Raw genomic sequence first — 56,890 nt, 5'->3', positions numbered from 1 at the left:
CGGCGCCACCTCGATGGCAGGCAGCCCTGCGTCGCGCTGGGCCGCGAGAGCCCCCTCCAGGTCAGGGTCGTCTCCGACGAGCAGGTCGGAGAGGTAGACATCGGCGTCGGACCAGGCAGCGGGAGTGGAATCCATCTCCTCAGCAAACCGCCCGACACCGAGAGCGTCAAGAGGTGGCGGAGCCACCGCCGTCACGGGGCGCGGACAGCAGCCGACCGGGTGCGCCCGCGAGCTCGGGCTGCTCCCGGAACTGTCCGGTCAGGACGAGCGCCGCGATCGCGACGGCCGCCACGATCCATCCGGCGACGCCCAGAGGACCGGCGAGCGCGAGGTCTGGCTGCGATGCGGCGAAGAGGATCACGAGCCCGCCGGCCGCGTTCAGGGCTCCGTGGGCGAGCACCGCAGGCCAGATCGAGGCGGATCGCAGACGCAGCCAACCCAGCAGGATGCCCCAGGCGACGCACCCTCCGATCATGAAGAGCACCCCGGTGATGTCCGTGCGGCCGAAGTTGTAGCCGAGCAGGATCACCGGACTGTGCCAGAGGCCCCAGACGGCCCCGCTGATGAGCAGCGTCGGCCAGGTGCCGAGCGGTCGAAGCGCGGGAACCAGCCATCCGCGCCACCCGAGCTCCTCGCCGAACGCCGCCACACTGTTGACGAGGGCGCCGAGCGGGATCATCGCGATCTGCGAGAACACCAGCAGCTCGATCGGCGGCATCGGAGTGCCCTCCGGCAGGAGGTTCGCGATCTCGGTCGCGAACCCCGCGAAAGTCGGATCGAGCCGGATGAACCCGAGAGCTGCCGCGAGCAGGATGCTGAGGCCCACGAGCAGCGGAGGGGCGAGCCAGCCGACGACCACGAGCCAGACCACGCGCTTGGCAGGGCGCAGCGGCCACAGGCCGAGGAAGCGCACCCTCTCGCCCGGGGCGGGGATGCGCACGGTGAACGTGACCACGAGCGCGGCGATCGCCGGCGTGAGCATCATCACCGGCAGCAGCACTCCCGCACTCGGCTCGGCCAGGCCGTCGCCCAGCCACAGCGGCAGGGCCACGAGCCACGCGAGCCCGCACGCGAGCACGGTGAACGCGATGATGGCGGCGATGCGGATGCGGGTCATGATGGTTCTCCTCGGTCGATTGCTCTGAGTGCGCGGTCGGCGACGGGTCAGCGCTGCGCGGCCGCTGCGAGGACGGAGGCGGCCGTGGCCGCGTCGTCGACCGTGACGAGGAACACCCGCCCGTTCGTGCGGGTCACCTCGACCGCGTCTCCCTTGCGGAGCACGATTCCTCGCCGTCCGTCCACACCGAACCGATATCCCCAGCCGCCGAACTCGGCGAAGGGGTCGACCTGGACGGCACGAGTGCTCGCGATCTCCGCAGCGGGGATCTCGACCCGCGGCCAGCCGACGACCGATCGCACCCGCAGCCCCGCGGCGCTCGCGCGGACCCGGAAGGTGAGGCTGGTCGTGACGAGCACGAGAAGCACCGCGGCGACCGCGGCCGTGATCCAGCCCGCGGCTATGCCCTGCGCGAGCAGGAGCACACTCATCGCGATCACGACGAAGACGCCGATGCCGAGCACGACCTGACCCGCGGGGGCGACCGTCACGGTCTTGATCCACACCGCGCGCTCGTGATCGGTCAGCAGCAGCGGAGTCGCCGTGGCAGTCGACGACTCCGTCGAGATCGGCACCGCGGGCTGCAGGAACCACCCCGCTACTCCGAGGCCGACCATCACCAGGAGGAAGGCCGCAACCCACGGGGTGATATCAGCCGCATCCGCGGCGTCGGCGAGACCGCGCTGCGCGGCGGTCGAGGCGATCGCGAGCATCGACATCATGCCCGCCATGCCGAGGCTCGCAGCTCCCAGCAGACGCGCGGTCGCGGACCACTGCGGTTGAGGGATCGGCGCGGCAGCGCCCCGCTGCGGGAGTCGGTGGGAGAACAGGGCGATGAGTGCGAACAGCAGCACGGTGCCTCCGCCGAGACCGATCAGCAGGACGAGAGGAGTCCACCGCGGGCCGAAGCCGTCGGCACCGTCGAGACCCCAGTGGATCGCTGCGGGTTCCGGCAGATCGGGGAGCCAGGCGAGCACGACGATGCTCGCGAGCGCGATCAGCACCAGCGGAACGATCACCCCCACCCACCAGAAGGCGGTTCGGGCCCTGCGGATCTCGGGGGTCATGCGTCGGTCTCCTTGATGAGAGCGGCCAGGGTCGTGGAAGAGACGCCGAGCGAGGCGGCGCGGGCGACGAGAGCGGTGATGTCCTGCGAGAGCTCCGCGAGAGGTGCGGCGGAGGCTGCGATCACCGCTCCCCTGCCGCGGCGCAGGTCGATCAGTCCCTCGTCTCTGAGCTGTTGATAGGCGCGGAGCACCGTGTGCAGATTGATCTCGAGGGCGTCCGCCAGCTCGCGCGCGGCCGGCAACCGATCGCCGGGTCCGAGCCGCCCGGTCAGGACGTCGGCCCTGACGGACGCCGCGACCTGATCGAAGAGCGGCCGAGCACTGTCGGCGTCGATTCGGATCAGCATTGCTTTCCTTAATTTCTATTAGTTATAGGAGAACTATAACAACTGTCGGAACCCTCCAGCAAGCTTCGTCTCCCTGTCCGCAGCATCCACACTGACCTCATGCGCATCACTCCCCGCCGTCTCGCCACGGGCATGAACCTGTGGAGCCCCAACCTGTTCAGCGGAATCCGCATCCGCCGCTTCAGCGAGGACTGGACCCACGCGACCGTCGAGCTTCATGTGAACGCCTTCACCCGCAACTATGTCAAGACGGCGTTCGGCGGCTCGATGTCGGCGATGACCGATCCCTATTTCTTCATGCTCGTCATGCACCAGCTCGGACGCGACTATGTGGTCTGGGACACCCGCGGCGAGATCGAGTTCCTCAAGCCCGGCCGCGGCGTGCTCACCGCCGAGTTCGAGGTCAGCAAGGAGCGTGCCGCGGAGATCCGCGAGCGCGCCCATGGTGGGGCGAAAGTACTCGAGTGGTTCGAGACCGTGATCACCGATCGCGACGGCGATGTCGTCGCGAAGGTGCGCCGCGAGGTCTACATCCGCGAGAAGAAGCGCGTCACTGCGGCACGAGACTGAGCCGCGACGACGACACCTGTCGTTCACACCGGCGTGCGACGATGACGGGATGCCCCTCGCACGCCGCTTGACGCTCGGCGACGCCACAGCCCTCGGACTCGGTTCGATGATCGGTGCCGGCGTCTTCTCGGTCTGGGCGCCGGCGGTCGGAGTCGCCGGCAACGGCCTGCTGATAGCGCTCGTGATCGCTGCCATCGTGGCGTACTGCAACGCCACCGCATCGGCTCAGCTGGCCGCGGTGCATCCGGTCGCCGGCGGAACCTACGCCTACGCCCGCGCGGAGATCGGTCCGTGGTGGGGATTCATCGCAGGATGGAGCTTCGTCATCGGCAAGATCGCGAGCTGCGCGGCGATGGCCATGACCTTCGCCGCCTACGCCGCCCCCGCCGGCTGGCAGACGCCCGTCGCTATCACCGCGGTGGGAGCCCTCGCGACCGTCAACTGCCTCGGGGTCACGCGGACGGCTCTCGCGACTCGGATCCTCGTGGTCTGCTCGCTTCTCGGGCTGGCCGTCGTGGTCGCGGTCGGCCTCGGCGCGGCATCCGCGTCGACCCCCTCCCCTCTCCCCGATGCGACCGCCTACGGTGTCCTCCAGGGCGCCGGGCTGCTCTTCTTCGCCTTCGCGGGATACGCGCGGATCGCGACCATGGGCGAGGAGGTCGTCGACCCCGCACGGACGATCCCCCGCGCGATCGCCCTCGCGCTGGGCGGAGCCGTGGTCGTGTACCTGCTGGTCGCGGTCACGGTCGTCGTCACCCTCGGCAGCGATGCTGCATTGAGCTCGGCACCCCTGGCAGACGTGCTCTCCTCGACCGGATGGGCCGCGCTCACGCCCGTCGTCCGGATCACCGCCGCCGCAGCCTCGCTGGGAGCACTGCTCGCTCTCCTCACCGGGATCGGACGCACGACACTGGCCATGGCGCGCGAGAAGGATCTGCCCTCGTTCCTCGCGAAGGTCGACGATCGCCGGCAGGTGCCCCGCCGGGCCGAGATCATGATCGCCGTCATCGTGGTCGCGATCGTGCTCGTCGCCGATGTGCGCGACGCGATCGGGTTCTCATCCTTCGGAGTCCTGCTGTACTACCTGATCGCGAACGCCGCGGCATTCCGCCAGCGGGCATCCGCTCGTCGCTATCCCCGAGCACTGCAGGTCGTCGGGGCGCTCGGCTGCCTGCTGCTCGTGAACACACTGCCCGTACTGGCCTCGATCGTCGGAACCGCTGTGGTGCTCATCGGAGTGCTCTACCGGGCGATCCGTCTGCGGATCACGAGCTGACCAGGGGCCCGCGCCTTCTGCGGGCACCTCGCCTGCCCCGGCGCGATACGTGCGCGGCGCGATCCCCAGGACGCTGCGGAAGTCCCGCGTCAGGTGCGCGTGGTCGGCGTAGCCCACCTCGACCGCGAGCTCCGACAGATCGAGACCCGCGTCGAGTCGCAGTCGCTCGGCGGCCTCCTGGAGCCGGCGCCGCCGGATCATCGCCGCCGGCGAGACGCCGACATATCGGTGGGCACAGCCGCTGCAGGGTGCGGGTCGAGACAGCGAGTCTCAGCGCCGCCTCCTCGAGGCTCCCGGCTGCGCCATCGCCCATGAGCACCTCGACCAGCGCGTTCGCGTGCCGCGCGCTCTCGTCGAGAGGTCCGACCCGGCGCACGAGCCAGTCGGACAACACCGCGGCGGCACGCTCGCGGCGCCCCTCCCCCGTCGCCATCGCAGCACTCACCGCGTCAGCGAGATCGGGCGCATCGACTGTCTGCTCGGTGTCGACGAGCATCCCCGGGTCGTCGACGAGTGCTCCCACAGCGCCGGGCCGCAAGAGCGCGCCGACAGCCCAGCCGGTGCCGGTCAGGTCGCGATGCGACGCCCGCGTCGTCGCGCCCGACAGCGTCACGACGCCCTGCTCGACCACGAGGTTCAGCGCGGGGTAGCCGACGATCTCCTGGCGTGAGGACCGACCGGGCTCGATCGACCACTCCGGGATCCAGAACCACACGACGAGATCCCGCGCGGCCGCAGCCGGCGGCAGACGGTGGAACTCGGGCAGCCGGGCCGGGTACAGCACCCCTCGCGTCCGGCTGACCATCGCCCCAGCGTATTCCTCGAACCGCACTCGCAGTCTGTCGCGAATGTTCAAGCGCACGATGCCTGCCGCTCCGTACGGTGGCGATATGACCACCGAGAACACGACCGGCGCGACCGGCGCACACACCACCGACGGCCGCCCGCACAGCGCGACCTCACTCACCCCGTTCCTCGCGATCCCCGGAGTCAGAGAGGCGATCGACTTCTATCGAGACGTCTTCGGTGCTCGCGTCGTCGACGTCACGGAGTTCGGCGGCGTCGTCGCCCACGCCGACCTCGACTTCGGTCTCGGCCGCCTGCAGCTGGGCGAGCCGAGCCCGGACTATCACCTGGTGCCCGCGCCGTCGGGCGATGACGACTGCTACTCGATGGGACTCTACGTCTCGGACGTCGACGCCGTCGTCGAGCGAGCGGTCACCGCGGGCGCGACCGTGCGCGAAGCACCGTCGGCCTTCGTCTCGGGAGACCGCTTCGCGAGCATCCGTGACCCGTTCGGCGTGCGATGGTCGGTGATGACCCGGATCGAAGACCTATCGGATGAGGAGAGCGCGCGACGGGTGGCCGAATGGGCCGCCTCGTTCAGCGCGGCCCCGGCTGACGACGCGAGCTGAGCGCCGCTTCCGCGGCGAGGCACGCGACAGGAAGCAGCACCTCGGCCGTGCGCCGATAGCCCAGCGGACTCGGATGGAAGCGGTCCAGGCTGAACATCGCATCGGGATCATCGAAGAACATCGGGCCCACCGCTCGACGGAGATCGACGGCATGCGCTCCGCTCGCACGAGCCGTCTCAGCCTGCGCCTCGGCGAGGCGACGAGACATGCTGGAGATCAGGCGCCGCAGCGGCTGCGGCACGGGGCGCAGCGCACCGAGGTCGGGGCACGTGCCGACGACCACCTCGGTGCCGCGGCGCCGCAGGTGCAGGATGGTGTCGCTCAGGTGGTGCGTCGAGACGGCGAGCGGGAGGCGGTGGGTCACGTCGTTCCCGCCGACCACGATCACGGCCACGTGCGGTGCATACCCGTCGGGCAGACCCTCCAGCTGGGCAGCGAGGTCGGGCGACTCCGAGCCGACGACCGCGGCGGTGCGCAGGCGGACCGGTCGCCGCATGCGTCGGGCCATGCCCTTCGCGAGCCGCCCGCCCAGCGTCTCCTTGCGGCGCTCGGCACCGAGACCGGCCGCCACCGAGTCGCCCAGCACGAGAAGCTGCACGGGGTCACCGTCGAGCGCACGCCGCCAGACGCGGTCGGCATCGATCGACCGCTCGCCGAGCGGTTTGCCGATGCGCCGACGGGCGATCGCCGCCTGATGCGTGAGCACGAACCGGATGCCGACAGCGGCCGAGACCGACGCGGCACCGATCACGGCGACGGCGACGAGAAGCTGTCGACTCATGGTCTGATTCGATCCAACCGGCGTGAACGCCGAGTGAACGGCATCCGCAGTGTCCGTCTGCAGGACCGGGGCACGTCCGCAGGACGAAACCAGCGGTCTGCCCCTGCATCCCGTGCGGTCGTCCTGCAGACGGACTCCCGGACTTCGAAAGCCGGGCCCGAAGGGCGAAGGACGAGCCGAGTCTCAGGACAGGGGCTTGAGCTCCAGCTGAGACGCACCTGCGGAGACGGTCGAGAACTCCGTGTACCCGTCGGCGGCCGAGCGCTCGAGCAGCGCCTTGACGTTCTTCGTGCGCCGTTCCAGCCGCACCCTGGCACCTGTCGCAATGAGCGCGGCCTTGTGGGTCACGAGCTCCACGACCGGCACGTCTGCGTCGTGGATCAGCACCACGGCGCGCTCGGCGGCATCCGCCCCGGCCGTCACGAGGTCGACGAGTCGCTCGAAGCCGAGCGAGAACCCGACCGCGGGAACCTGCTGGCTTAGGAAGCGCCCGATCATGCCGTCGTAACGCCCTCCCCCGCCCAGCGAGTACGAGACCGAGGGGTGCGCGAGCTCGAAGATCGTGCCGGTGTAGTAGCCCATGCCACGCACGAGGAAGGGATCGAACACCAGTGGGATGTCGGTCGCCCCGCGTCCGGCGGCGACGGCCTCACCGATGCCGACCAGGTGCCCGACGATCTCATCCGGTGCATTCTCGGGCAGCGCCTTGCGGATCTGGCGCTCGCCGAACGGGTTGTACTCCATGGTCTGCGGGCGACGCAGGAACGCCTCGAAGGCGTCGACGGCGGATGCTGCGGCACCGCGCTCGCGCAATTCCGCCGCGACCCCCTCCGGGCCGATCTTGTCGAGCTTGTCGATCGTGATCAGCACGCCGGGCCGCTCGTCGGCGGTGAAGCCGAAGCTGTCGAGCATCCAGTCGAGTGCGCGCCGGTCGTTGATGCGCACGGTCGCGCCCTCGAGCCCGAGCGCGTCTACGGCATCGAGCGAGGCGACCATGAGCTCTGCCTCGGCCCGCGCGGAGTCATCGCCGATGATGTCGATGTCGCACTGCACGAACTGGCGGTAGCGGCCCTTCTGCGGGCGCTCCGCACGCCACACCGGGCCGATCTGGATGGCACGGAAGACGCCGGGCAGCTGACCGCGGTTGCTCGCGTAGAACCGCGCGAGCGGCACGGTGAGGTCGTAGCGGAGTCCGAGGTCGGCGAGTGCGCCCTGGTCGTCGGCCGCCTCCCGGATCGCCTCGGCGTCGAGACCGCGACGCAGGACGTTGTAGGCCAGCTTCTCGTTGTCGCCGCCGATGCCGGCATGCAGTCGCGAGTACTCCTCGAGCGCGGGAGTCTCGATCTCGTCGAATCCGTGCGACCGGTACCGATCGCGGATCACGGAGAGGACGCGCTCGCGGCGGGCCTTGTCGGCGGGGAGGATGTCGCGCATGCCGCGCGGCGGGTTCACAGTAGCCACGCCCCCATCTTTCCAGGTCGGCGGGGTGGCCCGTGGCGTCAGGCGCCGGATTCGGCGTCGCGGACGTCGGCTTCGAGCCCGCGGAGCCGCTCGCGCAACGCCCGCTCGGCGTCCCACCCCTCGGTTCGCGCCACAGCGACGAGCCCGAGCAGAACGTCGCCGAGCTCCGCCTCGGTCGTGGGTGCGGTCACGGCGCCGCCGCTCGGCCCTTCGACCTCCACGCCCGCCCCTGCCGCTCGTCCGACGATCTTCTGTGCGAGCGCCAGCGCCGGCATCCCTCGCGGGACACCGTCGAGCACGCTCTTCCTCGTGCGCTTCTCGGCCGCCTTCGCCGCGTTCCAGTGCACGAGCACCTCATCGGGGGTGGTCGCGACCTCCCCCGCGAACACGTGCGGGTGCCGGCGGACCATCTTCTCGGTCAGCGTGTCGGCGACGTCGTCGATGTCGAACGGGTCGTCGGGATCCTGTGCGGCGATGGCCGCATGGAACAGCACCTGCCACAGCAGGTCGCCGAGCTCTTCTCGCAGGTCGGCCCGCGTGCCGCTCTCGACGGCGTCGATGACCTCGTGCGACTCCTCGATCAGGTACGACACGAGGTCGCGGTGGGTGATCTGCTGCGACCAGACGCACCGCTCGCGCACCGCTCGCATGGTCTCGGCGGCCCCGCGCAGCGGATCGCGTTCCTGATCTCCGGTCACTGTTCCTCCTCGAAGGCTCTCAGGATGTCGCGGCGCTCAGCCGACGATAGGAGCGAGCGCGAAGCGACACGATCACCCCGGACAGCACGAGTGCGATGAGCGAGCCGACGAGCACGCCGAGGATCGCCTGGTCGCGGACGCCCGCATCCGACGCGAAGGCGAGGTTGGCGAGGAGCAGCGACACCGTGAACCCGATACCGCCGAGGGCACCGGCAGCCAGGATGTCGCCGAACGGCAGCGCGGGAGCCGAGCCCCGAGGTCGGATGCGCATCGCGATCCAGCCGAACAGGGAGATGCCGAGGATCTTGCCGACCGGGAGGGCGACCACGATGCCCCAGAATGCCGGCGACAGCTCGGAGGGTGCGAGGTCGGGAATCACCACGAACGCCGCGACGAACGCGAACACCGGCAGGATCGCCCCGTTGACCGTGGGCTCGAGGGCGTGACGGGTGCGCGCGGCGGGAACGGGCGACATCACGAGGCCCAGCATGACTCCCGCGATCGTGGCATGGATGCCGGACGCGGCGACCAGTCCCCACGCCACGACTCCGACGACGACCATCGCGGCAGCGATCGCGGGGTGCCCCTTGGCATGCAGTGCGCGGCTGAGGACCCAGAACAGCGCGACCGCGACCACGGCGAGGACGAGCAGCAGCCACTGCACGTCGTGCGCGAAGAGCACGGCGATGAAGATGATGCCGATGATGTCGTCGAGGATCGCCAGCGCCAGCAGGAACACCCGCACGGTCGAGGGCAGCCCTTTGCCGAACATCGCGAGCACACCGAGTGCGAAGGCGATGTCGGTCGCAGTGGGGATCGGCCATCCGGTGGCGGTCGCCGAGTCTCCGGCGATGAGCAGGTAGACCGCGATCGGCACCAGCACACCGCCCGCGGCGGCGATCGCCGGCTGCACGGCCTTGCGCGGCGAATCCAGCTCTCCGTGCGTGAGTTCGTGGCGCAGCTCGATCGCGACCACGAGGAAGAACACCGCGAGGAGCCCGTCGGACACCCAGTGCTCGATCGAGAGATCCAGAGAGGTGCCGGGCACCGCGATGTGGAAGTCGAGCACCGCGGCGAGCGCGTCGTGCGTGGGGAGATTCGCCAGCAGCAGACCGAGGCCGGCGGCGACGAGGAGGAGGACAGCAGGGAACTGCTGCCCGCGGAGGGGGTTCGCGGAGATTCGCATCCCCTCCATGGTAGTTCGCCGGTCGCCGCGGGCGTCTCGGATCGTCATGCGTTCCGAGCACCACCCCGACCCGGGATACTCTCGAACGGTGACCCCCGAACACGCCTTCCCCGAGCCCACCGACACCTCGGCCATCCGCATCATCGGCCGTTTCGAAGCGGGCCGTGGCATCCCGGACGCGATGCGCTCCGACGTCAGGATGCTCGGCGCCCTTCTCGGCCAGGTGCTGCGAGAAGCCGGCGGCGATGACCTCTTCGAGGACGTCGAGAAGCTGCGCCTCGCCACCATCCAGGCCTACGACGAAGAGACGTCCGACGCGTTCGAGCGTGCCGCAGCGATCGCCGGGTCCTTCAGCATCGCCCGCGCCGACGAGGTCGCTCGGGCGTTCACGTGCTACTTCCACCTGGTCAACCTCGCCGAGGAGCATCAGCGCGTGCGCGTCCTCCGCGAGCGCGCAGGTCAGCCCGGCCGTGAGGATGCCGCCGACACGGTCGCCACGGCATACGCCCGCCTGAAGACCGAGGTCGGCGATGACGAGGCCCTCCGTCGCCTGCAGGGCCTGCGCTTCCACCCCGTCTTCACCGCTCACCCGACTGAGGCCCGTCGCCGGGCGGTGTCGTCGAGCATCCGTCGCCTGTCCGAGCTGCTCACGCAGCACGACGCCGCGAGCGAGGGCGGCTCCGAGGAGCACCGCGCCCGTCGTCGGATGCTGGAGGAGATCGACACCCTCTGGCGCACCGCGCCGCTGCGCGCCGAGAAGCCGTCGCCGACCGATGAGGTCCGCACGGTCATGGGCGTGTTCGACGAGACCCTGTTCACGACGGTCCCCCACGTGTACCGCCGCATCGACGACGCACTGCGCGGTGACGACTCCGGCGCCTCCGAGCCCGTGGTCCCCGCCTTCGTGCGGATCGGTTCCTGGGTCGGTGGCGACCGCGACGGCAACCCCTTCGTCACGGCATCCGTCACTCGCGAGGCCTCTCAGATCGCCTCAGATCATGTGCTTCGCGGTCTCGAGCGCGCCCTCGAACGCATCGGCCGCACGCTCACGCTCGACGCCGAGGACACTCCGGCGAGCGCGGCCGTCTCCGCCCTGTGGGATGACTTCGCCGCCGCGGATCCGCGTAGCGCCGAGGAACTGGGCGCCCGCTCCCCCGGCGAGCCGCACCGCCGGGTGCTGCTCGCGCTCGCCCACCGCGTCGCCGCCACCCGCCGAGGCGAGGAGCAGCGATATGCCCGCCCCGAAGAGCTCCTTGCCGACCTCCGCGCCGTGCAGGCATCGCTGTCGGATGCCGGCGCGAAGCGCCATGCCTTCGGAGGCGTGCAGCACCTGATCTGGCAGGTGGAGACGTACGGCTTCCACCTCACCGAGCTCGAGGTGCGTCAGCACTCGCAGGTGCACGCGAAGGCTCTGGCGGAGCTCGCGAGCGGCGAGGCCATCAGCGCGCAGACCGAAGAGGTGCTCGAGGTCTTCCGTGCGATCGCCGAGATCCAGCGCGATCGGGGGCTCCGAGCCGCCGGCCGCTACGTGGTGTCGTTCACGCAGGCAGCCTCGGATCTCGCGAACGTGTACGCACTCGCGCGGCACGCACTCGGCGACGACGCACCGGTGCTCGACGTCGTCCCGCTGTTCGAGACCTTCGCCGACCTCCAGGCCGCTCCCGAGATCCTCGCCGAGGCGGTCACGTTCCCGGAGTTCCAGGAGAGGATGGCCGCCACCGGCAACCGCCTCGAGGTGATGCTCGGGTACTCCGACTCGTCGAAGGACGTCGGCCCCGTCGCCGCCAATCTCGCCCTGTACGAGGCGCAGGAGAAGATCGCGCTGTGGGCGCAGGAGTCGGACATCGAGCTGACGCTGTTCCACGGCCGCGGCGGTGCCCTCGGTCGCGGTGGCGGACCCGCCAACTCGGCGATCCTCGCCCAGCCGCCGCACTCGGTCGACGGTCGCTTCAAGCTCACCGAGCAGGGCGAGGTCATCTTCGCCCGCTACGGCGAGCCCGCGATCGCGATGCGCCACATCGACCAGGTCGCCGCAGCGACCCTGCTCGCGTCGTCGCCGACGGTCGAGAAGCACACCAGCGAGGCCGCAGCGCGGTTCGCGGACATCGCCTCGGTGATGGACCGCTCCTCGCGTGAGCGCTTCTTCTCGCTCGTGAAGGCCGAGGGCTTCGCGCCCTGGTTCGCCACCGTCACCCCGATGGAGGAGATCGGTCTGCTCGCGCTCGGCTCGCGCCCCGCGCGACGAGGACTCTCCGTCGAGTCGCTCGAAGACCTCCGGGCCATCCCGTGGGTGTTCGCGTGGACGCAGGCGCGCATCAACCTCGCCGGCTGGTTCGGGCTCGGAACGGCACTGGCCGCTGTGGGCGACGAGGGCCGCCTCATCGAGGCGTATCGCGAATGGCCACTGCTTCGCACCATGATCGACAACGTCGCGATGAGCCTCGCGAAGACCGACGAGCGCATCGCCCGCCAGTATCTGGCGCTGGGCGATCGCGACGACCTCGCCCAGCTCGTGCTCGACGAGATGACGCTCACCCGTGAGTGGGTGATCCGCCTCACCGGCGGTGTCGGTCTGCTCGAGAACAAGCCGATCCTGCAGCGCGCCGTGCAGCTGCGCACCCCCTACGTCGACGCTCTGTCGCTGCTGCAGCTGCGCGCCCTGCGCGCACTGCGCGACCCCGCGGAGGCGACCGGATCCGGTGCCGACGAGGAACAGCGGCGCCTGCTGCTGCTCTCCGTGAGCGGCGTCGCGGCGGGTCTGCAGAACACCGGCTGAGGCGCATCATCGTCGTCGTCGGGCGCATTCCGGTGTGAGATCCCTCACCTCGGCGTGCCCGCTAGAGTGAGGTTTCTGCCCGATCCGGCGACCTCTCACGCGACACGATCGCACGCAACATCTTCTTCCCCCGTTCAGAAAGCTCTTTCGCGTGACCTCTTCGTCTTCCGCCGACTTCCACCCGCTCGCAGAATCCGTGCAGCCCGTCTTCGACACGGTCCTCACCCGCAGCCCGCACGAGACCGAGTTCCAGCAGGCCGTGCACGAGGTGCTGAACTCGATCGCCCCGGTGCTCGCGCGCAATCCGCAGTTCGTCGACGGCGGCATCCTCGAGCGTCTGGTCGAGCCGGAGCGACAGATCCTGTTCCGTGTGCCGTGGGTCGACGACGCCGGCCGCCTTCAGGTGAACCGCGGTTACCGCATCCAGTTCTCCTCGGTGCTCGGGCCGTACAAGGGCGGGCTCCGCTTCCACCCGTCGGTCAACCTGTCGATCATCAAGTTCCTCGGCTTCGAGCAGATCTTCAAGAACGCCCTCACAGGGCAGGGCATCGGCGGCGGCAAGGGCGGCTCGGACTTCGATCCGCATGGGCGGTCGGACGGCGAGATCATGCGCTTCTGCCAGTCGTTCATGAACGAGCTCTACCGCCACCTGGGCGAGCACACCGACGTCCCCGCGGGTGACATCGGTGTCGGCGGCCGCGAGATCGGCTACCTCTTCGGCCAGTACCGCAAGATCACCAACCGCCACGAGTCCGGCATGTTCACCGGCAAGGGCACCGGCTGGGGCGGAGCCGAGGTGCGCACGGAGGCCACGGGCTACGGTGCGGTGTTCTTCGCGCAGGAGATGCTCGGCGTGCACAACGAATCGCTCGACGGCAAGCGCGTCGGCGTCTCGGGCTCGGGCAACGTCGCGATCTATGCGATCCAGAAGGCCACCCAGCTCGGCGCGACCGCCGTGACCGCATCCGACTCATCCGGCTATGTCGTCGACGACGGCGGCATCGACGTCGATCTGCTCCGCCAGATCAAGGAGGTCGAGCGCGCTCGTATCGTCGAGTACGCGAACCGTCGTCCCGGTGCGCGCTTCGTCGAAGGCGGCAGCGTCTGGGAGGTGCCCGTCGACATCGCGGTGCCCTCCGCGACGCAGAACGAGCTCGACCTCGACGCGGCCGAGGCTCTCATCGCGAACGGCGTGCGAGCGGTCTCCGAGGGCGCGAACATGCCCTGCGTACCCGCAGCCGTCGAGGCCTTCCAAGGCGCAGGGGTGCTCTTCGCTCCCGGCAAGGCCGCGAACGCCGGTGGTGTCGCGACCTCTGCTCTCGAGATGAGCCAGAACGCGTCCCGCCAGCGGTGGAGCTTCGATGCCAGCGAGAACAAGCTGCGCGAGATCATGGCGGACATCCACGCCGCCGCGTTCGACGCCGCCGAGCGCTACGACGTCGCGGGTGACTACGTCGCGGGTGCGAACATCGCGGGCTTCGAGCGCGTCGCGGGCGCGATGCTCGCGCAGGGCGTCATCTGACGCTCTGGTCACCTGCCACACACGACGGAAGAGCCGCTTCCCTCCCGGGGGCGGCTCTTCTGCATCCCGCGTTCTGCGCTCGCAGGATTCAGCTCTCGTCGACAGGTGCTTTCACGACCTTATTGAACCCGGTCACGGCCTGGTTCTCATCGAACGCGACCACCTTCTTGCGGAAGCCCTTCGTGATCACGGCGAGGTAGATGAGGCCGAGAGCGGTCCAGATGAGTCCGCCCGTGAGGGCATCGACGTGCAGGTTCACCCACAGAAGTCCCGTCAGCAGCATGCCGATACCGGGCATGACGATGTACGAGAAGATGTCGCGCGGCGTGTGGCGCCGGCCCTTGCGGATCGCGAACCACGCGATCACCGAGATGTTGACGAACGTGAAGGCGATCAGTGCGCCGTAGTTGATCCAGGCCGCGATCAGCTCGAGCGTGAACGGGATCGCCAGCAGCGAGATCGCGCCGACCAGCACGATGTTGAACGTCGGCGTGTGGGTGCGCGGATTGATGTAGCCGAACGCCTTCTGCGGAAGCACGTTGTTGCGTCCCATCACCAGCAGCATGCGCGACACCGAGGCGTGCGAGGCGAGGCCCGAGGCGAGGGTCGCGCAGAACCCGGCCGCCGTCAGGACGGCCATGAGCACGTCGCCCCCGACGAGGTTTCCGATGATCGGCAGCGTGGAGTCCTCGACATACTGCATGTCGCCGCCCGGGGCGAACTCGTTCCAGTCGGGGAAGCGGAGCTGGGTGACGTATCCCGCGATCAGGAAGATCGCGCCTCCCAGCAGCACGGTGAGGAGGATCGCCTTCGGCATGATCTTCGGGTCCTTCGCCTCCTCGGCGTACATCGTCACCGCATCGAAGCCGATGAAGGAGAAGCAGACGATCGTCGCTCCCATGAGCACCGCACTGATCGTCGCACCGTCGTGGATGAACGGGGCTGCAGACGCGATCGTCGCCGCACCTTCGCCGCGCATCAGCTGCGCGACGACCATGACCACGAACACGACCATCACGACGATCGAGAACACGAGCAGGATCATGTTCATGTTCGAGGTGCCGCGCATGGTCATGTAGATGATGCTCGTGACGAGGATGCAGTAGAGCACCACCCAGATCCAGCCGGGGATGTCGGGGAACAGCGCCTCGAGGTAGCTGCGGATGATGAGGCAGTTGACCATCGGAAGAAGCACATAGTCGATCAGAGAGGTCCAGCCGACCATGAAGCCGAGGTTCGGGTGGATGGATTCGCGGACGTACGTGTAGGCCGATCCCGCGCTCGGGATGGCGCTGGAGATCTTGCCGTAGCTGATCGCCGTGAAGACCATCACCACGAGAGCGACCAGGTACGCGGCGGGGACGACGTTGTCCGTGTCGCGAGCCACCATGCCGAACGTGTCGAACACGACGGTCGGCGTCATGTAGCCGAGTCCGAGACCGACGATCGCCCAGAGGCCGAGGTTGCGGCGCAGGGTTCCCCCACCCTGCGCGAGGGGCTTCGTCTTGATGGGCGTGGCCATGAGTACTCCTTCGGGAACAGCGCATGGGTCGGACTTCGGGCGGTCCGACACTGACGCTCAGTATGTACCCGGGAGAATCGTCAGCGGAAGAGCGGATCTGATTCGAAATACGCATTTAACATGCCGAATACTCGCGGGATTCGAAGACCTCTGCGATCACCATCCTTCGGACAGCACTCGATCCAGCATCGCGACCACATGATCGGCGCTCTCGACCGTCAGACAGAGCGGCGGCTTGATCTTCAGCACGTTCGAACGCTCTGAGGTGGTGAGCACGATCACACCGAGCTCGCGCATCCGCTCGCAGATCGCGGAGGCCTCGGCATCCGCCGGCTGCATGCTCTCACGGTCGCGCACGAGCTCGACCCCGAGATAGAGACCTTCGCCATGCACAGCGCCGACGAGCGGATGCCGGTGCGCCAGAGCCCGAAGCGACGCGGCCAGGCGGGCACCGACCTCGCGGGCATTGCGCTGCAGATCGTCCTCGACCATGGCGTCGAGCACGGCCAGCCCGACGCGGCAGCTGAGGGTGCTGCCGCCAGACGAGGAGAAGAACTGCCCCTGGCTGCTGAGGGCATCGGCGATCCGCCGCGAGGTGATCACTCCCCCGATCGGGAATCCGTTGCCCATCGGCTTCGCGATCGTGACGATGTCGGGCACGACGTGGGACTGCTCGAATCCCCAGAAGCTCGAGCCCATGCGACCGAAGCCCACCTGCACCTCGTCGGCGATGCAGACACCGCCGCGAGCGCGCACCAGATCATAGGCGCCCGCCAGATATCCGTCGGGCAGCAGCACACCGCCGGCGTTCCCGAGCACGGATTCGCACAGGAACGCCGCTACGTCGCGGCCGTCCGCAGCGAGACCGTCGAGATCCTCGGCGAGGTCGGCGAGATACCGCTCGGCCGTGTCGTCTCCGCGGTACGTCCCCCGGAAGGAGTTCGGCACATCGGCCACATGCACCCATTCGGGTCGCGTCTCAAGCGCCAGGGGGTTGTCGTAGGCGCTCGTCGTGACGGCATCGCTCGCCATGGTCCAGCCGTGATATGCCTCGCGGAGCGCCACCACGGAGCGACGGCCGGTCGCCGCATGCGCGAGACGGATGCCGAGATCCACCGCCTCCGAGCCGCTGTTGACCAGCAGCACCGTGTCGAGTCCACTCCCCTCGGGCATCAGCGCGATCAGTCGTTCGCTGTACTCTGCGAGGTCGCGGAACAGGAAGCGCGAGTTCGTCGCGAGGGTCTTCAGCTGCCGGTTCGCCGCGGCCGCGACCTTCGGATGCCCATGGCCGAGGCCGGCGACGTTGTTCACCATGTCGACGTAGCCGCGACCGGTGGTGTCGACGAGGTGATGCCGCCAGCCGCGCTCGATCTGCGGAGGGTGCTCGTAGTAGCGCTCCTGCGCGTCGGCGAAGATCCGCTCACGGCGACGCAGCTCATCGTCCGCGCCGTCGCTCTGCGCGTGTGACGCGAGCCCGAGCAGAGCGGCCGGGTCGGCGGTGAAGCGACGCCACGCGTCGACGCGGTCCGGCGTGACCAGGTGTGCGGCAGTGGGTTCGGCCGGCAGCGGCGGAGCATCCGCTCTGCGGAGTCCGATGACCAGCGTCCTGATCTCGAACGACGCCGCGAGCCGGCCGATGCTCTCGCCCTTCTCGACCCTGCCGTTGCGCGTCGGCTCGAAGTCGGGGCCTCGGAGGTCGAGTTCCCACCCGCCGTCGATCGTGATGCGCACACTGCCGTCGGTGATCTTCAGGTCGCCCTCGACAGGGGCGATCATGCGCGACGACGGCCCGGGAGCGACATGAACCTCGGTCTCGACCGGCCAGGTGGCCGCGGCATGCGGAGTGTCGATGGCCGTGCGCGTGAGGCGGTACATCCCGTAAGGAACCACGGCAGCACGCGCGCCCTGGGCATGCGCCCCGGCTATGAGCGCCGCCTCTGCATCAGGCGCCGTCCAGCGGCCGGCATCGAGTTCGTCGGACTCCACGCCCGGGTCGACCACGACGATGCGACCATCGAGCTCAGGCAGCAGCGGAGCGAGTGGGGAGATCAGGTGATCGCCGTCGGGCGGCGCTGCGTCGTCCTCCGGCACCTCGCGTTCGGGCGCCTTCTCCTCTGATCCGTCCGCCTCCGGTGTTTCGGCTCCCGGCGCGGTGACGACCGGCGCAGTGACGACCGGCCCGGGGACGCCTGGCACCTCGACGACCGGCACCTCGACGACGGGCATCTCGAAGGCGGGTGCGCCGAATCCCAGTCGGTCGAGCACGAGCTCCGTCGCCTCGGCGAGCGGTACGGCGGTCGCGGCATCGAAGATGGCCTGCTCCCCCGCGATCCGCTCTCTCGCGTACTCGTTGTCGCCGTCGATCTCGAGCTGCCTCCAGCCGCTCGCGACGAGGAGCGCCGCTCGCAGCACGACCAGCGGCCAGACGGCGAGCGCCTCGTCGCGGCTGAGCGGCGCATCTGCGTGGAATGCGGCGATCGTGTCGAGCGTGCGCAGAGGGCGCTCGGGTTCGTGGTGGAGCATCGATGAGACGCACACCGCGAGTTCGGCGACGCGCCAGCCGAGGCCGAGGTCCCCGAGATCGAGCACGACGTGCGGATGCAGTCGCGAGTCGGCGCCACGCCGACCGGTGACGTTGTCGTCGGTGAGGTCGCCGTGGATCGGCTGCACCGGCAGCCGGTCGGCCACGACCGACACTGCCGCGTGCGCGACGTCCGATGCCGTGCGCACGCGCGAGCGCAGCTCCGCGTCGGTCACCGACGGCGCCAGCATCGTGATCTGCTCGAAGGCGACCCTCATGTCCCACATCTGCTCGCGGTCGAGCCCCGGATGCTCGAGCCCGGCGAGCGCGTTCACCGACGCCGCTGCGAGCGTACCGAACTCCGCGAGCACGATCGGTGCGAGGTACCCCGCATCGACGAGGGCCTCACCGTCGGCGAACTCGCTGCGTCGAACGGCGAATCCGCGCCATCGCTGCGTGAGCGCGCCGTCCGAACCGGGCAGGACGGCGGGAACCGGCACGCCCGCCGCACGATAGGCCTCGAGAGCCTGATGCTGCGCATCGCGTGCGTCGTCGCCGAACACCGGGTTGTCGACGCGCAGGACGCTGCGCGAACCGTCGGTCTCGACGAGCACGAAGTTGCGATCCTGGTTGCTGCCGAGTTCGCTCGCCACCGCGTCGATGCCGTAGCACTCCCGAGCGATCGAGGCCGCGTCGGCCTCACTCACATCGGGTCGGACGAGCCCTGCGCCGTCGGTCACCCTCGACCCGCCGCGCGCCCGTCGACATCGAGACGCACATCGTGGGCATGACGCGCGAGCGAGCTGCCGTACCGTTCGGTCAGCTGCACCATCAGGTCAGGGGTGTCGCGGTCGACGCCGAAGACATGACCGGGGAAGTCGAGTTCAGGCTGTGCAGCCGAGATCTCCGCCTCACGGTCGGGGGAGAGCAGCTGCACGGGGTCGCCGACCGCGACCCATCCGATCGGCACGACGGTGCCGGCCGGCAGCACTGCACGTCGGTGCACGATCGCGTTGACGCGCACCTCGCAGCGGTCACCGACCAGCGCGCCGTTGAAGACGCGCGCACCGGATGCGAAGAACACCTCTTCGCCGACCGTGGCCCCCGCGATGCTCGCGAGAGTGCCGATGAGCGTGTGCGCGCCGATGTGCACCGCATTCGCGGCGGTCGCGCGGATGAGCGCGTTCTCCATCACGATGACGTGCTCGCCGAGCGTGATCGGCCCGCCCTCCGCGGTGATCACGGCGCCGTGCAGCACTTGGCAGCCGGGGCCGATCTCGACATCGCCGGAGATCACGGCGGTGGGAGCGACGACGGCGGTGTCATGTATCCGGGGCCGAGCCCCGAGGTGCTCGTACAACATGACGCCAGCGTAGTGGTGCCGGGCGCACGGCGAGAAGGCTGCTGGCGGTCTGAAGCGGGCGAAGCGGTCGCCGTCACTCGACCTTCGCCGGTTCGGGGAAGATCGCCGTGAGCAGCTGTCCGACCCACTCGAGCAGTTCCGCGTTCGGCAGCGGTTCGAGTCCGACGCCCACTGCCGCGGGGATCGTCGGCATCGGCACCACGAGGGCGTCGCCACCCGCGACCAGCTTGGCCTTCGGGTACAGACGCTGCAGACGCACCTTGATCGATTCCTCGAGATGAGCGGGCGCGATGCGCAGGTTCGACCCCATCACGACGACGTCGGCGAGCCCTGCCCTGGCCGCGCGGCGACGCAGACGGGCGACCGCGATCAGCCCCTCGACCTCGTCGGGCGGAGTGCCGTAACGGTCGGTCAGCTCGTCGATCACGAGATCGATCGCGTCGTCCTTCGCCGTCGCGGCGGACGCCGCGGAGAGCTTCTGATAGGCCTCGAGCCGCAGCCGCTCGCTGTCGATGTAGTACTCGGGGATGCGCGCATCCAGCGGGAGCTCGAGCCGCAGCTCCTGGCCGGACTCGACGTCCTCGCCGCGGAAGGTCGCGACGGCCTCGCCGATCATCCGCAGGTACAGGTCGAAGCCCACGCCGGCGATATGGCCCGCCTGCTCGCCGCCGAGCAGGTTGCCGGCGCCGCGGAGCTCGAGGTCCTTGAGCGCGACCTGCATACCCGAACCGAGGTCGTTGTTCACGGCGATCGTCTGCAGACGGTCGGCCGCGGTCTCGCTGAGCGGCTTCATCTCGTCGTACAGGAAGTAGGCGTACGCCCGCTCGCGACCACGCCCGACACGACCACGCAGCTGGTGCAGCTGGCTGAGCCCGTACTTGTCGGCACGGTCGATGATGATCGTGTTGGCGTTCGAGATGTCGAGGCCCGTCTCGATGATCGTGGTCGAGACGAGCACATCGAACTTGCGCTCCCAGAAGTCGTCGACGACCTGCTCGAGCGCGTGCTCGCCCATCTGACCGTGGGCCACCGCGATGCGCGCCTCGGGCACGAGCTCCGCGAGCTGCGCCGCGACCCGCTGGATCGACTGCACGCGGTTGTGCACGAAGAACACCTGCCCCTCACGGAGGATCTCACGCCGGATGGCCGCGGTGATCTGCTTGTCACTGCGGGGTCCGACGAACGACAGGATCGGATGCCGGTCTTCCGGTGGTGTCGCGAGCGTCGACATCTCGCGGATGCCGGTGACCGCCATCTCGAGCGTGCGCGGGATCGGCGTCGCGCTCATCGCGAGGATGTCGACGTTGGTCTTCATCTTCTTGAGGGTGTCCTTGTGCTCGACCCCGAAGCGCTGCTCCTCGTCGATGATCATCAATCCGAGGTCCTTGAACATGACCTGGTCGGTGAGGATGCGGTGCGTGCCGATCACCATGTCGACCGTGCCGTCGAGCAAGCCGTCGAGCGTCAGACGCGCCTCCTTGTCGGTCTGGAAGCGCGACAGCGGGCGCACCTTCACGGGGAACCCGGCGAAACGCTCGGTGAAGGTCTCGAGGTGCTGCTTCACGAGCAGCGTCGTCGGCACGAGCATCGCGACCTGCTTGCCGTCCTGGATCGCCTTGAACGCCGCACGCACGGCGACCTCGGTCTTTCCGAAGCCGACGTCACCCGAGAGCAGACGGTCCATCGGGATCGGACGCTCCATGTCGGCCTTGATCTCGTCGATCGTCTGGAGCTGATCGGGAGTCTCGGCGAACGGGAACGCCTCTTCGAGCTCGCGCTGCCACGGGGTGTCCTGCCCGAACGCGTGCCCCTTCGCGGTCATGCGCGCCGAGTAGAGCTTGACCAGCTCGACGGCGATGTCGCGTACGGCCTTGCGGGCCTTGCCCTTGGCCTGCGACCAATCGCTGCCGCCCATCTTCGAGAGGGTCGGCCCCTCGCCGCCGACGTACTTCGAGAGCAGATCGAGCTGATCGGTGGGCACGAAGAGCTTGTCCCCCGGGTATCCGCGCTTCGACGGTGCGTATTCGAGCACCAGGTAGTCGCGCACGGACTTGGTCGCGTTGCGGCCCCCGGTCGAGACCTCGCGCTGCGTCATCTCGACGAACCGGCCGATGCCGTGCGTGTTGTGCACGACGAAGTCGCCCTGCTTGAGCTGCAGCGGGTCGACGACGTTCTTGCGGCGGGAGGCGAGCTTCTTGACGACGCGCTGGTCGCCGCCGATCGTGCGGCCGTAGAACTCGTTGTCGGTAAGGACGGCGAGCTTCGCCTCGGGGATCTGGAACCCGGCCTCGACGGATCCGGTGACGAGTGTCGCGACGCCGGTGTCTGGCGCATCGACGAGCTCGCCCACGATGCGGGCGGCGATGCCCCGGTCGGAGAGAACGTCGCGCGCGCGATCGACGAGACCGGCGCCCGCCGCGATGACGACGACGCGCCACCCGTCGGCGACCTTCGCATCGACGAACGAGATCGCGCCGTCGACGTTGCCGTGGAACGACGGGATGACCGAGGCGTCGATCGTCTCGGCATCCTCTCCGCCCATCGAGAACGGACTCAGTCGCCACCACACGCCTCCGCGGTCGCGCACCACCTCGCGCAGCTCGGCGATCGTCAGGAAGTCGCCGGCGCCGAGATCGATCGGTGCGGAGGCCCCAGAGGTGGCCGCGCTCCAGGCCGCGTCGAGGAACTCGCGGTTCGTCTCGCCGAGGGTGATCGCGCGCGCGCTGGATCGCTCGGGGTCGACGACGGCCGTCGCGCTGCCTTCCGGAAGGTACTCGGCGAGCGACTTGAGAGGACCAGAGACGGCCGGAAGCAGGGACTCCATGCCCTCGACGGGGATGCCCTCCGCCATCTTCTCGAGCATTCCGGCGATGGCCGGGAACCCGCCGATCAGCGCTCGGGCCCGGTCTCGCACATCGGGGGTCAGCAGCAGCTCGCGGCTCGGCGGAAGGTCGACCCCGTCGACGTCGCCGGGAAGGGAACGCTGATCGGCGACCGAGAACGCGCGGATCTGATCGACCTCGTCGCCGAAGAACTCGACACGGAACGGATGCTCGGAGATCGCGGGGAAGACGTCGAGAATTCCGCCGCGCACCGCGAACTCACCCCGTCGCGACACCATGTCGACGCGGGAGTAGGCGCGCTCGACGAGCTGTTCGACGACGTGATCGAGTTCGTGACCGCGGCTTCCTGCGCGCAGCTCGAGCGGCGCGATCTCACCGAGATTGCCCGCGATCGGCTGCAGCGCGGCCCGCACGGACGCGACGACGACGAGCGGATGATCACCCGACCACTCGGCGATGCGGCGGAGGGTCTGGAGTCTCTGTCCGACGGTGTCGGGGCTCGGGCTGAGCCGTTCGTGGGGAAGAGTCTCCCAGGCCGGGAAGGTCACGACCTCGGCGTCGGGTATGTAGGCGTTCAGCGCCGCGGCCAGACTCTCGGCACGTCGACCGGTCGGCACCACGGTGAGAAGTGCCGGCGGCTGCCCGGCCGCTCGCCGCTTCGCCAGCAGCCCGGCGAGCGCCGGGGCATCGAGTCCGTCGACCAGGCCGAGATCGGCATCGGTCTGGGCCCACGTCAGGGCGTCACGAAAAAGAGATGCCTCTTCCAAGGCGCGCAGAATCCCCGGCACAGTCACCGGACAAGCCTAGCCGCGGCCACCGACACGGGCTCCCGGGTCTCGGGCAGGCACTTCACCGCCCATAGGATGCACGGATGGAACCGGTCACTCTCACCACCGAGCGTCTCGTCCTGCACGTGCCCGACGAGACTGACATCGACGCGATCACCGCGGCCTGTCAGGACCCCGAGATACCCCGGTGGACCACCGTGCCGAGCCCGTACACGCGTGAGCACGGCGAAGGATACGTGCGCCTGATCGGCGAGTGGTGGGCCGATGGCAGCCAGACGATCTGGTGCGCCTATCGCGACGGCGAGCTGGTCGCCTCGATCGGGCTGCATCACATCACGGAGCACCACACCGGCGGGTACGCCGAGATCGGCTACTGGGTCGCTGCCCCCGCACGCGGCAACGGCTACCTCGTCGAGGCGGCTCGCGCCGTCGTGGACTGGGGATTCACCGAACTGGGGCTCGCCCGGATCGGTTGGCGCGCGGTCGCGGGCAACGTGCCCTCCGCCAGGGCGGCCCGTGCGCTCGGATTCCGGTACGAAGGGCTGGCGCGCCAAGCCCTCACCAGCGAGCGCGGTCGCGACGACGGCTGGTTCGGCGGACTTCTCGCATCAGACGACCGCACCCCTGTGGAGTGGCCCATCCTCTAGTCCGGTGTCAGTCGTCGATGGCAGGATGAGCCCATGCCTGAGATGCCGGAAGTCCAGGGCCTGACCACGTTCCTGACCGAGCGCGCCGTGGGGCGCACGATCGTCCGCACGGCCGTGGGCGCGATCGCCGCACTGAAGACCTACGATCCGCCCAACACCGCGCTGCACGGCGCCGAGATCACCGCCGCGTCGAGGCAGGGCAAGTTCATCGTGCTCTCTTGCGGCGCCGACCTGCATCTCGTGTTCCATCTGGCCAAGGCCGGGTGGCTGCGCTGGTACGAGACTCTGCCGACGACTCTGATCAAGCCGGGCAAGTCGCCTATCGCGCTGCGGGTAGCGCTCGACGACGAGAGCGGTTTCGACCTCACCGAGGCCGGTACGAAGAAGTCTCTGGCCGTCTACGTGGTGCGCGATCCGCAGGAGGTTCCGGGAATAGCGAGGCTCGGCCCCGATCCGCTCGAATCGACCTTCACGCGAGAGGTATTCGGCGATCTGCTCCATGGGCGGCGCACTCAGATCAAGGGTCTGCTGCGCGATCAGAGCGTCATCGCCGGGATCGGCAACGCCTACTCCGACGAGATCCTGCACGCGGCCCGCATGTCGCCCTACGCGATCGCCGACAAGCTCGGCGACGACGAGGTCGACCGGCTGTTCGCGGCGATGCAGACGACGCTGACGGATGCCGTCGCCGAGGCGTCGGGCAAACCTCCGGCCGATCTGAAGGATGCGAAGCGACGGGGCATGCAGGTGCACGCGCGCCGGGGTGAGCCCTGCCCCGTCTGCGGCGACACCGTGCGGAGCGTCTTCTTCGCCGACCGCTCTCTCGAGTACTGCCCGACGTGTCAGACCGGCGGAAAGCCACTCGCCGACCGCCGCCTGTCACGGCTGCTGAAGTAGCACTTCGACGCGGAATGAAATGTCCTCAGACGCGTTGAGTACACTCAGAGCATCAACGTGCTCCGGGGTCGGTGAGAATCCGAACCGGCGGTGACAGTCCGCGAGCGTCTCGGATCTCCGAGGTGCCGATCCGGTGGAATTCCGGGACCGACGGTGGTGCGAGGCCCAGCCTCGCTAGTCCGGAAGGGAGGCAGCACGGTGCGCCGCCGTGCGCGCGTTCTGCCTGCGTCTCCCCTCGAGGAGATCCCCTGGAGCCTCAGAGAGGACCACGGATGGCAGTGAACGAGACGGAACGCCGGGCGATGACCCGTGCGCTCGAGCTCGCGACCCTCGGCCCGCGCGGCGTCAACCCGCAGGTCGGTGCCGTCATCCTCGCCCCCGACGGGACGCTCCTCGCCGAAGGATGGCACCACGGTGCCGGAACCCCGCACGCCGAGGTCGACGCGCTCTCGAAGCTCGCGCCGGAGGCAGCGCGAGGGGCCACCGCGATCGTCACCCTCGAGCCCTGCAACCACACGGGGCGCACCGGCCCCTGCGCGGTCGCGCTCATCGAGGCGGGCGTGGCCCGTGTCGTCTACGCCCTCGACGACCCCGGTGCGGTGTCAGGTGGTGGCGCCGACCGCCTCCGGGCCGCGGGAGTGAGCGTCGACTCGGGTGAGCAGGCCGACGTCGCCCAGGGGATCATCGACGGCTGGCTCACCGCACAGCGTCTCGGCCGGCCGCAGGTGACGGTGAAGTGGGCGCAGTCGCTCGACGGTCGCGCCGCGGCATCCGACGGCTCCAGCCAGTGGATCACCGGTCCCGAGGCGCGCGCCGACGTGCACCGACGCCGTGCGGCGGCCGATGCGATCGCCGTCGGCACCGGCACCGTGCTCTCCGACGACCCCTCCCTGACGGCGCGCGACGGCGACGCGCTGTACGAGACGCAGCCGGTCCCGGTCGTGATCGGCTCGCGACCCACCCCCGACGCGGCCGCGATCCGTCGGCATCCGCAAACCCCGCTCTTCTACGACACGCACGATCTGCATACCGTGCTCGCGGATCTGCACGAGCGCGGCATCCAGAGCGTGTTCGTCGAAGGCGGCCCCACTCTCGCGAGCGCGTTCATCGCTCAGGGCCTCGCCGACAGGGTGCTCGCCTACATCGCGCCGGTGCTGATCGGCGGCGACCGGCTCGCGCTGACCGACATCGGCGTCGCCACGATCGACACCGCCCGCCGTCTCACGGTCGAGGAGTGGGTGCCTCTCGGCGCCGACCTGCTCGCGATCGCCACCCCCGCACTCGACCTCGAAGAAGGAGTCGCCTGATGTTCACCGGAATCATCGAGGAGATCGGCGAGATCACCGCGATCTCGCCCTCAGGAGACGGGTGGCGACTGACCGTGCGCGCACCGAAAGCCGCCTCCGACGCGATCCATGGCGAGTCGATCGCCGTCTCGGGGGTCTGCCTGACGGTCGTGGGTTCGACGTCCGACACCTTCGACGCCGATGTGATGAAGCAGACGCTCGATGTCGCCGCCCTCGGCGGAGCGTCCGTCGGGACGCGCGTGAACATCGAGAAGGCGATGCCGGTCGGCGCACGCCTCGGCGGCCACATCGTGCAGGGGCACGTCGACGGCGTCGGCAGTGTCGTCGACGTGCGGCCGGGCGAGCAGTGGAGCGTGCTGCGCGTCTCGCTTCCTGACGATCTCGCCCCGCTCGTGGTCGACAAGGGCTCGATCTCGGTCGACGGCACATCCCTCACCGTCAGCGCTGTGAGCGCGGCGGATGCGGCGAGCCACTGGTTCGAGATCTCTCTGATCCCCGAGACACTCGCCGCCACCACCCTCGGGTCGCGCTCCGTCGGCGACCGTGTGAACCTGGAGACCGACATCCTCGCCCGTCACGTCGAACGCCTGCTGGCATTCAGGGCAGCACCGGAAGGAGGCTCACGATGAGCCTTTCCACCATCCCCGAGGCCCTCGAGGCCCTCCGCGCCGGGCGTCCCGTGCTCGTCGCGGACGATGAGAACCGCGAGAACGAGGGCGATGTCGTGCTCTCAGCCGAGCTCGCGACCCCCGAATGGGTCGCCTGGACCGTCCGCTGGTCGTCCGGGTTCATCTGCGCGCCGATGCCCGCCGACCTCGCAGACAACCTGAACCTGCAGCCGATGGTCGCCGCCTCCGAAGACGCGCGCTCGACGGCGTACACGGTCAGCGTCGACGCGGCCGAGGGCGTCACCACCGGCATCAGTGCGCACGACCGCGCGCACACGTTGAACGTCCTGGCGAACCCTGCGTCGACGGCCACCAGCATCATCCGACCCGGACACGTCCTCCCCCTCCGTGCGGTCGACGGCGGAGTCCGCGAACGCAGCGGCCACACCGAGGCTGCCGTCGATCTGATGAAGCTCGCAGGGCTCCGCCCGGTCGGCGCGATCGCCGAGGTCGTCGCCGAGGACGGCAGCATGATGCGTCTGCCGGGTCTCATCGAGCTCGGCGCACGCGACGGGGTGCCGGTCATCACGATCGAGCAGCTCATCGCACACCTCAACGAGATCGACCCCACCGGCTGGTCGCCCGAACGCGCCAGCAGACGCGTGAGTCTGCGCGCGGACGCGACCGTGCCCACCACGCACGGCACGTTCCGCTTCCTCGCTTACAAAGACAGGGTCACCGGCACCGACCACATCGCCGTCGTCTCGGGCGAGCCCGGCGAGACCGCTCTCGTGCGGGTGCACTCGGAGTGCTTGACGGGCGAGGCCTTCGGTTCGCTGAAGTGCGAGTGCGGCCCTCAACTGGATGCGGCTCTCGACGCGATCGAGCAGGACGGCGGCATCGTCATCTACATGCGCGGCCACGAGGGTCGGGGCATCGGTCTCATCAACAAGCTCCGGGCTTACAGCCTGCAGGAGGAGGGCCTCGACACGGTCGACGCCAACCTCGCACTAGGGCTTCCTGCGGATGCCCGCGACTACGCGGCGGCTGCCGGCATCCTCGCCGACCTCGGGGTCTCGAAGGTGCGTCTGCTGACGAACAACACCGACAAGGTGAACCAGCTGCGCAGTCTCGGCCTCGACGTCGTCGAGCAGGTTCCGCTGATCGTCGGAGTCGGCCCCAACAACCACCAGTACCTCGAGACCAAGCGTGACCGGATGGGTCACATCATCGGTGAGGCGGAGCTCGCAGAGGCTCTCGCCGACGGAAAGAAGGATCACTCATGAGCGGCGCAGGAGCACCCCAGACCGAGAAGATCGACGGACGCGGCCTCGATGTCGTCATCGTCGCAGGCACCTGGCACGAGACCATCTCGAACGGCCTGATCGCCGGCGCCGAGCGCGTGCTGAACGAGGCCGGGGCCACGCACCGCCTGGTCCGCGTGCCCGGATCGTTCGAACTCGCGCTCGCGGCGCAGGCTGCCTTCGCCGGCGGCGCCGACGCGGTGATCGCACTCGGCGTGATCATCCGCGGCGGCACTCCGCACTTCGAGTACGTCTCGGCGGCCACGACCGATGGGCTGACGCGGGTGGCGCTCGACGCGGGCAAGCCGGTCGGGTTCGGCGTCCTCACCCTCGATGACGAGAAGCAGGGCCTCGACCGCGCAGGGCTCGAGGGCTCGAAGGAAGACAAGGGTGCGGAGGCCGCGGATGCTGCGCTGCGCACCGCCCTCGTCACGCGCGCGCTGCGCGGCTGAGGTCAGCCTGCCCTTGGTGGCGGCCCCTCGCCACGCGCTCGTACGGTGAGGGTATGGAGACCCTGCGCCACATCGTCCTGTTCGTGCACCTCATCGGCTTCGCCGTGCTGTTCGGCGCCTGGGCGGTGCAGGCCTTCGGCGGAAGGCGCGAGTTCACTCGGCTGATGAGCATCGGCATGACGATCGCCGCGGTCGCAGGTCTCGCCCTCGCCGCTCCGTGGGGTCTGCCCGACGGCGTCGAGATGAACTACGCCAAGATCGGCACGAAGCTCGTGGTGCTGCTCGCGATCGGCGCGCTTCTCGGCATCGGCACCTCGAAACAGCGCAAGTCCGGATCCGTGCCCGTCGCGATGTTCTGGCTGGTCGGCATCCTGACCGCCCTCAACTCGGCGATCGCCGTGATCTGGCGCTGACACCTCGCACAACGTCACTCACGCAGCGGCACGACGACGTCGCCACCCGCCTCTTCGGTCAGTCGCTCCCCCATCTGCACGAATGTCGGCTGCGCGATGAAACCACCGGCGAACAGGGCCTGACCCTGTGTGAACCCCTGCGCTCTGCGGATGTCGTCTTCGCCGACGAAGCCGAACACCTCGGCCAGCTCGGCGATGTCGCGCGGAGCGTTGACGCGCATCAGGCCGAGGTTGTCGCACTGCGAGAGGACATTCGGGTGGATCTTGGTCGGTCGCTGGGTCGAGAGGAACAGCCAGAGGCCGAACTTGCGGCCCTCTGCTGCTATCTGCACGAGCTGCTCGGTGAGCGCTCGCTCGACGGCGGTGCGCGGTTCGGGTGAGCACAGGTTGTGCGCCTCGTCGATCACGATCAGGAGCGGACGGCGGCTCTCGCGCTGCGCCCAGAGCGCCTCGAGCACGGCCAGGGCTGCGACCTTCGGCTCAGCCGGATGATCGAATCCTCCGAGGTCGAGCACCGTCGCCCTCGGACGCCCGTCGATCACGTCGACGACCGAGTGCGCTCCCCGGGACCAGAGATCCCACTCGAGCACCTGCAGATTCTCCATCCGGTTGGCGAGACGGACTCGGGCGGGGTCGCCGGAGGCCCGGAACTCCTGCAGCATCCTGTCGGTGTCGAACTCCGTCGCGCTCACGGACCAGTGCAGCAGAACGTTGTACTCCTCGGCATCCGCGATCGGATCGATCTGCAGCACAGCTGCCTTCGCGGCCGGTGACAGATCGAGGTATCGCACGTGCAGCCGCTCCCCGTCCTGATGCCCCGATCGGAACACGCGGATGTCGGCCTGGGCTATCCGATCCGAATGTTCGACGGGCGCGCCCTCGCGTGTCTCGGCCAGCCTGACGAAGTCCGCATTCGGGTCGAGGATCAGCATCGGCAGCTCGGTGTGCAGCAGAAGCTGTTCGAGTACGACGCCGAGCGCATAGGTCTTGCCGCTGCCGCTCTGCCCGCACCAGAACGTGTGTCGGTTGAAGCGGCGTGCGTCCAGGTGCACGGGCTCAGTGGGTTCGGCGGTCAGAGAGCCGATGGTCAGGTCGCTCATGCCGTTACGGTAGCGCTTCGCACGAGCGGATCCGACCTGGCCTCACCCTCACGGTGTGACCCGTGAATCGCGAAGCCTGCGGCTCACCCTGCACGGATGATCCCCCGCTGGATGATGCGACCGCTCCCTGAGATACTTGCGCCGAATTCCCGTCTGACCGTGATGTGAGAACGGAGAACCGCATGGGCAGTGGCCGCCACGCAGAGGACAGCGGACCGTTCAGCGCGAGACGCGAGGCGGGCCGAGCAGCACGTGCGCGGCTGCCACGGGCGCAGCTCGGTGCCTGGTCGCCGTCTTCCGACCGCCCCGACCCGATCGCGCTGCTGGAGGAGCAGGCGGAGTCACGCGTCCGAGAACTCACACCGGTTCGCTATGCCCGGATGGCGGCATCGCCGCTCGCGTTCTATCGCGGTGCCGCGCTGCTCATGGCATCCGATCTCGCGGCCCACGCACACACCGGGATCATCACGCAGCTCTGCGGCGACGCCCATCTTTCGAACTTCGGTCTCTACCGCACTCCCGAGAGATCACTCACGTTCGACATCAACGACTTCGACGAGACGCTGCCCGGCCCCTTCGAATGGGATGTCAAGCGGCTGGCTGCGAGCTTCGCCGTGGCCTGTCGACAGCGAGGATTCACCGACCAGGCTGAGGACGAGTGCGTGGCCGCCGCCGCCCGTGGCTATCGGACGGCGATCAGAGCCGCCGCGAAATCCACGGTGCTCGACGCCTGGTACGACCGACTCGATGCGGAGCGCGCGCAGCGGTGGATCCGTCAGGAGCACCGCGATGAACGCGCCGGCGACGACGAAGTGCAACGCCTCGACGCGGTGATCGAGAAGGCACGCACGCGGGGTCACAGGAAGGCATTCCGCAAGCTCGTGCGCGTGATCGACGGCGAGCTGCGCATCGCGGCCGCGCCTCCGCTGATCGTGCCCGTGGAGGATCTCCTCCGTGACGCGGGAGCCGTCGACGACGACGTCGTGACCATGCGGCGGATCCTCGATGAGTATCGGACCACCCTCGTCGGCGATCGGCATCCGATCGCCGAGTACCGCTATCGCCACATGGCACGCAAGGTCGTCGGGGTCGGAAGCGTGGGGACTCGCGCCTGGGTGCTTCTGCTCAGCGGGCGCGATGATCGCGACCCGCTTCTCCTGCAGGCGAAGGAGGCGCAGGAATCGGTCCTCGAACGCTTTCTGGCACCGAGCGAGTTCGCCACCCACGGGGAACGCGTCGTCAGAGGGCAGCGTCTGATGCAGGCGTCGAGCGACATCTTCCTCGGCTGGCAGTCGGTCATCGGTCTCGACGGGCAGCAGCGGGATTTCTACGTTCGCCAGCTGCAGGACGGGAAAGGCGGGAATGATCCGGACACGATGACAGAGCGCGGCGCTGCCCTGTACGCCCGGATATGCGGGGAGGCGCTCGCCCGGGCCCACTCGCGCTCCGGCGATCGCATCGAGATCGCCGGCTACATCGGGCGCGGCACCGCGTTCGATGAGGCGATCGCCGACTTCGCCGCGGCCTACGCCGATCAGAACGACCGGGATCACCGCGCTCTCGTGGCTGCGCTCGCGACGGGTCGGCTGGCCGCCACGCCCGGGCTGGGTGGTCTCTGAGCATGGAATCGGAGAACGCCGCGACCGCGCCGCACCCGGGCCTTCGATCCCCCGCCACGGGCGAGGCCTCCTGGTGGCGCAGCGGGTACTGGCTCGTCCTCGCCTTGCTCGTCGCGACCTACGCGCTGTGCGCTGCACAGAACACGATCGACCCGAGCCCCTCGGCGTTCGTGGTGCAGCTGGTGACCGTCGCCGTCGTGCTGAGGGTGACAGACGCGCATACGCGTGTGCAGCACATCGCCTGGGTCGTGCTCGCCGCCGCCGGCGTCGCCATGGTCGTCACCGCCGTGCTCGACACCAGCGGGCTGGTGCTCGATATCGCGCTGTCAGCGGCTTCGACGGTCGCCTTCCTCATCGCGCCCGTGGCCATCATCCGTCATCAGGTCACGCGGCGGGGCCTGGACATCGAGGCGCTTCTCGCCGCGACGGCCGCCTACATCCTGGTGGGGATGTTCTTCGCGCTGATCTACAACCTGATCGCGTTGCTCACCGTCACCCCGACGTTCGGCGAGGACACCGTCGACTCTCTGTCGAGCCAGCTCTTCTTCTCGTTCACGACGCTCACCACCACGGGCTACGGCAACATCGTGCCCGCCACCCCCACTGTGCAGGCGATCGCCGTGGCGGAAGCGATCACCGGACAGCTGTTCCTGATCACCGCGGTGGCTCGCATCATGCGGGGGTCCCGGCGCCCCGTCTACGAGGCCGCAGTCCAGCCCGCGACCGGAGACCCGTCATGAAGAAGTGGAACGTCGTCATCGTGCTCGGCGCCGCGCAGTTCGTCATGGTGCTGGACGGAACGGTCATGAACGTGTCGATCTCGACGGTCGTGGGCGATCTCGACACGTCAGTGACAGCGATGCAGGCGGCGATCACGTTCTACACCCTGACCATGGCGGCGTTCATGCTCCTCGGGGCGAAGCTCGGCGATGTGTGGGGACGACGCCGCGCCTTCGTGATCGGTTCGTGCGTCTATGCCGCAGGCTCCCTCATCACGGCGCTGAGTCCGTCCGTGGGGTTCCTGTTCCTCGGGTGGTCGATCGTCGAGGGGCTGGGCGCGGTGCTGGTGATCCCCGCGATCGCCGCCCTCGTCGCCGACAACTACCGAGGTGCCGAGCGCGTCACGGCCTTCGCCGTCATCGGCGCAGTGTCGGGTGCGGCAGTCGCGGCCGGTCCGTTGATCGGCGGAGCGGTGACCACCTACTCGAGCTGGCGATTCGTCTTCGTCGCCGAGGTGGTGATCATGCTGGGCGTCGTGCTGTGCGCGCGCATCATCGCCGATTCCACCCCACGACAGAGCATCCGCATCGACATCGGCAGCGTGCTGCTCTCGTCGGCCGGTCTCGTCCTGATCGTCTTCGGCATGCTGCAGAGCAAGACGTGGGGGTGGGTGGTCCCCCTGTACACGCCGGAGATCGCGGGCATCCCCATCGCCCCCCTCGGAGTCTCTCTGACGACCTGGTGCATCGCGCTCGGCGCCGCTCTGATCACGCTCTTCATCAGGTGGCAGCGACGGCTGATACGCGACGGCCGATCTCCTCTGATGCAGCCGGATCTGTTCTCCATCACGACTCTGCGCAGCGGGCTCTCGGTACTCGGCGCCCAGTACGCCGTGACGGCAGGGCTGTTCTTCATGGTCCCCGTGTACCTGCAGATGACGCTCGGATTCGACGCGCTCGAGACGGGCATCAAGATCTTCCCGCTCTCGGTCTCGTTGATCCTCTTCTCGATCATCGGCACCGCCCTGTCTCGGCGGTGGTCGCCTCGCCGCATCGTGATAGTCGGGCAGTCGACCCTCGTGCTCAGTGCCGTCCTGCTGCTCGGCTCGGTGACCGAGGACCTGCGCGGCGGGCTGTTCGCGGTCGGCATGTTCCTCGCCGGCAGCGCTCTCGGTCTTCTTGCCTCGCAGCTCGGAAACGTCAACATGTCGAGCGTGAGCGAGAAGGACACGAGTGAGGCAGGCGGATTGCAGGGTGTCTTCCAGAATCTCGGCTCATCGCTCGGAACGGCGCTGATCGGGTCGCTGCTGATCGGCGCGCTGTCGACGTCGTTCGCGTCGGGAGTCGCTGTGAGCGATCTTCCGAACGACGTGCGCGAGACGGTGAGCGCCGCGACAGACCGCGGCGTCACAGTGGTGCCCGCAGCCGACGTCGCCGGAATCGGGGAAGCCGCCGGCCTCAGCGACGAGGACTCGAGCGAACTCGCCGACATCTACCGCGAATCGCAGCTCTCGTCACTCCGCGTGTCGTTCGTCGGACTGATCCTGATCAGCCTGCTGTCGATCCTGTTCTCGCGGGGCATCCCGGCAGGGTTGTCGATCCGGCGAAAAGACGGCGCCGACGTGACGGAGAAGGCCTGATCGGCGCGTCCCTCGCCGTGCGAACTCAGATCCGAGGGGATGCCGTGCTCTCGCGCACCACGAGCTCGGTGCCGACGAGCGGAGTCTGCGTGCGCTCTCCCCCGTCGAGTTCGGCGAGCAACGCATCGACGGCGAGGGCGCCGACCTGCTCGGGGTGCTGCTGCACGGTGGTCAGCGGCGGCCAGAGCTGCGCGGCATCCGGCAGACCGTCGAAGCCCACCACGCTGACGTCTCCCGGGATGTCGCGCCCCGCCTCACGGAACGCCCGGACGACGCCGATCGCCATCTGGTCGTTCGCTGCGAAGACCGCCGTGACCGTGTCGTCGTCGCGGAGTCGGAGCCCCGCCCGATAGCCGGACTCCGCCGACCAGTCGCCCTGCAGCGGATCGGGAGCGGTGACCCCGCGGGACTCGAGCGTCTGCCGCCACGACTCGCGTCGACGCTCGGCCGAGTACGACTTCGCCGGGCCCGCGATGTGCCACACGGTACTGTGCCCGAGGTCGAGCAGATGCTCGGTCGCGAGTCGGGCCCCCTGCGCCTGATCGGTGTCGACGAACGGATGCGCGTCTCCGCGGTTCGAGTCGACCAGCACGACGGGCAGCCCGTCAGGGATCTCGACCTCGGCCTCATCGAGCTGGTGAGCCTCGATGACGATGATGATGCCGTCGACCGCGTGCTCCTCGAGACGGCGGAAGGCCCCCGCCACGGTGTCGCGCGCACTCGACTCGACCGGGATCAGCGTCAGCGCGTATCCCATCTGCGAGGCGCGGACGGCGATCGCGTCGAGCGTGCGCTGATTGCCGTAAGAGCTGAACGAGAACATGATGACCCCGATGGCGCGGAATCGGCCCGATCGCAGTGCCCGAGCAGCACTGTTGGGGCGGTACCCGAGTCGTTGCATGGCGTCTTCGACTCGGACTCTGGTCGCTGCCCCGACATAGCCTCGAGCGTTCACGACACGGGAGACGGTCTGCCCGGAGACACCGGCCTCGCGTGCGACGTCCTCCATCGACGGGTCTCTCCGCCGCTGCGGCGGCTCTGCCGACTGCTCCGAGGTCACGATCAACCATCCATTCATATGTTGACGTTGACACACTAGCAGCGGATCGCATATGTTGACGTTGACACACGGCGCGATGAGCGCTCGATCTCTAAGAAGGTTCTCGTCAATGACGACTCAAGATTCCGCAATCCTTGCGGGCAACGGCATCCGCCGGCGCGAGAAGCGCGACTGGAAGGGCTGGGCCTTCGTGGGCCCGTTCATGGTCGTGTTCGCGCTGGTGTTCCTGACACCTCTCGCCTACGCGCTGTATCTCAGCTTCTTCCAGGAGAAGCTGATCGGCGGCACCGCGTTCGTGGGAATCGACAACTACGTGCGCGCACTCACCGACCCCCAGTTCTGGGAGGCGTTCGGCCGCGTCGTCCTGTTCCTCGTGGTGCAGGTGCCGATCATGCTCGTCCTCGCCCTGGCGGCAGCGCTCGCCCTCGACAGCGCACGGCTGCGCGGAGCATCCTTCTTCCGCATCCTGATCTTCCTGCCGTACGCGGTGCCCGCGGTCGTCGCCGTCCTCATGTGGGGCTACATCTACGGCGACCAGTTCGGTCTGACGTCGAACCTCAATGACTTCCTCGGCAGCGACCTCATCACCCCGTTCGCTCGCGAATGGATCCTGGTCTCGATCGGAAACATCGTGACGTGGCAGTTCGTCGGCTACAACATGCTGATCTTCTACTCCTCGCTGAAGACCATCCCGACGGACATGTACGAGGCGGCGTCCCTCGATGGCGCCGGCGCGTGGCGCACGATCTTCTCCATCAAGATCCCCAACGTCCGCGGTGCCCTCGTGATCGCCACGATCTTCTCGATCATCGGCAGCTTCCAGCTCTTCAACGAGCCCAACATCCTGCGCCCCCTGGCCCCGAACGTGATCACGACGTACTTCACACCCAACATGTACGCGTACAACCTCTCGTTCGCCGGACAGCAGTTCAACTACGCCGCGACGATCGCCATCATCATGGGCGTCATCACCGCGGTGATCGCCTACGTCGTGCAGCTGCGCGGCTCGAAGTCTGAGGTGCGCTGACATGGCACTCCCCCTCGCTCGCCCCTCGAAGAAGCGCCACGACCTGATGAATCCGCGCAAGTCCAAGACGCTGCTGATCGTGATGGTCGCGTACGCGCTGTACACGCTCGTGCCGCTCGTCTGGCTGCTGTTCAGCTCGACCAAGACGCAGTCGGGACTCTTCAGCTCGTTCGGCCTGTGGTTCTCCGACGACTTCGCGTTCTTCGACAACCTCGTGGCCACGTTCTCTTACCAGGACGGCATCTTCCTGCGCTGGCTCGGCAACACGCTCCTCTACGTCGTGGTGGGTGCCGGTGGTGCGACGCTGCTCGCCACCATGGCCGGCTACGGCCTGGCGAAGTACCGATTCCCCGGTCGCCGCGCGGTGTTCGCCGTCGTCCTCGGAGCCGTCGCCGTCCCGGGCACCGCCCTCGCCGTGCCGACCTTCCTGCTGTTCAGCGAGCTCGGCCTCACGAACACGCCGTGGGCCGTGATCATCCCTTCGCTGATCAGCCCGTTCGGCCTGTATCTGATCTGGGTGTTCGCCTCGGAGTCGGTGCCGACCGAGCTGCTGGAGGCCGCACGCATCGACGGCGCCGGCGAGTTCCGCACCTTCTTCACGATCTCGATGCGGCTGCTCGCTCCCGGCATCGTGACCGTCGCGCTCTTCACGGTCGTCGCGACCTGGAACAACTACTTCCTGCCGCTGATCATGCTGTCCGACCCCGCATGGTACCCGCTCACCGTCGGCCTCAACCAGTGGAGCTCGCAGGCGATCGGCGCGGGGTCCCAGCCGATCTACAACCTCGTGATCATGGGGTCGCTCCTCACCATCATCCCGATCGTCATCGCCTTCCTGCTGCTGCAGCGCTTCTGGCAGTCAGGTCTCACCGCCGGAAGCGTCAAGCAGTAGCTCCCGGCATCCCTCCGCACCGCACACGTCGGTCCGACGCTGGACCGCACCCCCGAAAGGACACAGCAATGAAGCACCTTCCCTCCCCCGCCGCACGGCGCACCCTCGCCGTGCTCGCGGCCGGAACCGTGGCAGCGCTGGCGCTGGCCGGTTGCAGCACCGGCGACACCGGCTCAGGCGGCAGCGCTGCCGGCGACGGCTCGTTCGACTCCGTGGAGGCGGCCCTCGAAAAGGGCGGCGAGATCACGTACTGGTCGTGGACCCCCTCTGCCGAGGCTCAGGTCGAGGCGTTCGAGAAGGAGTACCCGAACGTCAAGGTGAACGTGGTCAACGCGGGCACCAACAACGAGGAGTACACCAAGCTGCAGAACGCGATCAAGGCGGGCTCGGGCGCCCCCGACGTCGTGCAGATCGAGTACTACGCCTTCCCGCAGTTCGCACTGACCGACGCGTTCGTCGACCTCTCGCAGTACGGCTTCGCCGACTTCGAAGACGACTACACCGCCTCGACGTGGAACTCCGTCACCGACGGCGACGCGATCTACGGACTGCCGCAGGACTCCGGCCCCATGGCGCTGTTCTACAACAAGGCCGTGTTCGACGCCGCAGGCGTCGCCGTGCCCACCACGTGGGACGAGTACTACGAGGCCGCGAAGGCGATCCACGCCGCGAACCCGAACGCCTACATCACGAACGACACCGGCGACGCCGGCTTCGCGACCTCGATGATCTGGCAGGCCGGCGGCAAGCCGTTCGCCACCTCCGGCACCGACGTCACGATCGACCTGCAGGACGACGGGTCCAAGAAGTGGACCGAAAACTGGAACCGCCTCGTCGAGGAAGACCTGCTCGCCCCGTACGGCAGCTGGAGCGACGAGTGGTTCCGCGCCCTCGGCGACGGCAGCCTCGCCACCCTCGTGATCGGCGCCTGGATGCCCGGCAACCTGATCACCGGAGCTCCGGACGGAGCCGGTGACTGGCGCGTCGCGCCGATGCCGACCTACGACGGCTCCCCGGCGACGGCGGAGAACGGCGGCGGCGGCCAGGCCGTGACGACGCAGAGCAAGAACCCGGAGCTCGCTGCCGGCTTCCTGTGGTGGCTGAACAACTCGGAGGACAGCATCTCGACCTTCCTCGAGTCCGGCGGCTTCCCGTCGACCACCGCCGAGCTCTCGAGCGAGGAGTTCCTCGCCGACGCGCCCGAGTACTTCGGCGGCCAGAAGATCAACGAGGTCCTCGCCGCTGCGGCCGACGACGTCGTCGAAGGCTGGAGCTACCTGCCCTACCAGGTCTACGGAAACAGCATCTTCGGTGACACCGTGGGCCAGTCGTACCAGAACGGCACCGACCTGAACGAGGGTCTCGTGACCTGGCAGGACGCGCTGGTCGAGTACGGCAACTCGCAGGGCTTCGCCGTCAACAAGTAATCGCACGTCCGGGCCGGACGGGGACTCCCTCCCCGTCCGGCCCTCCCATCGAAAGCACCTCATCGTGACCTCCTTCTCCATCGGCGAGACAGACTTCCTCCGCGCCGGGCTCCCCCACCAGGTGATCGCCGGCGCCATCCACTACTTCCGGGTGCACCCCGACCAGTGGCAGGACCGCATCCGCAAGGCCCGCCTGATGGGGCTCAACACGATCGAGACCTACGTGGCCTGGAACGCTCACGAACCCCGCCGGGGCGAGTGGGATGCCACGGGGTGGAACGACCTCGGCCGCTTCCTCGACCTGATCCAGGCCGAGGGCATGGACGCGATCGTCCGCCCAGGGCCCTACATCTGCGCCGAATGGCACAACGGGGGTCTGCCGAACTGGCTCACCGCGGGCGAGCGCGAGCTGCGTTCCTCCGAGCCCACCTACCTGGCCGATGTGAGCGAGTACCTCCGCCGGGTGTACGAGATCGTCGCTCCGCGGCAGATCGACCGCGGCGGCTCGGTCGTGCTCGTGCAGATCGAGAACGAGTACGGCGCCTACGGCTCGGACAAGGCCTACCTCGAGGCGCTCGTCGCGCTCACGCGCGAGGCCGGCATCACGGTGCCGCTCACGACGGTCGACCAGCCCACAGATCGGATGCTCGCCGACGGCAGCCTTCCCGAGCTGCACAAGACCGGTTCGTTCGGCTCGCGCAGCGCCGAGCGCCTCGCGACCCTGCGCAGCCACCAGCGCACGGGGCCATTGATGTGCTCGGAGTTCTGGGACGGATGGTTCGACTGGTGGGGTGGCGTGCATCACACGACCGACGTCGCAGCGGCGGCCGCCGACCTCGATGAGCTGCTCGCCGCCGGCGCCTCGGTCAACATCTACATGTTCCACGGCGGCACCAACTTCGGTCTCACGAACGGCGCCAACCACAAGGGTCGCTACCTGCCGATCGTCACGTCGTACGACTACGACGCCCCTCTCGACGAGGCGGGCGACCCGACCGCGAAGTTCTTCGCGTTCCGCGACGTCATCGCGAAGTATGCGCCGGTGCCCGACGAGCTCCCTGTCGCGGCCGAGCCCGCGCCCGTCTTCTCGGTGCCTCTGAGTCCGGCAGGCGCATGGACGGATGCCGAGGCCAACGCGTCCGTCGCCGCGACCCCGGAGACGTTCGATCGGCTGCAGCACCTGAGCGCTCTCGTTCGCTACGACGTTCCTCTGCCCGAGGGCCGGGGCGGTCAGCTGGTGCTCGACGAAGTGCGAGACCTCGCCTGGGTCAGTGTCGACGGCCAAGCCGTCGGAACGCTCTCCCGCACACGCCATGACCGCGCGCTGAGCATCCCCGCCGGCCGCACGCTCAGCATCCTCGTCGAAGAGCAGGGCCGTGTGAACTACGACCACCGGCTCGGTGAAGAGAAGGGTCTCATCGGCACGCCTGAACTCGACGGCCTGCCGCTGACCGAGTGGCACTCGACACCGCTCGACGTCGCCGCCCTGGCCGCGGAGATCGGTTCCCGCGCCGCGGAGTCGTCGGTCGCGGCGACGACAGGTCCGTCGGCGTGGGTGGCGGACTTCGACCTCGACTCCCCCGCAGATCTCTTCCTCGACACCGCGTCTTGGAGCAAGGGCTACGCGTTCGTCAACGGGTTCTTCCTCGGGCGTTACTGGCGAAACGGCCCGCAGCGCACCCTCTTCGTCCCCGCACCCGCGACCGTCGCCGGGGCGAACAGGCTCGTGGTGCTGGAACTCGAGCACCTGATCGATCCGACCGCCGACTTCGTCTCGGCACTCGCTCTCGGCGACACCGAGGAATAGAGCGGCCCGGGGAATAGGACGACACAGAGGAATATCGCGAAGGCACGGGCATCCGCCCAGTACCGTGTGTCTGTGCCGCGCCGAAGGTTCTCCACCCCCACGCCCGCTGCGCGCGCCCGTTATGCGAAGCGACGCCAGGGCCGCGTGGCGCGGGCGGACAACGACCTCACCGCCGAGCAGTGGACCTCGTTACAGGCTGCGTGGGGCGGATGCGCGTACTGCGGAGCGATCGAGGTCGCTCTCCAGCGCGACTGCGTCATGCCGATCTCCCGCGGTGGCCGCTACACCGTCGAGAACGTGGTGCCCGCGTGTGGGTCGTGCAACGCGAGCAAGCGCAACGACGAGGTCACGTCGTGGCTGCGTCGAAAGCGACTCGACGAACGCGCCTTCCTCACTCGATACGCCGAGATCCTCGTCGCCCTGCGCCGCACCGACTGAACGGACCCGCTACCCGCCCCGGCGGGAGTCCCAGACGACGGCAGTGTCGCGAGCGGCATCGGCGCGGGTGATGCTCTGCCAGTTGCGACCGCCACGCGCGAACGCCTCGTGCACCCCGGATGGCACCGCTGCCGGCTCGACAGGTCGTTCGAGCCAGTCGCACGCGCGCACATGGACGAGATCGACTTCTCGCGCCTCGCCCGACGCGTCGTAATGCCAGGGTCCGGTGATCCGGCCCAGCCACAGCAGCCCGTCGACGTCGCGCGTCCAGACGAAGGAACCTTCGGAGGCGGAGACGAACCTCTCCAGACGGCGGGCCATCCGCTCGCCGAACACGGCATCGACTGCGGCGAGCGCGTCGACCGGCGAATCCGGGATGCGTTCGAGGCGTCCTCCCACTCCGCAGACTCCGGTCTGCAGCGCACGCTCGACCGCGAGCCCCCCGCGCACCCGGTCATCGCGCGATCGCATCGGGGCGCGGTAGACCGCGGGAGCCTCGGCGTCGCCGCCCGTGCGAGGTGCGGCGGTCATTCGATCGGCACCAGCGTGTTGTCGATCCGTTCGCCGTCGATCGTGACCGTCATCATGGTGCAGACCGGCTGACGACGGCGATCGGTGGGTGAGCCGGGATTGAGCAGCCGCATCCCGGACGGCGCGACGGTGTCCCACGGGATGTGGGAGTGCCCGAACACGAGCAGGTCGACGCCCGGGAAGACCTCGTCCATGCGTTCCTCGCGCCGCGCCTTCTGCCCCGTCTCGTGCACGACGGCCACATCGACCTCTTCGACGGTGAACCGGGCGACCTCCGGCAGGCGATCGCGCAGCGCGGGCCCGTCATTGTTGCCGTACACGCCGTGCAGCGTCCGCGCCCTCGACTCGAGCACGTCGAGTGTGCCGACATCGATCCAGTCGCCCGCATGCACGACGATGTCCGCCTCGTCGACGGCCCTGAGCACCGAGTCGGGCAGCCGCTTGGCGCGCGCAGGCACATGGGTGTCGGCGATCAGCAGCAGTCTCGTTGTCACGATCTTCCCCGTCTCGAATAGGCATCGGAGTCGCGTCCGACTCTACGCACGCGGTCATCGCCGTCGTCACACGCACCCAGCAAACACTCAGGAAGGCGTAGGATCTCCCGGTGCCTTGGTATACCGGGCCCATGGATCTAAGGAGCAGCATGAGTACGACCACAGCGCCCGCGAACCCGCGCTCGCGCGTCATCACGGCGAGCCTCGTCGGCACCACGATCGAGTTCTACGACTTCTACGCGTACGCGACAGCCGCAGTGCTCGTGTTCCCGGTGCTGTTCTTCCCCACGGGCAACGACACGACGTCGCTGCTGTCGTCGTTCGCCGTGTTCGGGGCCGCGATGGTCGCCCGTCCGATCGGCGCGGTCGTGTTCGGCCACTTCGGTGACAAGTTCGGACGCAAGGCCACGCTCGTCGCCTCTCTGCTCACGATGGGCATCGCGACCTTCATCATCGGGCTCCTGCCCACGTTCCAGCAGATCGGCTGGTGGGCAGCGCTGCTGCTGCTGATCCTGCGACTGGCGCAGGGCTTCGCACTCGGTGGCGAGTGGTCGGGCGCCGCTCTGGTCGCGACCGAGAACGCCCCGGCGGGCAAGCGCGCCTGGTACGGCACATTCCCGCAGCTGGGAGCGCCGCTCGGCTTCATCATCGCCAACTTCCTGTTCCTCGGCATCAACTGGCTGCTGCCGCACTCCGAGAACCCCGCGCTCAAGTCCGAGGCCTTCCTGTCGTGGGGCTGGCGCATCCCGTTCCTGTTCTCGGCCGTCATGGTCATCATCGGCCTGTGGGTCCGGCTCAAGCTCGTCGAGTCCGACACCTTCAAGAAGGCGGAGAAGAAGGGCGCGATCCGCAAGCTGCCCCTCGCGACCGTGTTCCGTCACCACTGGAAGCAGCTGATCCTCGGCACGTTCATCATGCTGGCGACCTACGTGCTCTTCTACCTGATGACGAACTTCACCCTCGCGTACGGCACGAAGCCGGCCACGCTCGAGACGGCGTCGGCCGCCGCGCAGGCCGCTGCCGAGGCGACGGGCAAGGACTTCGACGCGTCGGCCTTCGCTGCGCAGTTCTATCCGGGTCTCGGGTTCGCCTACACCGACTTCGTGCTCATGCAGATCGTCGGCGTCGTGTTCTTCGGCATCTTCACGCTGCTCTCAGGTCCCATCGCAGACTCGATCGGTCGTCGCAAGCTGCTGCTGTGGGTCACCGGGCTCATCATCGTGTTCGGGTTCACGTTCAACGCCTTCCTGCTCCCTGCGATGGACCCGAAGTTCACCGGCGCACTCGCGCAGGCGTTCCTCGTGTTCGGGTTCATGCTCATGGGCGCGACATTCGGCCCGATGGGAGCGCTGCTTCCGGAGCTCTTCCCGACGAACGTCCGGTACACGGGTTCCGCGATCTCGTACAACGTCTCGTCGATCCTCGGAGCGGCCGTGGCGCCTCTCATCGCACTGTGGCTCTGGGAGCTCGGCGACGGTGCCCCGTGGCTCGTCGGTCTCTACCTGTCGGCGATGGGTGTGCTGACCTTCATCGCGCTGCTGCTGTCGAAGGAGACGAAGGACAACGACTACGAATCCGACCTCGGAGTCGCGGCTGCGGTCGAACTCTGACGCATCACCTCACGCGAAAGGGCGGCACCTCCTCGGGGGTGCCGCCCTTTCGGGTGCTCAGGGACGTCGGGCTCAATACGAGGCCGTGACCGTGCGTGCGGATCCGTCGAGCGCCATGGTTCCGCCGTACGGCAGGATCCACTGCGGCCGCGTGTGACCGAACGGCACTCCCACGCACACGACCGCGTCGGGGTTGTACCGCGAGACCGTCTCGATCACCGCGTCTCGCTGCGCCGCGCGCAGCGCATCGGCCTCGGCCGGCGACGGCTGGAACTCGAAATCACTCACCGGCGGACGCGCCACGACCACGCCGGCGACGGCATCGAGGATCCCGCGCTCACCCAGCCCGCGCATCCATCGAGCCACCCAGCTCGCCGGCGGGCGCTCCTCGCTCGTCTCGAGCAGCAGGATCCCGCCGCGCAGATCGTAGGTCGTGGGCAGCCGGTCCGCGAGCGCGAGCGCATCGATGCTCTCGAGGCAGCCGCCCCAGGTGCGACCCTCGACACGGGCTCCAGGGCCCGACCAGGTCCACTCCTCGGTCGCGATCCGGTCTCCGTACTCGGTGAGCGCGAGGGGGTCGTCCCAGCGCTTTCCGTTGTCTTCCGATTCGCCTGGTTCGGTGATCTCGAGCGTGCTGCCGTCGAGCAGCGCCGCTCGCAGCGAGCGCAGGTGCACGTCGTCGACCGCGGGACCCGGCCCGAGATGCACGGCCGTGGACCCGCCGTAGTAGCCCCGGATGCCGAGCCCCCACAGCCAGTTGAGGATGTTGGTGTTGTCGCTGTACCCGAGGAAGGGTTTCGGGTCGGCTTGCGCGACCGCGGGATCGAGGTGCGGCACCACCAGGATCTGATCGTCGCCGCCGATCGTCGCGAGGATCGCGCGGATGCCGGGGTCGGCGAAGGCCGCGTTGACGTCGGCCGCTCGGGCTTCCGGGCTCGCATCGAGCTGTCGTGTGGTCGGGAACTCCACCGGGATCAGTCCGGTCAGCTGCTCGAGTCGATGCAGAGCCTGCTCGTGGATCTCCGGGGCGACCGCAGGGGCGGCGAAAGCGGGCGACAGGACGGCGACGCGGTCGCCTGGTACAGGTTTCGATGCAGACAGCATCGGCCCAGTCTCGCATCGCGCGCGTTTCCCCGCCCGTCAATTTCTGTTGACATCTCTCCATGCGTCAACAAAGATTGACGCAGGAGGCCCATGATGACCATGAAGACCGCGATCGCACAGGATGACGGCAGCGAGCCGCTGTCGGAACTGCACCGACTCGCCGCCCTGCGCAGTGAGCTGGCCAGGGCCGAAGAGACCCAGGTGCGCCGTGCGCGCAATCTCGGATACTCCTGGCAGGCGATCGCGAGCTCGCTTGGTGTCTCGAAACAGGCGGCGCACCGCCGGTTCGGCAGGCACTGAACCGCATACAGCCCATCCACAGAAACTGTCCGGAAACGAAGTACGGTCGAACTACCCCCTTTCAGAACGAGGTTCCGCATGTCCAGCACGGCGACATCACGCCGACGCGGACGCGGCGCGCAGCACGACGGTCCGCGCGCCACCTTCCGCCAGCTCCTCCCCTTCCTCTTCGAGCACAAGCGCACGCTCATCGTCGTCGCTGTGCTCAGCGTGTTCGGAGCGGCCACGTCGCTCGCGCAGCCGCTGCTGGTCGGCCAGCTCATCGAGACCGTGCAGTCCGATCAGGGTCTCGGCATCCTCGTCTGGATCCTCGTCGGTCTCGTGATCGTGTCGTCGATCATCTCCGGCTACCAGCACTATCTGCTGCAGCGCACCGGCACAGCGGTCGTGTACTCCAGCAGACGCAAGCTGATCTCCCGCATCCTGCACCTGCCGATCAGCGAGTTCGACGCCCGACGCACCGGCGACCTGGTCTCGCGTGTCGGCACCGACACCACGCTGCTCTATGCCGTGCTCACCCAGGGATTGGCGGATGCCGTCGGCAGCGCGATCCTCTTCCTCGGCGCCCTGATCGCGATGCTCGTGATCGACCCCGTGTTGCTGCTGCTCATCGTCGTCGTGATCGGCGCCTCGGTCGTCGTGGTCACCGCGCTCAGCGGTCGCATCCGCACCGCTTCCACCGCGCAGCAGGAGAAGGTCGGCGAGCTCGCCTCCGGCGTCGAGCGCGCCGTGGGCTCGATCCGCACCGTGCGCGCCTCAGGGGCGACCGAACGCGAGACCGAGACGGTGTCCGTCCTCGCCTCCGAGGCCTACGGCATCGGCGTGCGCATCGCGAAGATCTCATCGCTCGTGGTTCCGATCGCCGGCGTCGCGCTGCAGGTCTCGCTCCTCGTCGTTCTCGGCGTGGGCGGCCTCAGGGTCGCGGCGGGCACCATCACCATCGCGTCGCTGATCACGTTCATCCTGTTCCTGTTCATGCTCGTGATGCCGCTCGCCACCACGTTCGGAGCGATCACCTCGGTGAACCAGGCGCTCGGCGCACTTGGCCGCATCCAGGAGGTGCTGAACCTGCCGGTCGAGACCGAGCACGATGCCGAGATCGCCGCCTCCTTCCCTCGCGACGAGGCGGACCCTCACGCCCCTGCGATCGAGTTCCGCGACGTGCGCTTCCGCTACCCCGAGAACGTGGTCGCCGCACGGCTGGCGGCTGCGAAGGAGGCGCAGACGCTTCTCGCCGACGCCCACCTCGAGCCGACCGACGGCCCGGCCACCCCGGCGGAGCGCGAGGTCCTGCGCGGAGTCTCGTTCGCCGTGCCCCGCGGCACGCGCGTCGCACTCGTCGGACCCAGTGGAGCAGGCAAGAGCACGATCCTGTCTCTCATCGAGCGCTTCTACGATCCGACGGGCGGATCGATCCGTCTCTACGGCCACGACTCGCGCACCTATCCGCGCGACGAGCTGCGCGCGCAGTTCGGCTATGTCGAGCAGGACGCCCCCACGCTCGCCGGAACCCTCGGCGACAACCTGCGTCTCGCCTCGCCGAACGCCTCGGACGAGGCCTGCGAGCAGGTGCTGCGCGCCGTGAACCTGGGCGACGTGCTCGAACGCGACCCTCTGCGCCTCGAGGCCCCCGTCGGCGAGGACGGCGTGATGCTCTCGGGCGGCGAGCGTCAGCGCCTGGCGATCGCGCGCGCGCTGCTCACCGATGCGCCGATCCTGCTGCTCGACGAGTCGACCTCGTCGCTCGACGGCGTGAACGAGCAGCGCATGCGCGAGGCGATCGATGCGGTCTCCACCGACCGTACGCTGATCGTGATCGCGCACCGACTGTCCACCGTCATCGACAGCGACCTCATCGTGGTGCTGCAGGACGGCGCTGTCGTCGGCCAGGGCACACACGCCGAGCTGATCGAGTCGACGCCGCTGTACCGCGACCTCGCACGCCACCAGCTGCTCGCCTGAACGGGGTCAACGCCCCAGAGGAATGCGCGAAGGCGGGATGTCAGAGACCACTCAGCCATGGGTTCGTCTCAGCCATCCCGCCTTCGCGGTCTGGGGGTAGGGGGATCTGGGGTCATAGAGCGCCGGCTCCCCCGAACCGGCGCCCGGTCTGTGTCAGGCCTTGTCGAGCCTGTAGCGCAGCGACGCCAGCTCGGCGCGGAGCGCGGCCGGGACCTTGTCACCGAAAGTGTCGTAGAACTCCTCGGTGAGGTCGGCCTCGGTCTTCCACGCCTCGGTGTCGACCGAGAACAGCTCGTCGAGATCAGCCTCGGGAACATCGATTCCGTCGAGGTTGAGGTCCGAGACGAGGGGCAGGCGGCCGATCGGGCTGTCGACGGTGGACACCTCACCGGAGATGCGGCGGATGATCCAGTCGACGACGCGCGAGTTGTCGCCGAACCCGGGCCACAGGAACCGGCCGTCGGAGCCCCGACGGAACCAGTTGACCTGAAAGATGCGGGGTGCTCGATCGAACCGCAGACCTCGTCCGACCTTCAGCCAATGGCCGAAGTAGTCGGCCATGTTGTAGCCGCAGAACGGGAGCATCGCGAACGGATCGCGGCGCAGCTCGCCGACTTTGCCCTCGGCCGCAGCCGTGCGCTCCGACGAGATGTTCGACCCGAGGAACACGCCGTGCGTCCAGTCGGTCGCCTCGACGACCAGCGGAACGTTGGTCGCGCGGCGTCCGCCGAAGAGGATGACGTCGAGCGGCACCGCCTCCTCCCAGTCCTCGGAGATCTGCGGGCACTGCGCGGCCGAGACAGTGAAGCGGGAGTTCGGGTGTGCGGCGGGGCGGTCGGAGTCCGGCGTCCAGTCGTTGCCCTCCCAGTCGACGAGATGCGCGGGCGCCTGGTCGGTCAGCCCCTCCCACCACACGTCTCCGTCGGGCCGCAGCGCGACGTTCGTGAAGATCGTGTTGCCCCACAGCGTCTCGACGGCCGTCACGTTGGTCGACTCGCCGGTGCCGGGCGCGACACCGAAGAAGCCGGCCTCGGGGTTGATCGCCCAGAGGCGGCCGTCCTCACCCGGGCGGATCCACGCGATGTCGTCGCCGAGCGTCTCGACGCGCCAGCCGGGGATGGTCGGTCGCAGCATGGCGAGGTTCGTCTTGCCGCACGCCGAAGGGAATGCCGCAGCGACGTGGTAGGCCTTGCCCGAAGGGTCGATCACCCGGATGAGCAGCATGTGCTCGGCGAGCCAGCCCTCGTCGCGGGCGATCACCGAGGCGATGCGCAGGGCGAAGCACTTCTTGGCGAGGATCGCGTTGCCACCGTAGCCGGAGCCGAACGAGTAGACCTCGAGAGTCTCGGGGAAGTGCACGATGTACTTGTCGTCGTTGCACGGCCATTCGACGTCGGCCTCACCCGCGGCGAGCGGGGCACCGACAGAGTGGACCGTCTTGACCCACGGCGCCCCGTCGGCGATCTGACGCGTGACGGCATCGCCGACACGGGTCATGATGCCGATGGAGGCGACAGCGTAGGCGCTGTCCGTGACCTGGACTCCGATGTGCGAGAGCGGACCTCCGACGGGGCCCATCGAGAACGGGACGACGAACATCGTGCGACCGCGCATCGATCCCTCGAAGATCTCGGTCATCTTCTCGCGCATCTCGGCAGGCGGCGCCCAGTTGTTGGTGGGCCCGGCATCCTCTTCGCTCTCCGACGAGATGAAGGTGCGGCCCTCGGTGCGGGCGACGTCGCTGGGGTGCGAGCGGGCGAGGTACGAGCCGGGGCGCCACTCGGGGTTGAGCTTGATGAGCTTGCCCTCGTCGACGAGGCCTCGCAGCAGCCAGTCGTTCTCGGCACGCGAACCGTCGACCCAGTGGATCGAGGCGGGCTGTGTGAGGGTGGCGATCTCATGGACCCATGCGGAGAGTTCGGCCATCGCAGGGGTGTCATACGTCGGAGCCGTCCCGAAGGTGCGCACCGGTGCGACGGATGCTGCTCGGGGGGTGAAGACTTCGGCGATCGCCATGACTACTCCTTTGAAGTGAGGGGCGTTTGTTCCATCTTCTTCCGGTCCGAGGGTGACTTTCCGCCATTCATGCCATTAAGAATTGCTTTTCTTTCGCTAAGATCAAGGAATGGCTCCTTCCGGCATCCACCTCGCGACTCTCGGTCACCGCATCAGGCATCACCGCCTCGAGAAGGGGTTCACGCTCGATGAGCTCGGCGCACTCGTCGGGGTCGCGGGATCGCAGCTGAGCCTGATCGAGAACGGCAAGCGCGAGCCGAAGCTGTCGCTGCTCCAGGCCATTGCGCAGGCCACCGACACTCAGGTCACGGATCTCATCTCGGGCGAGCCGCCGAACCGCCGTGCCGCGTTGGAGATCGAGCTCGAACGCGCGCAGGAGAGTCCGGTGTTCCGCCAGCTCGGTGTCGCCCCCGTGCGCGTCACCAAGGGAATGAGCGATGAGACGATCGAATCGATGCTCGGTCTGCACCGTGAGCTGCAGCGACGAGAGCGTGAGGCGATCGCGACGCCCGAAGAGGCGCGACGGGCCAACACCGAGCTTCGGCTGCGCATGCGCGCGCAGCACAATTACCTCGGGGACATCGAGAAACTCGCCGAGAAGCAGCTCCGCTCGGCCGGACACGTGCAGGGTGCGCTCACGCACCGCACCGTGAGCATCATGGCCGAGAAGCTCGGTTTCGAGCTGATCTATGTCAACGACCTGCCGCACTCGACCAGGTCGGTGACCGATCTCGAGAACGGCCGCATCTACCTGCCGCCGGCGTCGATCCCCGGTGGACACGGCCTCCGGTCGATGGCCCTGCAGGCCATGGCGCACCGCCTGCTCGGACACACCCCTCCCACCGATTACGCCGACTTCCTGCAGCAGCGGCTCGAGATCAACTACTTCGCCGCATCCTGCCTGATGCCGGAGACGGCTTCCGTGGCTTTCCTGCAGCAGGCCAAGAAGGACCGCAACCTCGCTGTGGAGGACTTCCGCGACGCGTTCGGCGTCACGCACGAGGCCGCGGGCATGCGCATGACGAACCTGCTCACGCAGCACCTGGGCATGTCGCTGCATTTCCTCCGCGTCGACGGCACCGGCGCGATCACACGGGTGTACGAGAATGACGACCTCCCGCTGCCCATGGATGTCACCGGTGCAGTGGAGGGTCAGCGTGTGTGCCGCAAGTTCCAGGCGCGGGCGGCGTTCACCCAGCAGAACCGCACGAACGAGCACCACCAGTACACCGACACACCCTCCGGCACCTTCTGGTGCTCCACCCAGACCGGCGCCGCGACCGACGGCGAGTTCTCGATCACGGTGGGCGTGCCCTTCGATGACGCCCGCTGGTGGCGCGGACGCGAGACGACGGATCGCGCCGTGTCGACGTGTCCAGATGAGGCCTGCTGTCGGCGCCCCTCGGCCGATCTCACCGAGCGCTGGAACGGCAAGGCCTGGCCGAGCGCGCGCGTGCACACGCACATGTTCTCGCCGCTCCCCCGCGGCGCCTTCCCCGGTGTCGACGACAACGAGGTCTACAACTTCCTCGGGCGGCACGCGAGCGAGTGACCTGAGCCGCGGCAGACCGGATCAGCCGTCGAGGAAGCGCGTGAATCGGGCGAGAGCGGTGCGCACCGCCTCGTCGTCCACTGCGCCGTCGCCCGGCGCAGGCTCGAAGAGATCCGGCGGCGCGTGCAGCGAGGCGCTCGCATGCGTCCAGCATCCGATCACCCGGCCGTCGGCGATGATGGTCGCGCGCACCATGCCGTTCTTGCCGGGTCCGACCGCCGCGAGATGCTCGGGAGCGCACACCGCCGTGCGGTCGGCGTACGAGATGTAGTACTCGTCGAAGGCCCCGAGCGCGAGCACGGCCGCGGCAGACGACGAGCGGCGAGGGCGCGCGCCCGACACGAACACGCCCTCCTCGATCTCGACCACCCTGCCCGCGGCCCTGTCGCGCGCTTCTCGTGACTGGCCGAGCGTGAGCCCCGACCACCAGGCGAAGTCGGGCACTCCCGCGGGGCCGTGCCCGTCGATGTAGCGGACGAACAGCTCAGCAAGCGGGTCGGATGGAGCCGCGTGCTCGCGGATGTGCTGATCGACGAGCACGAAGCGCTGTTCGCGCGCGATGCCCTCCCGAGCCGAGACCGGCCCCTGGCAGATCAGCCCGTCGAGGGTGAGCACGTTGAGCAGATGGATGCCCCGCTGGCCACCTGGGTCGACCCCTATGCCCGTGAACACCTCGAACATCTCGGCGCGCGTGAGTCCGCCGTCGCGAAGCCGCGGCTGCGCCGCCCGTGTGACCGCGGCGACCATCTCGTCGTCTATGCCGAGCTCGCGCTTTCTCGTCGCCCCTTGCTGGCGCTGTCGGTCGCCGGTCACCGACAGCACCCAGCGCAGATCGCAGGCCGGGATGATGTGCAGGGTTCCGCGCATCGTCCACGCCCGCACCAGGTCTCCCCGGTCGAAGGCACGATCGACCAGGCGCAGCGTCGGCTCGTTGCGCGTGCGCGCCGCGAGAGCCCAGCGTCCGGCGGTGAAGTCCTGGCTCTGCACCGCGAGCATGTGCGCCGCGGCATCGGACACCGAGCTCGCGGGTGCCGTGAGTCGATGCGAGCGCAGACGCTCGGACAGCAGGGATGCGGACTTCATGCCCTCATCATGCCCGGCCCCCGTGACACGCGCCGGAAAACCCAGACGATTCGACGTTCGGTCAGCGCGTCGAGGCGAGACACACCGAATCCGACCGCCCTCGCCTGGCGTTCTCCGACTCGGGCCAGCGATGCGACGTGGACCTCACCCGTGCAGCGTCACCTCACGACGCTCCGGGAGCACGACGGGGTGCGACCCCGCCATGACCTCGAGCACCCGGATCACCTGGCAGGAGTATCCGTACTCGTTGTCGTACCAGACGTAGAGAACGATGTCGGTGCCGTTCGCGATGGTCGCGAGCCCGTCGACGATTCCCGCGCGGTGTGATCCGACGAAGTCCGTCGAGACGACCTCGGGGCTCTCGACGTAGTCGATCTGCTGACGCAGCTTCGAGTGCAGCGAGACACGGCGCAGGTAGTCGTTGAGCTCGTCCTTGACCGCGGGGCGCTCGAGGCTCAGGTGCAGCACGGCCAGCGAGACGTCGGGAGTGGGCACGCGGATCGCGGATCCGGTGAGCTTGCCCTCGAGTTCGGGGAGCGCTCGCGCGACGGCCTTCGCGGCCCCGGTCTCGGTGATCACCATGTTGAGCACGGCCGACCTCCCACGACGGTCACCGCTGTGGAAGTTGTCGATCAGGTTCTGGTCGTTGGTGAACGAGTGCACCGTCTCGACGTGACCCCGCACGATGCCGTACGCCTCGTCGATCGCCTTGAGCACCGGGGTGATGGCGTTCGTGGTGCACGAGGCTGCCGTGACGATGCGGTCGTCGGGTTCGATCGTGCCGTCGTTGATGCCATGCACGATGTTCTTCAGCGCGCCCTTGCCAGGCGCCGTGAGAAGCACCCGCGCGACGCCGGTCGCCTCGAGGTGACGGCTGAGCCCCGCCTCGTCGCGCCAGCGTCCGGTGTTGTCGACGACGATCGCGTCATGGATGTCGTAGGCGGTGTAGTCGATCGCCGAGGGGTCGTCGGAGTAGATGACCTGGATGCGGGTGCCGTTCGCGATGATCTGCTCGGCGTCTTCGTCGACCGTGACGGAGCCTGCGAAGCGGCCGTGCACCGAGTCGCGCAGCAGCAGCGAGGCGCGCTTGACGAGGTCGTTGTCCGAGCCGCGGCGCACGACGATCGCTCGCAGGCGCAGGCCGCTGCCTCCGCCGTTGTGAGCGATGAGGATGCGGGCGAGCAGCCGGCCGATGCGGCCGAATCCGTAGAGCACGACGTCGGTGGGTGCGGCAGCGACCGCCCCGACAGCGGGAGCGAGCGCCTCGGCCAGGTAGGCGTCGAGCGGCAGGTCGCTGTCGCCGTGCCCTGCGACGAGGCGGGCGAGATCGAGAGAGGAGGCGCCGGGTGCGAGCTCATGGACGCCCTCGAGTACCGCGAGGGTCTCATCGACCTCGAGTCGTTCGTGCCCGAGCTGCGCGACCCGATCGTGCACCTCGACGATGCCCGTGGCCGAGAGCCCCAGCAGTCGGTGTCCGTGCAGCGAGGTGACCACGTCACGTTCGCGTTTGAGTGCGCCGATGAGCGGGATCATCCGCTCGGCCAGCTCTTCTCTCGCCGTCCAGTCGTCGTGGGGTGCGGCGGTAACGTTCATCTGCGTCCTTGCATGTGTGAGCGCGCCGAGGTCGCCGGCGCGCGAGATTGCCGGGTGAGCTTCGGGGGATGCATCCAGGGTACGCGCCGTGCGCGAGTGTTCCGAAATCGCGGCCTCTCGCCCGCCGTTCACCGGGGCGACAGGGAATCGTGCGAGCATCCGATGCGTTCTCCCCCGGGCACGCCCCGCGTCGAAAGGCACCAGATGACCGACACCTCCCGCCCGTCCGCGTGGCCACCGCTGCTGATCGCGATCGCCCTCGAGGTGACGGCCACCCTGTCGCTGCGGGCCGCCGAGGGTTTCACCCATCCGCTGTGGCTGATCCCCGTCGTGATCGGCTACACCGGCTCGCTCTGGCTGCTGTCGATCGTGCTGGATCGAGGCATGCCGGTGGGTGTGGCCTACGGCATCTGGTCGGCCATCGGCGTCGTGCTCACCGCGATCATGGGCACGGTGCTCTTCGGCGAGCTGCTCGGGACGGTGCAGATCATCGGGATCGGCGCGATCGTGGTCGGCGTGCTGCTCGTCGAACTCGGATCCCACTCACGCGAGACACCGGTCGAGGTGGCGTCGTGATCTGGGCGCTCCTCGTCCTCGCGATCGCGAGCGAGGTGACCGCGACTCTCAGCCTGCGCGCATCGGAGGGCCTGCGGCGGCGGCGGTGGATCCCGGTGATCGTGGTCGGCTACCTCGCCGCGTTCACGCTGCTCGGCACGATCCTGGCGATGGGGATGCCGGTGGGTGTCGCGTACGGCGTGTGGGCCGCAGCCGGTGTCGCGATCACGGCGATCCTGGGCCGAGTGATCTTCAAGGATCACTTCTCAGTCATGATGGCGATCGGCGTCGCGCTGATCGCCCTGGGTGTGGTCCTGATTGAGTTCGGCGGAGCCCACTGACGCTTCCCGCCGACGGCGCTGGGCGTCACGACGGCGGTCGATGATCATGTACCACGTCACGAACACCGCGATGACACCGAGAAAGATCCCCAGCGCCGCACCCATCCACAGTCCGCTCGCGCTGCCGTCGGTGGGAACGGCGAGGATGTCCGTTGCGGATTCTGCAGCCACGAGCAAGGATGCGTCCATGGTGCGAGGCTAACGGAGTGGGCGCGATTCAGTACCGCGCCGAGAACGCCCCGTCGGTGTTGAGCAGCTGACCCGAGATCCAGCGGCCCTCATCCGAGACCAGGAACTCCACCGTCGCCGCGACGTCGGCTGGCCTGCCGAGGCGCCCGAGTGGCGTCGCGGCGGCGAGCGCATCTCGGGTCTCGTCGTCCATCCAGCCGGTGTCGATCGGGCCGGGGTTGAGGACGTTCGCCGAGATCCCCCGGGGGCCGAGTTCACGCGCGGCCGAGATCACGAGCCTGTCGAGCGCACCTTTGGACGCACCGTATGGGAGGTTGCCGGTGACGTGATCGCTGGTCAGCGCGACGATCGCTCCGCCGTCCTCCCCTGCCTGCCTCGCGAACGCGGCAATGAGTAGCAGACTCGCTCGCGCGTTGACGGCGACGTGACGGTCGAAACTCTCGGCGGTCGTGTCGAGGATGCCCGACTGGACATCGTGCGCGTGGCTGAGGATCAAGGCAGAGATCGCGCCATGGCTGCGGTTGACCTCCGCGATGAGCGCCTCGGGCCCCTCGTGGGTCGAGAGATCGGCGACGACGTCGGCATCGGTGAGATCGCTCGTGACGACGGTCCAGCCGGCGTGCTGCAGCCGGGGGACGATGCCGGCGGCGATGCTGTTCGCCCGTGCGGCGCCGGTGACGAGTGCGAGAGGCATCCGGCCACGCTACCGGAATCGTCTCAGGCGCATGTCTCCGCGGATGCCGGACGCTGCGGCGGCGAGTCCTGCTGTTGCAGTGGCTGACCGTCGAGCGAATCCCCGCCGAGGTCGGCGCCGTCGTGGCCGTCAGGCACCCCGTGACGGAAGCACGCAGCGAATGTGCCTCTCACGACAGACCGGCGATCGCGACGCGCAGGATGCCGGCCGCATCACGAAGTGCCTGCGCCGAGCGGTCCGCCGACGCCCCGGTCGAGAGCATCAGGATCGCGAGCTTGACCGAGCCGTCGGCCGAGGCCAGTGCGGCGGCGGCCTCGTCGACGGTGGAACCGGTGAGTTCGGTGACCGTGCGGATCGAACGGGCGTGCAGCTTCTCGTTCGTCGCGAGAAGGTCGACCATCACACCCCGATGCGTCTTGCCCAGCTTGATCATCGACAGCGTGGTCAGCATGTTCACGACGAGCTTCTGGGCGGTCCCCGACTTCAGGCGAGTCGAGCCCGAGATGAACTCGGGCCCCGTGACCACCTCGATCGCGATCTCAGCCACCGCGCCGATGTCTGACGCCGCGTTCGAGGCGATCGCCACGGTGAGCGCACCGACCCCACGGGCGAACTCCAGTCCTCCCACGACATACGGTGTGCGTCCGGAAGCGGATATCCCGACGACCGTGTCCCGCCCGGTCAACCCGATCTCACCCAGTGACAGGCCCGCGGACTCGGCGTCGTCCTCGGCGTTCTCGACGGCGGATCGGATCGCCGTCTCGCCTCCGGCGATGAGACCGACGACCATCGACGGATCCGTGCCGAAGGTGGGCGGGCACTCGCTCGCGTCGAGCACGCCGATTCGGCCGGCGGTACCCGCACCGATGTAGATCAGGCGTCCTCCTTCGCGGAAGCGCGCGGTGATGCCGTCGACGGCGGCGGCGATCTCGGCGCTGCGTTCGGCGACCGCCTCAGGGACGCGGCGGTCCTCGGAGTTCATCCGGTTCACGAGCTCGATCGTGTCGAGCAGGTCGAGATCGCCGCGTTCGGTCGAGGATGCTTCGGTTCCGAGCGTCGACAGGACGTCGAGGAGGTCGGTCAATCTGGAGGGGTCATTCGGCACGGTGGACGAACCTTTCATGGGGAAGATCGGTGCGGTCTGCGATGAGCAGCGCGCCGTCGAGAGCATCACCGGCGCAGGCGACGACGTTCTGTCCAGCCGCGCGCAGGGCGTCTTCGATCCCGGTGCGGAACCAGACGTGCTCGGTGAGGCCGCCGTGCAGCGCCACCGGATCGGTGCGCGACGATGCGGCGACCGCTGAGGCGGTGAGCAGGCGGATCGCCTCTGCGGTGATCTCGGTGGCGACGCCGTCGCCGGACTCCGCGGCATCGAGCACAAGCGGGGCCAGTGCCGCGAGGCGTCGGGGCAGAGGGCCGTCGTCCTGAGCGAGCCAGCTGTGGATCGCGGACGGTGCGCCGATCGGCATGGCCACGGCGTCCGTGAGATCGGTGCTCGGCCCGACGCCGACGGATGCTCGCAGCACCGCACGCAGGGCCTCGCGCCCGAGCCACGACCCGCTGCCGAAGTCGCCGAGTTCCGGCCCCCACCCGTCTACGAGCGTGGCGCTGCCGGCGTCGATCCCGAGGGCGGCCGCGCCCGTGCCCGCGATGAGGAGCACTCCCGCGTCGCCGTCGAGGGCACCGGCGTGCGCCGAGACGACGTCCGACGTCACGGCGGCGGGGACGCCCCGCGCGTCGGCGAGTCGCCGAGCGAGTTCGGATGCCGCGATCGGCGCGGTCCAGGCGCCGGCAGCGCCGACGGAGATCGACGAGATCGGCACGTCGAGATCAGCCGTCAGCGGAAGGATCGAGTCGAGCGCGGCCGCGACGCCGCCGGCTGCGGCGAGGCCGGGCGCACCGACGCCGTCGCGAAGCGCACGACGGATGGATTGCCCGCCCATGACCGCATCCGGTTCCGAGACGACCACGCGGCACCGCGATTTGCCGAGATCGACGGCCACGACGGCGGATGGTGAAGACATGGAAATAGTCTACGCACCGAGCGCACGACATGAAATAATTGTTCATCAGCACCCCCATACGCCACACGCAGGAGAGCGATGAGCATCCAGACGACGATCGCGACAGCGGCCGAGAAGCTCCCGCCGTCACTCGCGCGTATCGCCCGCGCCATCTCCGACGACCCGACGATCGTCGTCGACAGCACCATCACCGAGATCGCCGAGAGATGCGCCACCTCGGTCGCCTCAGTCG

The 56,890-nt window shown here is 68.6% G+C and carries 51 protein-coding genes and 2 pseudogenes (2 of these 53 cut by a window edge); 27 read left to right on the top strand and 26 right to left on the bottom strand.

The annotated features are described in order from the left end of the window. The 4 genes in view from ASF63_RS01330 to ASF63_RS01315 are tightly spaced (at most 47 nt apart) and all read right to left on the bottom strand, a layout consistent with a single transcriptional unit that may run on beyond the window. Positions 1-135 carry the 5' portion of an O-methyltransferase gene (locus ASF63_RS01330; protein WP_056508651.1) on the bottom strand. Its footprint begins 525 nt before the window's first position, so the window shows 135 of its 660 coding nt (coding positions 1-135); the start codon lies at positions 133-135; its stop codon lies off the left edge, out of view. Positions 136-166: 31 nt separating this feature from the next. Further along, entirely contained in the window at positions 167-1,117 is a 951-nt protein-coding gene (locus tag ASF63_RS01325) for a CPBP family intramembrane glutamic endopeptidase (RefSeq protein WP_056508649.1), read from the bottom strand. Positions 1,118-1,164: 47 nt separating this feature from the next. Further along, on the bottom strand, positions 1,165-2,184 hold the full coding sequence (locus ASF63_RS01320) for a DUF1648 domain-containing protein (RefSeq protein ID WP_056508647.1): 1,020 nt from the start codon (positions 2,182-2,184) through the stop codon (positions 1,165-1,167). Continuing rightward, positions 2,181-2,531 carry a GntR family transcriptional regulator gene (locus tag ASF63_RS01315; RefSeq protein WP_056508644.1) on the bottom strand — a complete coding sequence of 117 codons (351 nt, stop codon included), beginning with the start codon at positions 2,529-2,531 and terminating at the stop codon, positions 2,181-2,183. The genes ASF63_RS01320 and ASF63_RS01315 overlap by 4 nt, the downstream gene beginning before the upstream one ends. 99 nt (positions 2,532-2,630) lie before the next feature. Between ASF63_RS01315 and ASF63_RS01310 the strand changes: the two genes are divergently transcribed. Beyond that, on the top strand, positions 2,631-3,101 hold the full coding sequence (locus ASF63_RS01310; protein WP_056508642.1) for a PaaI family thioesterase: 471 nt from the start codon (positions 2,631-2,633) through the stop codon (positions 3,099-3,101). Positions 3,102-3,150: 49 nt separating this feature from the next. Continuing rightward, complete coding sequence (locus ASF63_RS01305) at positions 3,151-4,377, top strand: APC family permease (RefSeq protein WP_056508640.1); 1,227 nt, start codon at positions 3,151-3,153, stop codon at positions 4,375-4,377. Positions 4,378-4,476: 99 nt separating this feature from the next. Here ASF63_RS01305 and ASF63_RS19575 read toward each other — a convergent pair. Both ASF63_RS19575 and ASF63_RS19570 read right to left on the bottom strand, forming a co-directional pair. Beyond that, a pseudogene (locus tag ASF63_RS19575) lies at positions 4,477-4,578 on the bottom strand (AraC family transcriptional regulator); the annotation flags it as partial. Between the two features lie 364 nt (positions 4,579-4,942). Further along, positions 4,943-5,182, bottom strand: a pseudogene (locus tag ASF63_RS19570) (AraC family transcriptional regulator); the annotation flags it as partial. Positions 5,183-5,267: 85 nt separating this feature from the next. Between ASF63_RS19570 and ASF63_RS01295 the strand changes: the two are divergent. After that, positions 5,268-5,792 (top strand): VOC family protein, encoded by a 525-nt coding sequence (locus ASF63_RS01295; RefSeq protein WP_056510114.1) that lies wholly within the window; start codon positions 5,268-5,270, stop codon positions 5,790-5,792. On the opposite strand, the gene ASF63_RS01290 is transcribed toward ASF63_RS01295, so the two are convergent. The 4 genes from ASF63_RS01290 to nhaA all read right to left on the bottom strand — a co-directional run bounded on the left by ASF63_RS01290 (position 5,761) and on the right by nhaA (position 9,918). Next, positions 5,761-6,573 carry an SGNH/GDSL hydrolase family protein gene (locus ASF63_RS01290; RefSeq protein ID WP_056508637.1) on the bottom strand — a complete coding sequence of 271 codons (813 nt, stop codon included), beginning with the start codon at positions 6,571-6,573 and terminating at the stop codon, positions 5,761-5,763. The genes ASF63_RS01295 and ASF63_RS01290 overlap by 32 nt on opposite strands. 183 nt (positions 6,574-6,756) lie before the next feature. Beyond that, positions 6,757-8,007, bottom strand: a complete 1,251-nt coding sequence (locus tag ASF63_RS01285; RefSeq protein WP_056510112.1) for a histidine--tRNA ligase — start codon at positions 8,005-8,007, stop codon at positions 6,757-6,759. A gap of 65 nt (positions 8,008-8,072) precedes the next feature. Further along, positions 8,073-8,684 carry a MazG family protein gene (locus ASF63_RS01280; RefSeq protein ID WP_056510110.1) on the bottom strand — a complete coding sequence of 204 codons (612 nt, stop codon included), beginning with the start codon at positions 8,682-8,684 and terminating at the stop codon, positions 8,073-8,075. A 67-nt stretch (positions 8,685-8,751) separates the two neighbouring features. Further along, positions 8,752-9,918: a Na+/H+ antiporter NhaA gene (nhaA, locus tag ASF63_RS01275; RefSeq protein ID WP_056508636.1), complete on the bottom strand. Its 1,167-nt coding sequence runs from the start codon at positions 9,916-9,918 to the stop codon at positions 8,752-8,754. Between the two features lie 88 nt (positions 9,919-10,006). Here nhaA and ASF63_RS01270 point away from each other — a divergent pair, with 88 nt between their 5' ends. Beyond that, complete coding sequence (locus tag ASF63_RS01270; RefSeq protein ID WP_056510108.1) at positions 10,007-12,694, top strand: phosphoenolpyruvate carboxylase; 2,688 nt, start codon at positions 10,007-10,009, stop codon at positions 12,692-12,694. A 151-nt stretch (positions 12,695-12,845) separates the two neighbouring features. Next, complete coding sequence (gene gdhA, locus ASF63_RS01265; protein WP_056508635.1) at positions 12,846-14,216, top strand: NADP-specific glutamate dehydrogenase; 1,371 nt, start codon at positions 12,846-12,848, stop codon at positions 14,214-14,216. Positions 14,217-14,304: 88 nt separating this feature from the next. Here the strand turns inward: gdhA and ASF63_RS01260 are convergent, their stop codons facing one another. The 4 genes from ASF63_RS01260 to mfd form a co-directional block, all read right to left on the bottom strand. Then, positions 14,305-15,738, bottom strand: a complete 1,434-nt coding sequence (locus tag ASF63_RS01260) for an APC family permease (RefSeq protein WP_082477772.1) — start codon at positions 15,736-15,738, stop codon at positions 14,305-14,307. A gap of 156 nt (positions 15,739-15,894) precedes the next feature. After that, complete coding sequence (locus ASF63_RS01255) at positions 15,895-18,999, bottom strand: aminotransferase (protein WP_056508633.1); 3,105 nt, start codon at positions 18,997-18,999, stop codon at positions 15,895-15,897. Next, a complete protein-coding gene (locus ASF63_RS01250) occupies positions 18,996-19,622 on the bottom strand; it encodes a gamma carbonic anhydrase family protein (protein WP_056508630.1) in 627 nt (208 codons plus the stop codon). Before ASF63_RS01250 ends, ASF63_RS01255 begins: the two co-directional genes overlap by 4 nt. Before the next feature lie 73 nt (positions 19,623-19,695). Then, a complete protein-coding gene (gene mfd, locus ASF63_RS01245) occupies positions 19,696-23,259 on the bottom strand; it encodes a transcription-repair coupling factor (protein ID WP_056508629.1) in 3,564 nt (1,187 codons plus the stop codon). A 77-nt stretch (positions 23,260-23,336) separates the two neighbouring features. On the opposite strand from mfd, the gene ASF63_RS01240 reads away from it, so the two are divergent. The 7 genes from ASF63_RS01240 to ASF63_RS01210 all read left to right on the top strand — a co-directional run bounded on the left by ASF63_RS01240 (position 23,337) and on the right by ASF63_RS01210 (position 28,881). Beyond that, positions 23,337-23,900, top strand: a complete 564-nt coding sequence (locus ASF63_RS01240; protein ID WP_056508627.1) for a GNAT family N-acetyltransferase — start codon at positions 23,337-23,339, stop codon at positions 23,898-23,900. A 33-nt stretch (positions 23,901-23,933) separates the two neighbouring features. Further along, positions 23,934-24,797: an Fpg/Nei family DNA glycosylase gene (locus ASF63_RS01235; protein WP_056508625.1), complete on the top strand. Its 864-nt coding sequence runs from the start codon at positions 23,934-23,936 to the stop codon at positions 24,795-24,797. Positions 24,798-25,069: 272 nt separating this feature from the next. Further along, complete coding sequence (gene ribD, locus ASF63_RS01230) at positions 25,070-26,104, top strand: bifunctional diaminohydroxyphosphoribosylaminopyrimidine deaminase/5-amino-6-(5-phosphoribosylamino)uracil reductase RibD (protein WP_056508623.1); 1,035 nt, start codon at positions 25,070-25,072, stop codon at positions 26,102-26,104. After that, the gene (locus ASF63_RS01225; RefSeq protein ID WP_056508621.1) at positions 26,104-26,733 is read left to right on the top strand and encodes a riboflavin synthase; all 630 of its coding nucleotides are present in this window, start codon (positions 26,104-26,106) and stop codon (positions 26,731-26,733) included. Before ribD ends, ASF63_RS01225 begins: the two co-directional genes overlap by 1 nt. Beyond that, complete coding sequence (locus ASF63_RS01220) at positions 26,730-27,998, top strand: bifunctional 3,4-dihydroxy-2-butanone-4-phosphate synthase/GTP cyclohydrolase II (RefSeq protein ID WP_056508619.1); 1,269 nt, start codon at positions 26,730-26,732, stop codon at positions 27,996-27,998. Before ASF63_RS01225 ends, ASF63_RS01220 begins: the two co-directional genes overlap by 4 nt. Continuing rightward, positions 27,995-28,468, top strand: a complete 474-nt coding sequence (gene ribH, locus ASF63_RS01215; protein ID WP_056277883.1) for a 6,7-dimethyl-8-ribityllumazine synthase — start codon at positions 27,995-27,997, stop codon at positions 28,466-28,468. Before ASF63_RS01220 ends, ribH begins: the two co-directional genes overlap by 4 nt. Before the next feature lie 53 nt (positions 28,469-28,521). Then, on the top strand, positions 28,522-28,881 hold the full coding sequence (locus tag ASF63_RS01210) for a hypothetical protein (protein WP_056508617.1): 360 nt from the start codon (positions 28,522-28,524) through the stop codon (positions 28,879-28,881). Positions 28,882-28,895: 14 nt separating this feature from the next. Here the strand turns inward: ASF63_RS01210 and ASF63_RS01205 are convergent, their stop codons facing one another. Then, positions 28,896-29,981: an ATP-binding protein gene (locus tag ASF63_RS01205; protein ID WP_056508615.1), complete on the bottom strand. Its 1,086-nt coding sequence runs from the start codon at positions 29,979-29,981 to the stop codon at positions 28,896-28,898. A gap of 182 nt (positions 29,982-30,163) precedes the next feature. Between ASF63_RS01205 and ASF63_RS01200 the strand changes: the two genes are divergently transcribed. The 3 genes from ASF63_RS01200 to ASF63_RS01190 are packed head-to-tail and all read left to right on the top strand — an operon-like array spanning position 30,164 to position 33,959. Then, on the top strand, positions 30,164-31,600 hold the full coding sequence (locus ASF63_RS01200; RefSeq protein ID WP_056508612.1) for a DUF2252 domain-containing protein: 1,437 nt from the start codon (positions 30,164-30,166) through the stop codon (positions 31,598-31,600). A 2-nt stretch (positions 31,601-31,602) separates the two neighbouring features. Next, a complete protein-coding gene (locus ASF63_RS01195; RefSeq protein ID WP_082477771.1) occupies positions 31,603-32,340 on the top strand; it encodes an ion channel in 738 nt (245 codons plus the stop codon). Continuing rightward, complete coding sequence (locus tag ASF63_RS01190) at positions 32,337-33,959, top strand: MFS transporter (protein WP_056508610.1); 1,623 nt, start codon at positions 32,337-32,339, stop codon at positions 33,957-33,959. The genes ASF63_RS01195 and ASF63_RS01190 overlap by 4 nt, the downstream gene beginning before the upstream one ends. A gap of 25 nt (positions 33,960-33,984) precedes the next feature. Here the strand turns inward: ASF63_RS01190 and ASF63_RS01185 are convergent, their stop codons facing one another. After that, positions 33,985-34,968 carry a LacI family DNA-binding transcriptional regulator gene (locus ASF63_RS01185; protein ID WP_082477770.1) on the bottom strand — a complete coding sequence of 328 codons (984 nt, stop codon included), beginning with the start codon at positions 34,966-34,968 and terminating at the stop codon, positions 33,985-33,987. 160 nt (positions 34,969-35,128) lie between these two features. Between ASF63_RS01185 and ASF63_RS01180 the strand changes: the two genes are divergently transcribed. The 5 genes from ASF63_RS01180 (at position 35,129) to ASF63_RS01160 (ending at position 40,610) form a co-directional block, all read left to right on the top strand. After that, positions 35,129-36,046, top strand: coding sequence for a carbohydrate ABC transporter permease (locus ASF63_RS01180; RefSeq protein ID WP_056508607.1), 918 nt, complete (start codon positions 35,129-35,131; stop codon positions 36,044-36,046). A gap of 46 nt (positions 36,047-36,092) precedes the next feature. Then, positions 36,093-36,938, top strand: coding sequence for a carbohydrate ABC transporter permease (locus tag ASF63_RS01175; RefSeq protein WP_056311840.1), 846 nt, complete (start codon positions 36,093-36,095; stop codon positions 36,936-36,938). 68 nt (positions 36,939-37,006) lie between these two features. Then, positions 37,007-38,365 carry an ABC transporter substrate-binding protein gene (locus ASF63_RS01170; protein WP_056508605.1) on the top strand — a complete coding sequence of 453 codons (1,359 nt, stop codon included), beginning with the start codon at positions 37,007-37,009 and terminating at the stop codon, positions 38,363-38,365. Positions 38,366-38,429: 64 nt separating this feature from the next. Further along, positions 38,430-40,172, top strand: coding sequence for a glycoside hydrolase family 35 protein (locus tag ASF63_RS01165; RefSeq protein WP_056508603.1), 1,743 nt, complete (start codon positions 38,430-38,432; stop codon positions 40,170-40,172). Between the two features lie 72 nt (positions 40,173-40,244). Next, on the top strand, positions 40,245-40,610 hold the full coding sequence (locus ASF63_RS01160; protein ID WP_056510105.1) for an HNH endonuclease: 366 nt from the start codon (positions 40,245-40,247) through the stop codon (positions 40,608-40,610). 9 nt (positions 40,611-40,619) lie between these two features. Here ASF63_RS01160 and ASF63_RS01155 read toward each other — a convergent pair whose 3' ends face one another. Next, positions 40,620-41,141 carry a hypothetical protein gene (locus tag ASF63_RS01155; RefSeq protein ID WP_056508601.1) on the bottom strand — a complete coding sequence of 174 codons (522 nt, stop codon included), beginning with the start codon at positions 41,139-41,141 and terminating at the stop codon, positions 40,620-40,622. Beyond that, positions 41,138-41,635 (bottom strand): metallophosphoesterase family protein, encoded by a 498-nt coding sequence (locus ASF63_RS01150; protein ID WP_056508600.1) that lies wholly within the window; start codon positions 41,633-41,635, stop codon positions 41,138-41,140. Before ASF63_RS01150 ends, ASF63_RS01155 begins: the two co-directional genes overlap by 4 nt. 149 nt (positions 41,636-41,784) lie before the next feature. Between ASF63_RS01150 and ASF63_RS01145 the strand changes: the two genes are divergently transcribed. Further along, a complete protein-coding gene (locus tag ASF63_RS01145) occupies positions 41,785-43,245 on the top strand; it encodes an MFS transporter (protein WP_056508598.1) in 1,461 nt (486 codons plus the stop codon). A gap of 72 nt (positions 43,246-43,317) precedes the next feature. On the opposite strand, the gene ASF63_RS01140 is transcribed toward ASF63_RS01145, so the two are convergent. Continuing rightward, complete coding sequence (locus tag ASF63_RS01140; protein WP_056508596.1) at positions 43,318-44,349, bottom strand: S66 peptidase family protein; 1,032 nt, start codon at positions 44,347-44,349, stop codon at positions 43,318-43,320. Between the two features lie 93 nt (positions 44,350-44,442). On the opposite strand from ASF63_RS01140, the gene ASF63_RS01135 reads away from it, so the two are divergent. After that, complete coding sequence (locus ASF63_RS01135; protein ID WP_056510103.1) at positions 44,443-44,649, top strand: hypothetical protein; 207 nt, start codon at positions 44,443-44,445, stop codon at positions 44,647-44,649. 78 nt (positions 44,650-44,727) lie between these two features. Continuing rightward, entirely contained in the window at positions 44,728-46,611 is a 1,884-nt protein-coding gene (locus tag ASF63_RS01130) for an ABC transporter ATP-binding protein (protein WP_056508594.1), read from the top strand. Between the two features lie 153 nt (positions 46,612-46,764). Here the strand turns inward: ASF63_RS01130 and ASF63_RS01125 are convergent, their stop codons facing one another. Beyond that, positions 46,765-48,627, bottom strand: a complete 1,863-nt coding sequence (locus ASF63_RS01125) for a phosphoenolpyruvate carboxykinase (GTP) (RefSeq protein ID WP_056508593.1) — start codon at positions 48,625-48,627, stop codon at positions 46,765-46,767. Between the two features lie 109 nt (positions 48,628-48,736). Between ASF63_RS01125 and ASF63_RS01120 the strand changes: the two genes are divergently transcribed. Next, complete coding sequence (locus ASF63_RS01120; RefSeq protein ID WP_056508590.1) at positions 48,737-50,179, top strand: XRE family transcriptional regulator; 1,443 nt, start codon at positions 48,737-48,739, stop codon at positions 50,177-50,179. Between the two features lie 21 nt (positions 50,180-50,200). Here ASF63_RS01120 and ASF63_RS01115 read toward each other — a convergent pair whose 3' ends face one another. After that, positions 50,201-51,262 (bottom strand): winged helix DNA-binding domain-containing protein, encoded by a 1,062-nt coding sequence (locus ASF63_RS01115; protein ID WP_056508588.1) that lies wholly within the window; start codon positions 51,260-51,262, stop codon positions 50,201-50,203. 144 nt (positions 51,263-51,406) lie between these two features. Further along, entirely contained in the window at positions 51,407-52,855 is a 1,449-nt protein-coding gene (locus tag ASF63_RS01110; protein WP_056510101.1) for a glyceraldehyde-3-phosphate dehydrogenase, read from the bottom strand. A 204-nt stretch (positions 52,856-53,059) separates the two neighbouring features. On the opposite strand from ASF63_RS01110, the gene ASF63_RS01105 reads away from it, so the two are divergent. After that, positions 53,060-53,431: a DMT family transporter gene (locus tag ASF63_RS01105; RefSeq protein WP_056508587.1), complete on the top strand. Its 372-nt coding sequence runs from the start codon at positions 53,060-53,062 to the stop codon at positions 53,429-53,431. Then, positions 53,428-53,751: a DMT family transporter gene (locus tag ASF63_RS01100; RefSeq protein ID WP_157534206.1), complete on the top strand. Its 324-nt coding sequence runs from the start codon at positions 53,428-53,430 to the stop codon at positions 53,749-53,751. The genes ASF63_RS01105 and ASF63_RS01100 overlap by 4 nt, the downstream gene beginning before the upstream one ends. Here the strand turns inward: ASF63_RS01100 and ASF63_RS18980 are convergent. From ASF63_RS18980 to ASF63_RS01085, 4 genes are all read right to left on the bottom strand, one after another. Continuing rightward, positions 53,677-53,940, bottom strand: a complete 264-nt coding sequence (locus tag ASF63_RS18980) for a hypothetical protein (RefSeq protein WP_157534205.1) — start codon at positions 53,938-53,940, stop codon at positions 53,677-53,679. The genes ASF63_RS01100 and ASF63_RS18980 overlap by 75 nt on opposite strands. 28 nt (positions 53,941-53,968) lie before the next feature. Further along, entirely contained in the window at positions 53,969-54,634 is a 666-nt protein-coding gene (locus ASF63_RS01095; protein ID WP_056508585.1) for an SDR family oxidoreductase, read from the bottom strand. Between the two features lie 169 nt (positions 54,635-54,803). Continuing rightward, entirely contained in the window at positions 54,804-55,739 is a 936-nt protein-coding gene (gene murQ / locus ASF63_RS01090; protein ID WP_056508583.1) for an N-acetylmuramic acid 6-phosphate etherase, read from the bottom strand. Next, positions 55,729-56,658 carry an N-acetylglucosamine kinase gene (locus ASF63_RS01085; RefSeq protein WP_082477769.1) on the bottom strand — a complete coding sequence of 310 codons (930 nt, stop codon included), beginning with the start codon at positions 56,656-56,658 and terminating at the stop codon, positions 55,729-55,731. The genes murQ and ASF63_RS01085 overlap by 11 nt, the downstream gene beginning before the upstream one ends. Before the next feature lie 78 nt (positions 56,659-56,736). Between ASF63_RS01085 and ASF63_RS01080 the strand changes: the two genes are divergently transcribed. Continuing rightward, positions 56,737-56,890, top strand: the 5' end (the start) of a protein-coding gene (locus tag ASF63_RS01080; protein ID WP_056508579.1) for a MurR/RpiR family transcriptional regulator. It continues 701 nt past the right edge of the window; only the first 154 of its 855 coding nucleotides appear in the window; the start codon lies at positions 56,737-56,739; its stop codon lies off the right edge, out of view.

It is taken from the genome of Microbacterium sp. Leaf320 (assembly GCF_001423485.1).
In the GTDB taxonomy this organism is placed as follows: Bacteria; Actinomycetota; Actinomycetes; order Actinomycetales; family Microbacteriaceae; genus Microbacterium.
The sequence above is the reverse complement of the archived record's forward strand: the minus strand, read 5'-3'. Positions and strand labels throughout refer to the sequence as shown.

Coding starts and splice junctions, on each gene's coding strand:
- ASF63_RS01315 (WP_056508644.1), bottom strand. CDS start 2,531: ATGCTGATCCGAATCGACGCCGACAGTGCTCGGCCGCTCTTCGATCAG.
- ASF63_RS01200 (WP_056508612.1), top strand. CDS start 30,164: ATGGGCAGTGGCCGCCACGCAGAGGACAGCGGACCGTTCAGCGCGAGA.
- ASF63_RS01285 (WP_056510112.1), bottom strand. CDS start 8,007: ATGCGCGACATCCTCCCCGCCGACAAGGCCCGCCGCGAGCGCGTCCTC.
- ribH (WP_056277883.1), top strand. CDS start 27,995: ATGAGCGGCGCAGGAGCACCCCAGACCGAGAAGATCGACGGACGCGGC.
- ASF63_RS01235 (WP_056508625.1), top strand. CDS start 23,934: ATGCCTGAGATGCCGGAAGTCCAGGGCCTGACCACGTTCCTGACCGAG.
- ASF63_RS01210 (WP_056508617.1), top strand. CDS start 28,522: ATGGAGACCCTGCGCCACATCGTCCTGTTCGTGCACCTCATCGGCTTC.
- ASF63_RS01120 (WP_056508590.1), top strand. CDS start 48,737: ATGGCTCCTTCCGGCATCCACCTCGCGACTCTCGGTCACCGCATCAGG.
- ASF63_RS01145 (WP_056508598.1), top strand. CDS start 41,785: ATGAGTACGACCACAGCGCCCGCGAACCCGCGCTCGCGCGTCATCACG.
- ASF63_RS01280 (WP_056510110.1), bottom strand. CDS start 8,684: ATGCGAGCGGTGCGCGAGCGGTGCGTCTGGTCGCAGCAGATCACCCAC.
- ASF63_RS01205 (WP_056508615.1), bottom strand. CDS start 29,981: ATGAGCGACCTGACCATCGGCTCTCTGACCGCCGAACCCACTGAGCCC.
- ASF63_RS01310 (WP_056508642.1), top strand. CDS start 2,631: ATGCGCATCACTCCCCGCCGTCTCGCCACGGGCATGAACCTGTGGAGC.
- ASF63_RS01190 (WP_056508610.1), top strand. CDS start 32,337: ATGAAGAAGTGGAACGTCGTCATCGTGCTCGGCGCCGCGCAGTTCGTC.
- ASF63_RS01325 (WP_056508649.1), bottom strand. CDS start 1,117: ATGACCCGCATCCGCATCGCCGCCATCATCGCGTTCACCGTGCTCGCG.
- ASF63_RS01195 (WP_082477771.1), top strand. CDS start 31,603: ATGGAATCGGAGAACGCCGCGACCGCGCCGCACCCGGGCCTTCGATCC.
- ASF63_RS01115 (WP_056508588.1), bottom strand. CDS start 51,262: ATGAAGTCCGCATCCCTGCTGTCCGAGCGTCTGCGCTCGCATCGACTC.
- ASF63_RS01305 (WP_056508640.1), top strand. CDS start 3,151: ATGCCCCTCGCACGCCGCTTGACGCTCGGCGACGCCACAGCCCTCGGA.
- ASF63_RS01125 (WP_056508593.1), bottom strand. CDS start 48,627: ATGGCGATCGCCGAAGTCTTCACCCCCCGAGCAGCATCCGTCGCACCG.
- ASF63_RS01240 (WP_056508627.1), top strand. CDS start 23,337: ATGGAACCGGTCACTCTCACCACCGAGCGTCTCGTCCTGCACGTGCCC.
- ASF63_RS01260 (WP_082477772.1), bottom strand. CDS start 15,738: ATGGCCACGCCCATCAAGACGAAGCCCCTCGCGCAGGGTGGGGGAACC.
- ASF63_RS01220 (WP_056508619.1), top strand. CDS start 26,730: ATGAGCCTTTCCACCATCCCCGAGGCCCTCGAGGCCCTCCGCGCCGGG.
- ASF63_RS01105 (WP_056508587.1), top strand. CDS start 53,060: ATGACCGACACCTCCCGCCCGTCCGCGTGGCCACCGCTGCTGATCGCG.
- ASF63_RS01130 (WP_056508594.1), top strand. CDS start 44,728: ATGTCCAGCACGGCGACATCACGCCGACGCGGACGCGGCGCGCAGCAC.
- ASF63_RS01095 (WP_056508585.1), bottom strand. CDS start 54,634: ATGCCTCTCGCACTCGTCACCGGCGCCGCACGGGCGAACAGCATCGCC.
- ASF63_RS01185 (WP_082477770.1), bottom strand. CDS start 34,968: ATGGAGGACGTCGCACGCGAGGCCGGTGTCTCCGGGCAGACCGTCTCC.
- ASF63_RS01155 (WP_056508601.1), bottom strand. CDS start 41,141: ATGACCGCCGCACCTCGCACGGGCGGCGACGCCGAGGCTCCCGCGGTC.
- ASF63_RS01295 (WP_056510114.1), top strand. CDS start 5,268: ATGACCACCGAGAACACGACCGGCGCGACCGGCGCACACACCACCGAC.
- ASF63_RS01085 (WP_082477769.1), bottom strand. CDS start 56,658: ATGTCTTCACCATCCGCCGTCGTGGCCGTCGATCTCGGCAAATCGCGG.
- nhaA (WP_056508636.1), bottom strand. CDS start 9,918: ATGCGAATCTCCGCGAACCCCCTCCGCGGGCAGCAGTTCCCTGCTGTC.
- ASF63_RS01180 (WP_056508607.1), top strand. CDS start 35,129: ATGACGACTCAAGATTCCGCAATCCTTGCGGGCAACGGCATCCGCCGG.
- ASF63_RS01135 (WP_056510103.1), top strand. CDS start 44,443: ATGACCATGAAGACCGCGATCGCACAGGATGACGGCAGCGAGCCGCTG.
- ASF63_RS01290 (WP_056508637.1), bottom strand. CDS start 6,573: ATGAGTCGACAGCTTCTCGTCGCCGTCGCCGTGATCGGTGCCGCGTCG.
- ASF63_RS01250 (WP_056508630.1), bottom strand. CDS start 19,622: ATGTTGTACGAGCACCTCGGGGCTCGGCCCCGGATACATGACACCGCC.
- ASF63_RS01320 (WP_056508647.1), bottom strand. CDS start 2,184: ATGACCCCCGAGATCCGCAGGGCCCGAACCGCCTTCTGGTGGGTGGGG.
- ASF63_RS01170 (WP_056508605.1), top strand. CDS start 37,007: ATGAAGCACCTTCCCTCCCCCGCCGCACGGCGCACCCTCGCCGTGCTC.
- ASF63_RS01225 (WP_056508621.1), top strand. CDS start 26,104: ATGTTCACCGGAATCATCGAGGAGATCGGCGAGATCACCGCGATCTCG.
- ASF63_RS01140 (WP_056508596.1), bottom strand. CDS start 44,349: ATGCTGTCTGCATCGAAACCTGTACCAGGCGACCGCGTCGCCGTCCTG.
- ASF63_RS01110 (WP_056510101.1), bottom strand. CDS start 52,855: ATGAACGTTACCGCCGCACCCCACGACGACTGGACGGCGAGAGAAGAG.
- ASF63_RS01175 (WP_056311840.1), top strand. CDS start 36,093: ATGAATCCGCGCAAGTCCAAGACGCTGCTGATCGTGATGGTCGCGTAC.
- ASF63_RS18980 (WP_157534205.1), bottom strand. CDS start 53,940: ATGGACGCATCCTTGCTCGTGGCTGCAGAATCCGCAACGGACATCCTC.
- ribD (WP_056508623.1), top strand. CDS start 25,070: ATGGCAGTGAACGAGACGGAACGCCGGGCGATGACCCGTGCGCTCGAG.